The 57,671-nt window shown below is 49.7% G+C and carries 54 protein-coding genes and 3 pseudogenes (1 of these 57 running past the window's edge); 27 read left to right on the top strand and 30 right to left on the bottom strand.

The annotated features are described in order from the left end of the window. A protein-coding gene (locus tag IPF95_17270) for a hypothetical protein (protein ID MBK6476433.1) crosses the window boundary here: on the top strand, positions 1–155 show its 3' portion. The gene continues 538 nt to the left of window position 1, outside the view; only the last 155 of its 693 coding nucleotides appear in the window; the start codon falls outside the window, past its left edge; the stop codon is at positions 153–155. A gap of 27 nt (positions 156–182) precedes the next feature. Here the strand turns inward: IPF95_17270 and IPF95_17265 are convergent, their stop codons facing one another. The 9 genes from IPF95_17265 to fahA all read right to left on the bottom strand — a co-directional run bounded on the left by IPF95_17265 (position 183) and on the right by fahA (position 9,431). Continuing rightward, positions 183–698 (bottom strand): hypothetical protein, encoded by a 516-nt coding sequence (locus IPF95_17265; protein ID MBK6476432.1) that lies wholly within the window; start codon positions 696–698, stop codon positions 183–185. An 83-nt stretch (positions 699–781) separates the two neighbouring features. Beyond that, a complete protein-coding gene (locus tag IPF95_17260; GenBank protein MBK6476431.1) occupies positions 782–1,225 on the bottom strand; it encodes an Hsp20/alpha crystallin family protein in 444 nt (147 codons plus the stop codon). Positions 1,226–1,346: 121 nt separating this feature from the next. Continuing rightward, a complete protein-coding gene (locus IPF95_17255) occupies positions 1,347–2,081 on the bottom strand; it encodes a hypothetical protein (GenBank protein ID MBK6476430.1) in 735 nt (244 codons plus the stop codon). 63 nt (positions 2,082–2,144) lie between these two features. Further along, a complete protein-coding gene (locus tag IPF95_17250; protein MBK6476429.1) occupies positions 2,145–3,542 on the bottom strand; it encodes an rRNA cytosine-C5-methyltransferase in 1,398 nt (465 codons plus the stop codon). A gap of 8 nt (positions 3,543–3,550) precedes the next feature. Beyond that, a complete protein-coding gene (locus tag IPF95_17245; protein ID MBK6476428.1) occupies positions 3,551–4,828 on the bottom strand; it encodes an adenylosuccinate synthase in 1,278 nt (425 codons plus the stop codon). Positions 4,829–4,834: 6 nt separating this feature from the next. Next, positions 4,835–5,200 carry an STAS domain-containing protein gene (locus IPF95_17240; protein MBK6476427.1) on the bottom strand — a complete coding sequence of 122 codons (366 nt, stop codon included), beginning with the start codon at positions 5,198–5,200 and terminating at the stop codon, positions 4,835–4,837. After that, positions 5,197–5,658: a transcriptional repressor gene (locus tag IPF95_17235; GenBank protein MBK6476426.1), complete on the bottom strand. Its 462-nt coding sequence runs from the start codon at positions 5,656–5,658 to the stop codon at positions 5,197–5,199. Before IPF95_17235 ends, IPF95_17240 begins: the two co-directional genes overlap by 4 nt. Positions 5,659–5,811: 153 nt before the next feature. Beyond that, the gene (locus tag IPF95_17230; protein MBK6476425.1) at positions 5,812–8,067 is read right to left on the bottom strand and encodes a bifunctional (p)ppGpp synthetase/guanosine-3',5'-bis(diphosphate) 3'-pyrophosphohydrolase; all 2,256 of its coding nucleotides are present in this window, start codon (positions 8,065–8,067) and stop codon (positions 5,812–5,814) included. An 89-nt stretch (positions 8,068–8,156) separates the two neighbouring features. Beyond that, positions 8,157–9,431, bottom strand: coding sequence for a fumarylacetoacetase (fahA, locus tag IPF95_17225; protein ID MBK6476424.1), 1,275 nt, complete (start codon positions 9,429–9,431; stop codon positions 8,157–8,159). Between the two features lie 97 nt (positions 9,432–9,528). On the opposite strand from fahA, the gene IPF95_17220 reads away from it, so the two are divergent. The 3 genes from IPF95_17220 (at position 9,529) to IPF95_17210 (ending at position 11,574) form a co-directional block, all read left to right on the top strand. Then, positions 9,529–10,005, top strand: a complete 477-nt coding sequence (locus tag IPF95_17220) for a hypothetical protein (GenBank protein ID MBK6476423.1) — start codon at positions 9,529–9,531, stop codon at positions 10,003–10,005. Then, the gene (locus IPF95_17215; GenBank protein ID MBK6476422.1) at positions 10,002–10,811 is read left to right on the top strand and encodes a hypothetical protein; all 810 of its coding nucleotides are present in this window, start codon (positions 10,002–10,004) and stop codon (positions 10,809–10,811) included. The genes IPF95_17220 and IPF95_17215 overlap by 4 nt, the downstream gene beginning before the upstream one ends. Before the next feature lie 73 nt (positions 10,812–10,884). Continuing rightward, positions 10,885–11,574 (top strand): hypothetical protein, encoded by a 690-nt coding sequence (locus IPF95_17210; protein ID MBK6476421.1) that lies wholly within the window; start codon positions 10,885–10,887, stop codon positions 11,572–11,574. Positions 11,575–11,671: 97 nt separating this feature from the next. Here IPF95_17210 and IPF95_17205 read toward each other — a convergent pair whose 3' ends face one another. The 7 genes and pseudogenes from IPF95_17205 to scpA form a co-directional block, all read right to left on the bottom strand. Beyond that, the gene (locus IPF95_17205; protein ID MBK6476420.1) at positions 11,672–13,393 is read right to left on the bottom strand and encodes an ABC transporter ATP-binding protein; all 1,722 of its coding nucleotides are present in this window, start codon (positions 13,391–13,393) and stop codon (positions 11,672–11,674) included. 223 nt (positions 13,394–13,616) lie between these two features. Then, the gene (locus IPF95_17200; GenBank protein MBK6476419.1) at positions 13,617–13,871 is read right to left on the bottom strand and encodes a Smr/MutS family protein; all 255 of its coding nucleotides are present in this window, start codon (positions 13,869–13,871) and stop codon (positions 13,617–13,619) included. 1 nt (position 13,872) lies between these two features. Further along, positions 13,873–14,517 carry a DUF523 domain-containing protein gene (locus IPF95_17195; GenBank protein MBK6476418.1) on the bottom strand — a complete coding sequence of 215 codons (645 nt, stop codon included), beginning with the start codon at positions 14,515–14,517 and terminating at the stop codon, positions 13,873–13,875. A gap of 5 nt (positions 14,518–14,522) precedes the next feature. Further along, the gene (locus IPF95_17190) at positions 14,523–14,675 is read right to left on the bottom strand and encodes a hypothetical protein (GenBank protein ID MBK6476417.1); all 153 of its coding nucleotides are present in this window, start codon (positions 14,673–14,675) and stop codon (positions 14,523–14,525) included. A gap of 878 nt (positions 14,676–15,553) precedes the next feature. Then, positions 15,554–16,864: a type II toxin-antitoxin system HipA family toxin gene (locus IPF95_17185; GenBank protein MBK6476416.1), complete on the bottom strand. Its 1,311-nt coding sequence runs from the start codon at positions 16,862–16,864 to the stop codon at positions 15,554–15,556. Beyond that, a complete protein-coding gene (locus tag IPF95_17180) occupies positions 16,858–17,223 on the bottom strand; it encodes a helix-turn-helix domain-containing protein (GenBank protein ID MBK6476415.1) in 366 nt (121 codons plus the stop codon). Before IPF95_17180 ends, IPF95_17185 begins: the two co-directional genes overlap by 7 nt. A gap of 732 nt (positions 17,224–17,955) precedes the next feature. Beyond that, positions 17,956–21,083, bottom strand: a pseudogene (gene scpA / locus IPF95_17175) (methylmalonyl-CoA mutase). 246 nt (positions 21,084–21,329) lie between these two features. Here scpA and IPF95_17170 point away from each other — a divergent pair. Both IPF95_17170 and IPF95_17165 read left to right on the top strand, forming a co-directional pair. Next, complete coding sequence (locus IPF95_17170; GenBank protein ID MBK6476414.1) at positions 21,330–22,880, top strand: CotH kinase family protein; 1,551 nt, start codon at positions 21,330–21,332, stop codon at positions 22,878–22,880. 170 nt (positions 22,881–23,050) lie between these two features. Continuing rightward, entirely contained in the window at positions 23,051–23,491 is a 441-nt protein-coding gene (locus IPF95_17165; protein ID MBK6476413.1) for a hypothetical protein, read from the top strand. An 82-nt stretch (positions 23,492–23,573) separates the two neighbouring features. Here the strand turns inward: IPF95_17165 and IPF95_17160 are convergent, their stop codons facing one another. From IPF95_17160 to IPF95_17135, 6 genes are all read right to left on the bottom strand, one after another. After that, positions 23,574–24,449: a hypothetical protein gene (locus IPF95_17160; GenBank protein ID MBK6476412.1), complete on the bottom strand. Its 876-nt coding sequence runs from the start codon at positions 24,447–24,449 to the stop codon at positions 23,574–23,576. A 62-nt stretch (positions 24,450–24,511) separates the two neighbouring features. Continuing rightward, a complete protein-coding gene (locus tag IPF95_17155) occupies positions 24,512–25,783 on the bottom strand; it encodes a serine hydroxymethyltransferase (GenBank protein ID MBK6476411.1) in 1,272 nt (423 codons plus the stop codon). Positions 25,784–26,027: 244 nt separating this feature from the next. Beyond that, a complete protein-coding gene (locus tag IPF95_17150; GenBank protein MBK6476410.1) occupies positions 26,028–26,663 on the bottom strand; it encodes a class I SAM-dependent methyltransferase in 636 nt (211 codons plus the stop codon). Between the two features lie 417 nt (positions 26,664–27,080). Beyond that, positions 27,081–27,545, bottom strand: coding sequence for a hypothetical protein (locus IPF95_17145; GenBank protein MBK6476409.1), 465 nt, complete (start codon positions 27,543–27,545; stop codon positions 27,081–27,083). 13 nt (positions 27,546–27,558) lie between these two features. Further along, on the bottom strand, positions 27,559–28,128 hold the full coding sequence (locus IPF95_17140; GenBank protein ID MBK6476408.1) for an archaeosortase/exosortase family protein: 570 nt from the start codon (positions 28,126–28,128) through the stop codon (positions 27,559–27,561). After that, the gene (locus tag IPF95_17135; GenBank protein MBK6476407.1) at positions 28,128–28,307 is read right to left on the bottom strand and encodes a hypothetical protein; all 180 of its coding nucleotides are present in this window, start codon (positions 28,305–28,307) and stop codon (positions 28,128–28,130) included. The genes IPF95_17140 and IPF95_17135 overlap by 1 nt, the downstream gene beginning before the upstream one ends. Positions 28,308–28,712: 405 nt before the next feature. Here IPF95_17135 and IPF95_17130 point away from each other — a divergent pair, with 405 nt between their 5' ends. The 12 genes and pseudogenes from IPF95_17130 to IPF95_17075 all read left to right on the top strand — a co-directional run bounded on the left by IPF95_17130 (position 28,713) and on the right by IPF95_17075 (position 41,229). Then, positions 28,713–31,130, top strand: coding sequence for a polysaccharide biosynthesis tyrosine autokinase (locus IPF95_17130; GenBank protein ID MBK6476406.1), 2,418 nt, complete (start codon positions 28,713–28,715; stop codon positions 31,128–31,130). A 172-nt stretch (positions 31,131–31,302) separates the two neighbouring features. After that, entirely contained in the window at positions 31,303–32,193 is an 891-nt protein-coding gene (locus IPF95_17125; GenBank protein MBK6476405.1) for an ABC transporter permease, read from the top strand. Positions 32,194–32,196: 3 nt separating this feature from the next. Continuing rightward, positions 32,197–33,432 (top strand): ATP-binding cassette domain-containing protein, encoded by a 1,236-nt coding sequence (locus IPF95_17120; protein MBK6476404.1) that lies wholly within the window; start codon positions 32,197–32,199, stop codon positions 33,430–33,432. A gap of 67 nt (positions 33,433–33,499) precedes the next feature. Further along, entirely contained in the window at positions 33,500–34,537 is a 1,038-nt protein-coding gene (gene pseB / locus IPF95_17115; protein ID MBK6476403.1) for a UDP-N-acetylglucosamine 4,6-dehydratase (inverting), read from the top strand. 37 nt (positions 34,538–34,574) lie between these two features. Further along, positions 34,575–35,750 carry a UDP-4-amino-4,6-dideoxy-N-acetyl-beta-L-altrosamine transaminase gene (pseC, locus tag IPF95_17110; GenBank protein MBK6476402.1) on the top strand — a complete coding sequence of 392 codons (1,176 nt, stop codon included), beginning with the start codon at positions 34,575–34,577 and terminating at the stop codon, positions 35,748–35,750. A 7-nt stretch (positions 35,751–35,757) separates the two neighbouring features. Further along, positions 35,758–36,448, top strand: a pseudogene (gene pseF, locus IPF95_17105) (pseudaminic acid cytidylyltransferase). Positions 36,449–36,506: 58 nt separating this feature from the next. Next, positions 36,507–37,349: a UDP-2,4-diacetamido-2,4,6-trideoxy-beta-L-altropyranose hydrolase gene (gene pseG, locus IPF95_17100; GenBank protein MBK6476401.1), complete on the top strand. Its 843-nt coding sequence runs from the start codon at positions 36,507–36,509 to the stop codon at positions 37,347–37,349. 23 nt (positions 37,350–37,372) lie between these two features. After that, complete coding sequence (locus tag IPF95_17095; protein MBK6476400.1) at positions 37,373–37,597, top strand: hypothetical protein; 225 nt, start codon at positions 37,373–37,375, stop codon at positions 37,595–37,597. A 5-nt stretch (positions 37,598–37,602) separates the two neighbouring features. Next, positions 37,603–38,106, top strand: coding sequence for a GNAT family N-acetyltransferase (locus IPF95_17090; protein ID MBK6476399.1), 504 nt, complete (start codon positions 37,603–37,605; stop codon positions 38,104–38,106). Between the two features lie 6 nt (positions 38,107–38,112). Further along, entirely contained in the window at positions 38,113–39,138 is a 1,026-nt protein-coding gene (gene pseI, locus IPF95_17085) for a pseudaminic acid synthase (GenBank protein ID MBK6476398.1), read from the top strand. Positions 39,139–39,482: 344 nt separating this feature from the next. After that, complete coding sequence (locus tag IPF95_17080; protein MBK6476397.1) at positions 39,483–40,262, top strand: hypothetical protein; 780 nt, start codon at positions 39,483–39,485, stop codon at positions 40,260–40,262. A 43-nt stretch (positions 40,263–40,305) separates the two neighbouring features. Next, positions 40,306–41,229 (top strand): glycosyltransferase family 2 protein, encoded by a 924-nt coding sequence (locus IPF95_17075; protein MBK6476396.1) that lies wholly within the window; start codon positions 40,306–40,308, stop codon positions 41,227–41,229. 17 nt (positions 41,230–41,246) lie between these two features. Here IPF95_17075 and IPF95_17070 read toward each other — a convergent pair whose 3' ends face one another. The 4 genes from IPF95_17070 to IPF95_17055 all read right to left on the bottom strand — a co-directional run bounded on the left by IPF95_17070 (position 41,247) and on the right by IPF95_17055 (position 44,455). Beyond that, a complete protein-coding gene (locus IPF95_17070) occupies positions 41,247–42,035 on the bottom strand; it encodes a hypothetical protein (GenBank protein ID MBK6476395.1) in 789 nt (262 codons plus the stop codon). A gap of 178 nt (positions 42,036–42,213) precedes the next feature. After that, positions 42,214–42,891 (bottom strand): hypothetical protein, encoded by a 678-nt coding sequence (locus IPF95_17065; GenBank protein ID MBK6476394.1) that lies wholly within the window; start codon positions 42,889–42,891, stop codon positions 42,214–42,216. Next, on the bottom strand, positions 42,888–43,667 hold the full coding sequence (locus IPF95_17060; protein ID MBK6476393.1) for a hypothetical protein: 780 nt from the start codon (positions 43,665–43,667) through the stop codon (positions 42,888–42,890). The genes IPF95_17065 and IPF95_17060 overlap by 4 nt, the downstream gene beginning before the upstream one ends. A gap of 122 nt (positions 43,668–43,789) precedes the next feature. Further along, a complete protein-coding gene (locus tag IPF95_17055) occupies positions 43,790–44,455 on the bottom strand; it encodes a hypothetical protein (GenBank protein MBK6476392.1) in 666 nt (221 codons plus the stop codon). 221 nt (positions 44,456–44,676) lie between these two features. Between IPF95_17055 and IPF95_17050 the strand changes: the two genes are divergently transcribed. From IPF95_17050 to IPF95_17010, 9 genes and pseudogenes are all read left to right on the top strand, one after another. Next, complete coding sequence (locus IPF95_17050) at positions 44,677–45,471, top strand: glycosyltransferase (protein MBK6476391.1); 795 nt, start codon at positions 44,677–44,679, stop codon at positions 45,469–45,471. 279 nt (positions 45,472–45,750) lie between these two features. Then, positions 45,751–46,242: pseudogene (locus IPF95_17045) on the top strand (glycosyltransferase family 2 protein). Positions 46,243–46,813: 571 nt separating this feature from the next. Continuing rightward, positions 46,814–47,821 carry a glycosyltransferase gene (locus IPF95_17040; GenBank protein MBK6476390.1) on the top strand — a complete coding sequence of 336 codons (1,008 nt, stop codon included), beginning with the start codon at positions 46,814–46,816 and terminating at the stop codon, positions 47,819–47,821. After that, positions 47,812–49,602, top strand: a complete 1,791-nt coding sequence (locus IPF95_17035; GenBank protein ID MBK6476389.1) for a glycosyltransferase — start codon at positions 47,812–47,814, stop codon at positions 49,600–49,602. Before IPF95_17040 ends, IPF95_17035 begins: the two co-directional genes overlap by 10 nt. A gap of 115 nt (positions 49,603–49,717) precedes the next feature. Further along, on the top strand, positions 49,718–50,767 hold the full coding sequence (gene wecB, locus IPF95_17030) for a UDP-N-acetylglucosamine 2-epimerase (non-hydrolyzing) (GenBank protein ID MBK6476388.1): 1,050 nt from the start codon (positions 49,718–49,720) through the stop codon (positions 50,765–50,767). Next, on the top strand, positions 50,764–51,900 hold the full coding sequence (locus tag IPF95_17025) for a hypothetical protein (GenBank protein MBK6476387.1): 1,137 nt from the start codon (positions 50,764–50,766) through the stop codon (positions 51,898–51,900). Before wecB ends, IPF95_17025 begins: the two co-directional genes overlap by 4 nt. 84 nt (positions 51,901–51,984) lie before the next feature. After that, the gene (locus IPF95_17020) at positions 51,985–52,920 is read left to right on the top strand and encodes a GDP-mannose 4,6-dehydratase (protein MBK6476386.1); all 936 of its coding nucleotides are present in this window, start codon (positions 51,985–51,987) and stop codon (positions 52,918–52,920) included. Positions 52,921–52,961: 41 nt separating this feature from the next. Further along, the gene (locus IPF95_17015; protein MBK6476385.1) at positions 52,962–54,086 is read left to right on the top strand and encodes a glycosyltransferase family 4 protein; all 1,125 of its coding nucleotides are present in this window, start codon (positions 52,962–52,964) and stop codon (positions 54,084–54,086) included. A 198-nt stretch (positions 54,087–54,284) separates the two neighbouring features. Beyond that, the gene (locus IPF95_17010; protein MBK6476384.1) at positions 54,285–55,286 is read left to right on the top strand and encodes a glycosyltransferase; all 1,002 of its coding nucleotides are present in this window, start codon (positions 54,285–54,287) and stop codon (positions 55,284–55,286) included. A 1-nt stretch (position 55,287) separates the two neighbouring features. On the opposite strand, the gene IPF95_17005 is transcribed toward IPF95_17010, so the two are convergent. The 4 genes from IPF95_17005 to IPF95_16990 all read right to left on the bottom strand — a co-directional run bounded on the left by IPF95_17005 (position 55,288) and on the right by IPF95_16990 (position 57,344). Next, positions 55,288–55,770, bottom strand: coding sequence for a hypothetical protein (locus tag IPF95_17005; protein ID MBK6476383.1), 483 nt, complete (start codon positions 55,768–55,770; stop codon positions 55,288–55,290). Between the two features lie 123 nt (positions 55,771–55,893). After that, positions 55,894–56,217, bottom strand: a complete 324-nt coding sequence (locus IPF95_17000) for a glycosyltransferase family 2 protein (GenBank protein MBK6476382.1) — start codon at positions 56,215–56,217, stop codon at positions 55,894–55,896. Between the two features lie 527 nt (positions 56,218–56,744). Then, positions 56,745–57,056: a hypothetical protein gene (locus IPF95_16995; GenBank protein ID MBK6476381.1), complete on the bottom strand. Its 312-nt coding sequence runs from the start codon at positions 57,054–57,056 to the stop codon at positions 56,745–56,747. A 3-nt stretch (positions 57,057–57,059) separates the two neighbouring features. Beyond that, positions 57,060–57,344, bottom strand: a complete 285-nt coding sequence (locus IPF95_16990) for a hypothetical protein (GenBank protein ID MBK6476380.1) — start codon at positions 57,342–57,344, stop codon at positions 57,060–57,062. Between the last annotated feature and the right edge of the window lie 327 nt (positions 57,345–57,671).

The following is a 57,671-nucleotide window of genomic DNA, read 5'->3' as shown; positions in this document are numbered from 1 at the left end:
CATTCTCTAGCGAGGCATTAGCAGCATGGGGAGTTCCCCGTTTGTTCCTGTTCTTCTGGACAAGCACGGTGTTGGTCAGTTTCACGGTGTTCGGCTGGTTGGCCTTCTTCGGTCAATTCAGTTCTCACGCGTGGAATAGCCGCTACTTCAATTAGTACACGTGGTGTGTACCTGTCTCACACTTATTTTGCGAACAGGTCGGCGTACCTGTAATTGATGTGCATTGTTGCACCCACTGCCGACTCGTCCTTCATCGCCGGAGTGAACTTCGGTAGGTCATAGAGGGCAACCATGATCTTTTGGTAGAGTTCTTTATCACCCACAAGCTCTTGGACGCGAATATCCTTCATATCACCGAATTGGTTGATCCCGAAGGAAATGGAAACAACATCGTTCCCGTGTATTGCCAGATCCTGTGAAGGAGCACCCATCGACTCCTTTATCTTGATCAAGACCAGAGCTGATGTGCGATCCAGACAGGCTTGGCCTTCGGCTTTTGCGCAATCCGGATGGGATGGAGGCGTATCGAAATCACCTGCCGCAGATGGTGGGGCTATAGCCATATCCGGAGTCGGATCAGGGGTGATCGCCTGCATTTCGATACCCTCGCTCTTCACGATGGTCGGTGCATCGGTTTCCTGTGCGCAGCAGAAAAAAGGTAGGGTGAGTAGCAGTATCGGGGTAATATGGCGTAACATTTTCAAGGGTTATAGAACGAAAGATACGAAATGCAGAACGGCCAACTAGGTGTGGCCGTTCTTTTTGAAGCTGGAACCGAAGATCAAGAAATGCTGATCTCTCGTGTACGCGGTTTTGCTTTTTCGGTCTTGGGCAGTTCCAAATGAAGCACGCCATTCACCAATTCTGCTTTTATTCCTTCTGCGTTCACCGTTTCAGGTAGTGTGAAACTCCGTGTGAAAGCGTTGAAATTGAATTCCCGACGTGTAAAGCGTTCGTTCTCTTTCAAGTCAGTGCTCTTCTTTTCAGCACTGATCGTTAGCATATCGTTCTCAATGCTCAACTTAATGTCCTCCTTGGAAAACCCAGGGGTCAATAGCTGTAGCTCGAATGCGCCTTCGCCCTCGGTAATGTTGACAGCATTGGTTGTGCGTTGAATGTCGTCGCGGCCAACGAAATTTCCAATATCGTTGCTTAAAAGTCCGCTCATCAGGTCATTGAATGGTGAGACGAACGTTGGCCTACTCTTGAATTTTGTGATCGTCATTGTTTTTTTGTTTTTTTGGTTGTTTGCACGTTGTGTACAGTGCGGTCTCGACAAAGGAAATGCCAACGATATCTACACGTCAAAACGTCTGTAAACGCTTGCTACCAGTGACAATTAGTCACTATTGGGCCAAGAAAAGGAAGTAGATCGTGCCTTTTTGCGGGTCGGGAGCAGAAGCCTTGCTATTGAATCGTGCACGTCGTGAACTGTTGAGCGCATGTTCGATCATACATTCATCGGCATTCGCACTCCGGGAAGCGTCGAACTCTGCTTTCTTGATCGTGCCATCCGTGCCCAATGACACTGCAATTGCCACGCGGCCTTGCGTTTTGCACAAGTAACCCGGTACATCATTTTCACGCACACGATCCTGAAGATCGTGCCAAACAGTTGTAGCACCTTCGACCTTCACCGGTTCAGCGGCTTTTTCCCGGTAAAGGTCCTTATTGAATTTACTTGGATCCAGCGTAGGCATCTCAACTTCTTCGCCTCGATCTCTTCGCTCTTGAGCCAATCTTTGGAACTCAGCAGTCTCAAGATCCTTTAGCTCGCTCTCCACAGCTTCTGACATTCTTGGGGTTGTGAATGTCCGAAAGGTCTGCGTCGCGGTAATGTTGCTCGTAAGGTTCGACACTTTGGTCACGGGGCCGTTCACTTGCTGGTCGGTCTGTTCATCAAGGGCCTTCATTTCTTCAGGCGTAAGCACCTCCATGTTCATTTCCACCATTTGTTCATCCACTTTTTCAAGGGGGATGGACATCAATGTGAAAACGAACAGAAATAGAGAATGCACCGTGAGCGTGCCGATCACTCCCACTTTATGTTCTTCGAACCAATCGAGGAAACTATCGATCATAACGGAGCCTTTGATCGCTCCGCTATGCTATACACTTGAACTAGGTTCATGGTTCGATCACGGCTACGAGGCCCAAGATACGGGAGGGGCCTTTGGTTGTTGTGTACGTATGCGCCAAGTTGTTGGCCAACGATTGTTCCATCTATTCCCAGCACCCTGGACCCAGCCCATTCGGAGGCCTTGAAATGAAACAAGACCAACGTCGCTTGCGCCCTGAGCGGATAGCGCTTCACCACGTAGATAGCGTATGGCCGCATCGCGCTCCAGGTCCATGGCTTGAAATGCCTTAGGGGACAATAGAACACTCAGTGCCAAAGCTGGATGTGGTTGCCAAGCATTTCCTTTAAGCTGGGCCACCGGAATGCCCGGCAAGAGTTTTCTCACGGCCGTCTGAAGATCAATGGTGACATTCCGCCACTTCGCATCAATGCCATAGAGAATATTTTCTTGCTCCGTGAAGCATTGCTCTGTAGGGTCGATCAACCAATTGCGTACTTCTTCGTGATCATTTTGCCTACTTCCCTCTTCCCGCAATACCAGTTCTCCTGGTTTTCGGACCATGCTCAGGAAGAACCCTTCGCCATTCGTACAGTGCGGATAGAACCGGTAGCCGATCGTTCCAAATAAGGAACTACGCTCGATCCCCCAACCTTGGTCCAGTGGAATATCCATGCATTCGGCGCCTTTATCGATCAGCGTTCGGATCTGTGCTTCGTTCTCTTGCGGCTCCCAAGTACAGGTGCTGTAGATCAGCGAGCCACCAGGTGCCAATGATCGCCAAGCTTGTGCGAGTATGCTTTGTTGGACTACGGTGCAGCGGTCCACCAATCCAGGATTCCACTGGGAACGTGCAAATCTGTCCTTTCGGAACATGCCTTCACCGGAACAGGGCGCATCCACGAGGATCAGTTCGAAGGCATTCGGGGTTCTGACCAGGTCCCGTGGATCGCTTCCGCTGATTACTACGTTCTTGGCTCCCCATTTCCAAATATTCTCCTTCAAAGCTGATCTGCGATGATCGTCAGTTTCGTTAGCGACCAGCAATGAACCGGGTGACAATAAACTTCGCAGGTGTGTGGTTTTTCCACCTGGAGCAGCGCAAAGGTCCAATGCCAATACATCGATATCCAGCAAACCCGATGCCCGCACGGCCTGTTCCAAAAACATGGATGAAGCTTCTTGAACGTAATACGCGCCGGTATGAAACAATGGGTCGAAGGTGAATGCGGGACGTGTGTCCAAATACCGACCAGTGTTGCACCACGGAATGGATCCAGCTTCAAGAGCAAAGGGTTTCATTGCGTTGAGCCGAATGCTGGTTGGTGGATCCTGTCCCATGGCCTTTTCAAAGGCAGGAAACTCATCACCGATCAATTCAAATAGCGTAGTGCGTAGATCCAAAGGGACCAGAGGCCCCGGATCCGTCGGGTTCTTCCGCGATGAACTTTTTCGCGAACCCATATGGTTGGTCAATGTGCGATCATCGAGTTACGCATGATCGTTTCTGCGCGGTCGGGACCCAAGGAAACCAGATTGACAGGAACACCAACGGTTTCTTCAATTATACTAATGTATCGTTCAAGTTCGGCCGGGATCGGATCGGATGCGGTGCTTTTGGGCCAGCCGCCAACTTCTTCATAAACGGGTTCCACACCTGAAGTGAGGTCGTAGGGCAAACGTCGCGTGATCGCTCCATTCACTTTGTAACCAGTGCAAACAAGTACCTTATCCATTCCGCAGAGAACATCGGATTTCATCATCGCGAGTTCCGTAACGCCATTGATCATTACAGCATAATTCAAAGCGGGTAGATCCAACCATCCACAACGGCGAGGACGACCAGTAGTGCTGCCGAATTCAAAGCCCGCTTTTCTGATGTGTTCACCCGTGGCATCTTCGAGTTCCGTTGGGAAAGGCCCACTGCCAACGCGCGTACAATAGGCTTTGAAGATCCCTACGATCTTCCCAATTCGATTCGGAGCAACGCCAAGTCCTATGCTAGCGCCAGCACTGATCGTATTGCTACTGGTTACGAACGGATAGGTACCAAAATCAATGTCCAACAGAGTTCCTTGTGCACCTTCCGCAAGGACGCGTTTGCCATTTCGCATGGCTTCATCAATATAGTGCTCGCTATCAACGAAGGTCATACTGCGCAGGGTCTCTATGGAATCCATCCATTCCGCTTCCGCAGCTGGATCAAGTTCCGTTCCTTGACCGTACATGCCGAGCAACCGTTCATGTTTTCGGACAAGCAAGGTGTAGCGTTCTTTGAAGTCCTTGCGCTCCAGATCTCCAACGCGGAGGCCATTGCGTCCGGTCTTATCCATGTATGTCGGCCCGATCCCCTTGAGCGTGCTGCCGATCTTGCCGGAACCTTTTTCAGCTTCACTCGCTGCATCCAATGCGCGATGCGTTGGGAGGATCAGATGCGCACGGCGCGAGATCAACAAAGACTTGCGCACATCAACGCCGATCGCCTCAAGCGCCTTTACTTCTTTCAAGAATATCACGGGATCGATCACAACACCGTTGCCTACCAGGTTCATCGTCCCCTTACGGAAAACACCGCTGGGAATGGTGTGTAATACATGTTTGCGACCCTCGAAGATCAGTGTGTGACCAGCATTGGGTCCACCTTGAAAGCGAGCGATCACATCATAATCCGGTGCGATCACATCAACCACTTTACCTTTTCCTTCGTCGCCCCATTGAGCTCCGAGCAGTACGTCCATTCGTGTGATCATCCAACTTCAAGAGGTCATCTTAGCAACGGCTTCATCCACTGTGTTCGTTATCGTGAACACGGAATCCAACTTGGTTACCAGGAACAGTTGCCTCACACTTGTGGAAACTCCTGCTATTACGGTATCACCGCCAGCATTCCTGGAGCGCGTAAGCACGTTGATCAAAATGTTCAGGCCGGTGCTGTTCATATAGGCCAGATCGGTCATGTCGAGGATCACGGAGTGTTTTCCTTTTTCAAGCTCTTCATCCAGTGCGCCCATCAAACGGTCGGCCTGTTGTTGGTCCATTAATCGACCCTTAAGGTGGAATACTGAACAGCCTTGCTCTTCTGCAACGGCAATATCGAAAGTGGTGCGGTCTGTTACGGTCATAGGTTTTGTCGTTTGGCTTGGCAATCGCCACAAACTCCGTGGATCTGCAATGCGTGGTATTGAACGTTGAATTGCATCACTTCACTTATGGTGTTGCGGATCTGTTGAATGCGAGGGTCGCAGAATTCCTGAACCTTTCCGCAAGCTGAACAGATAACATGATCATGTTGGCTGAAAGCATGTGCCTTTTCGAATTGGGCTTGGTTTCCTGTGAAACGATGCTTGCGCACCAATTCGCAATCCATTAGAAGGTCCATGGTATTATAAAGCGTCGCTCGGCTTACGCGGTATTTCTTCATCTTCATGCGACCATACAATCGCTCAATGTCGAAATGACCTTCATGTGCATAGATCTCAGTGAGAATAGCGAAGCGTTCGGGGGTCTTACGGTGCCCCCGTTGTTCCAAATAGTCGCTGAATATGCGTCGGACGTTCTCGGTCTGTTCGGGAACTACCATGCGTCAAATGTACATTTTCGAAGGCGATCCCGTAAGGTGTAATTATCCACAACGCCGTATTTTCCGGTCAATCATGTAAACCGCATATTCCACATGCGTGAAACCGGGTATGGCGCTTCGCAAAAGCCTTTGTAAGCACGGGATATTGCATTTCTATTGATCAACTCGTTCTACGGAACGTACGCCACGAACGCGTTTCAACTTATCCATCAAGGAGTTCAGATGGTCCGTGTCGTGCACGAATGCCATGACCTTTCCTTCGAAAATACCATCATGGCTTTCGAAACTGATGGCACGCATATTCACATTGTGTTCATGGCTGATAATGGTCGTTATCTTGTTTACCAGGCCCACATCATCTATCCCACTGAATTTGATGCCGGCCAAGAACTCGACCGTATCCTTTCCTTTCCAACGAGCCTTAACGATACGATAGGCAAAATTGCTCATTAACTGGACTGCGTTCGGGCAATTAACGCGATGTATCTTGATCCCTTCATCCAACGTGATGAAACCAAAAACGTCATCACCGGCTATCGGGTTGCAGCAGGACGACAATTTGTAATCTATCTTTTGTAGATCATCACCAATGAGCAACGAGCCATGTTGTTCACCTCGTATTTCCGCAACGACTTCTTCAAGTGACCGTTCGTCATCCGGGCGCTTACGTTTAGGCAGGATCAGCTTTCCGGTTCTCACCGAGACATCAACAATTGTTTCCAGTACGTGCTTACCACGTGCAACCTGATAATACAGGTCCATTGCGGAATTGCTTCGGTAGTACTCCACAAGTGCGGCAAGGTTCGGAGCATTCACCTTCGCACCCCACGCTCGCAATTGCACTTGCACGGCTTCCCTTCCAACAACGGCGAGCTTCTTTTTCTGATCGCGGAGTGATTGTTTGATCCGCTGTCTAGCTTTCGCAGTAACCACGTAATTAAGCCAATCTTCTTTCGGTAGCTGCTTCTTACTTGTTATGATCTCTATTTGATCCCCGCTGCGTAATGGTTGACTCAGCGGTACCAATTTGTGGTTGACCTTGGCACCGATGCATTGGCGACCGACCTGTGTGTGAATGTCATAGGCAAAATCAAGAGCGGTAGCCTTGGAAGGTAGGTTGCGCATCTCCCCATTCGGCGTGAAGACCACGATCTCATCGCTGAACAGATCAAGTTTGAAATCATTCACGAAATCCAATGCATCCGATGTTGGGTCATCAAGTACATCACGGATCCTGTTCAACCAAGCATCGAGTGCTGACGCATGTTCTTCTTCATCCTTGTAGCGGTAATGCGCGGCCAATCCCATTTCGGCGATCTCGTCCATCCGTTCACTACGGATCTGTACCTCAACCCATTTTCCACCAGGGCTCATAACCGTGGTGTGCAGGCTTTCATAACCGTTCGCCTTCGGTATGCTCACCCAGTCCCGTAAACGATCGGGATTCGGCTGATAATAGTCAGTAACAATGGAATAGACCTTCCAACAATCGGCTTTTTCAAGTTCCGGTTTTGTTTGAATGATAATACGGATGGCGAATACATCATAGACTTCTTCGAATGTGACATGCTTCTTCAACATCTTATTGTAGATGCTGAAAACGCTCTTAGGCCGGCCTTTGATGACGAACGGGAATTCTTCCTCTTGCAAAGCTTGTCTGATCGGGACAATGAATCGGCTGATGAATCGTTTACGGACAGCTTCGCCCTTTTTAAGTTTGCCACTGATCTCCTCGTAGATCTCCGGCTCCGTATATTTCAGCGAAAGGTCCTCCAATTCACTTTTAGTGTTGTACAGACCAAGTCGATGGGCCAAGGGAGCATACAGGTAGCTGGTCTCACTGGCGATCTTCAATTGCTTGTCGCGGGCCATTGACCCCAACGTACGCATGTTATGCAAGCGGTCGGCGAGTTTGATCAGGATCACGCGGACATCCTGTGCAAGTGTGAGTAGGACCTTTCGGAAGTTCTCAGCTTGTGCGGATCCGGTCTGGAACTGCATGCCGCTGATCTTGGTAAGACCGTCAATAATATTCGCAACGGTGGGTCCGAAGAGATCCTTTACATCATCCAACGTGATGTCGGTATCCTCAACGGTATCATGCAACAATGCCGCTGCAACGCTAGTAGCTCCCAGACCGATCTCTTCTGCACAGATCCTCGCTACGGCGATCGGGTGGTAGATATACGGTTCCCCGGTCTTGCGCCGCTGGGTCTTATGGGCCTCAACAGCAATGTTGAATGCCTTACGGATCAAGCGCGTCTCTTCCGCAGTGCGTTGTCCACGAATACTTCGTAACAAGGCTTTGTATCTGCGCAGTATCTCCTCGTTCTCTGCTACGAGGTCGATCACCGGCTTGGTGCCACTAGTAATAACTTGAGGCACTGTGTTACCGCCTGCCTTATCCATTGAGCAATACTAGGTGATCGATCATCCTAACAAAGATATGGAGAGTCAGTACGGTCTTCGAGAGTTGGGTAATATTAATTGGCCGTCTGTCAATTTGCAGGAAGTACCTTGGTTTCAACGGAACCAAAACCGATCCGCACACCATTTTTTTCGCAGTGACCGCGTTGTATCACGGTATCACCATCCTGGATGAACTTGCGTTCACTGCCATCGGCGAGCGTTAGGGGCTTGGTACCCCGCCAAGAGAGTTCCAGCATACTTCCGTAGCTATCCGGCGTAGGGCCACTGATCGTGCCGCTTGCCAAAAGGTCGCCACAACGGATGTTGCAGCCGTTCACCGTATGGTGAGCCAACTGTTGAGCCATGTTCCAGTACATGTATTTGAAGTTGCTCTTGCATACGGTAGAAGGTTTGCCGCCTTTTGGTTGAATGGCCATTTCCAAAGCGATATCAAATGACCGTTGGCCCTTGAACTGGAGGTAAGGCAATGGCGCAGGATCCTGTGCAGGACCTTCCACGCGGAAGGGTTCCAATGCATCCAATGTTACTATCCAAGCACTCATGCTACTAGCGAAATTCTTAGAGAGGAAAGGCCCGAGCGGAACATATTCCCACGCTTGAATATCCCGAGCGCTCCAGTCGTTGAACAGGACCAATCCGAAAATGTGGTCTTCAGCATCTTCAATGCCGATCCGTTCACCCAAAGGCTGTCCATCGAACGTAATGAAGCCCATTTCAAGTTCAAAATCGAGCAATTTGGAAGCACCGAAAACAGGCGGTGCATTGGGGTCCGGGCGTGTTTGGCCCATTGGTCTGCGGATGGGAGTTCCACTGGGGATTATGCTGCTGGAACGGCCATGATAGGCAACCGGAATATGTAGCCAGTTGGGTAAAAGCGCGTTGGCCGGATCGCGGAACATAGTGCCGGTGTTGGTTGCATGTTCCTTACTACTGAAGAAATCCGTGTAATCACCGATCTCCACGGGCAGGTACATGGTCACTTGATCCACTGGCAATACGGCTGCTTCTCGCAGGTCGCTATCATCCCGAAGTTTAGAGTTGTCTTCACGGAAAAGCTCGCTCAATCGCTGGCGCAAGTTGCGCATCGTTGGTTTTCCGAGCCGTAAAAGAGCATTGAGTGAAGGTGTATCGAACGCACCGACCGAAAGTCCAAGATCATTCAGCAGGCCTGCTTCGAATAGAATGCTGAGGTCAACAACATGATCACCGAGCCGTGTCATGGGGGCACGCCGATCACTATTAAAGCTGCCAATTCCAAAGGGGATGTTCTGAATAGGAAAGTCGCTGTTGGCAGGTACAGATATCCAAGAGCTTAGGTTTGGGTCGTTCGCGGGGATGCTCATATTGACTATCCGATCGGTTTTGTGCAATGGTCTGATCGTGGTCGCAAAGGTCGCATCTTGAAAACACTTTCCACCATCGCGCCGTATTCTTGTTCCGATGTCGTTTAGGAACCGCTGGGTTGTGATCATTGTTGTAGGGCTACATACGTTGCTGTTGTTAGCGTATACGTTGCCCGTGCAATTCGTTCCGGGCGTATTCCGGTCATTGTCCATCGCTTATGTACGGCCCTTGCTTCACCAGTCATGGCAACTTTTTGCGCCAGATCCCCCGCACTGTTCGTGTTCAATTCAAGTGATCTTGAACGAAAGCGACATCCGCCCGATCGACCAAGGCAGAGGGTATTTGCAGCACCGTATGGCGCAGACCATCGCACGATCCATTCAGTCGGAATTAGCGCAACGCGACAGCTTACCGAGACCGGAAATGGTCCGTGCCATGAAGCGGATGGTCGGTGATATTGAACGAGAGATCGGTGATCTGGAGTTCCAACTTCGAGAAGAATGCATTGATGATCCCACAATACCAACGGAGCGTACAGTGCGTATCACGAAACTTAAGACCACCGGTCAATGAACGTGCAGTGGACATCGGTACGGTTCTATGAAAAGGCGATCCATTTATGGGTGCTCGGGTTTTTATTGTCCGCGCTTTACAGTGCAGAATGGTTGTGGTTATATCCTATCTCACCGCCACTTCCAGTGCCCGGAAAGTTGGGCTGGGTAACCCATTTTCTCAGTGCGAAAGGTTCTGAGGGTTCGGTGTATTTGGCAGTTGTTCTGTTGGTTATCCTTAGCCTGTACAATCTGTTCCGTCCTTTTAGGTGGTGGAGCGCATTAGTGGTTTGGCTATGCTACACCAACCTAATGGACCGGGCATGGATGGCCGGAAGTGGCGGCCAACAACTGGTTGCCAACGTGCTTTTCTGGAATATATTTCTGTCATTGGGTCGTGAAAACGCGTTACATGAACTCGCAAGTACTTCGGCTTTCTGGATGATCCGGATCCAATTGATCCTTGCCTATTTCGTAACAGGTATTTACAAGCTTACCGGTACCAGCTGGTTGGATGGAACAGCGGTGGGGATCGCAGTTTCGGATAGTGCATTTGGCCCGGCTTGGTTAGCCGATTTTTCGATGATCACCGTGCTGCTCACGTGGTCTGTTCTTGCGTTACAATTTCTCTTGCCTATAGCGGTCTGGTTCTGTAGGACACGTGTTCCGATATTGATCATCGGCGCGATCTTTCATATCGCTACTGCTCTTTTCATGGGCATCCCGGAAATGGCATTCGCGTTCATTGCCGTGTATGCGATCTGGTTGAGCAACGATGAAAGTGAGCGTGTAAAAGGCGCAATGACCTTGCGGCGAATAGCTTTTTGATCTTTCGTGAGTGATATCTATTCGCCACCTTGCACCGCCATTGGCACAAGCTAGGGCGACCCTCTTCATGAAAATGCGGATCAATAAATTGCTGGATACGGCTCAGGTTCCCAACAACGGAGGCGAGTTGCGATTCCATCAACGCGGTGAAGAATTCGCGATCGAAGTGGTGGGGATCCAAGGTGACCTTATGAGTACTGCGCTGCATGATTCTGAAGATGCACTTGCAGAATTGTCTCTGAACAAGGTAAAGAATTCGAAAGAAGCGACCGTGTTGATCGGTGGGCTGGGAATGGGATTCACGCTCGCTGCCGCGCTGAAATACACCGGCCCTAATGCCAAAATTGTGGTCGCCGAGCTTGTTCCTGAAGTGGTAAAGTGGAATGAAGGACCATTGGGCGAACGCGCCGGAAACCCAATGAACGATCCGCGCTCCGAAGTGAAGGTGGTGGATGTATTGGAGCTGATCCGAGCATCCAACGGAACGTACGATGTGATCATGCTTGACACGGATAATGGACCGGTAGGTTTGACGCAGAAAAGCAACAACCGATTGTATTCACACCGCGGATTACGATCAGCCTATGCAGCCTTGAAACCCAATGGGATCCTCGCTGTTTGGAGTACCGATCCAGATGCCCCGTTCACGAAACGCCTCGGTATGGCAGGCTTTCGGGTTGAAGAAATTAAGGTCCATGCAAAAGGCAACAAGGGCACGAAGCATAACCTCTGGTTCGCCAAACGGGGAAGTGAAGGGGTTTAACACAGTGAATGGTGATGGGCGATAGGTGAATAGGATGGATCCAATTCAACATTGACCTCGTCTGGTATCTCATTCACCATTCGCTATTCACCTTGAATTAGATCCTCGACTGGTACGTATACAGGTCGTAATACCGTCCTTCCTTAGCGATCAGATCATCATGTGTTCCACGTTCAGCGATAAGGCCTTGTTCGATCACTAGAATTTCTGTTGCCTTGCGGATGGTGCTTAAGCGGTGAGCGATCACGAAGGTTGTTCGGTCCTTTACCAATTCGTTCAAGCTTTTCTGGATCAAGCTTTCGCTCTCTGTGTCCAAGTTGCTTGTTGCTTCATCGAGGATCAAGATCTTCGGGTCTGCCAGCATAGCGCGTGCAATGGCTACACGTTGGCGTTGGCCTCCGCTGAGCTTCACACCGCGTTCACCGATCACGGTATCAAGTCCGAGTTCCATACGATCCGTGAATTCGCTTACGTAGGCTGCTTTCACGGCCTTGTCAAGTTGTTCTTGGGTTGCAAGCGGTCGCGGAAAAAGAATGTTCTCGCGTATCGTTCCTTCGAAGAGGAAATCGTCCTGCAGGACAACGCCGAGGTATTGTCGGTAGCTCGCGAGGCTCACCTTGCTCAGGTCCTGCCCATCGATCGTTACCATTCCTTTTGCGGGTTTCAAGAAGCTCGCTGCCAAACTTGCGATGGTTGTTTTACCACTTCCGGAACTACCCACGAGAGCTATAACACTACCTGCGCTAGCCTTGAACGAAATGCCGTGTAGTACCTCTTTTCCTTCATCATAGGCGAAGTGTACATCCTCGAAAACGATATCGCCCTTCATCGAGGACAGTTTGATCGGACGCTCTTCAGCCAGATCTTCGGCTGCCATGTTCATGATCTCTTCCGTACGATCCAGCCCAGCAAATGCCTCCGTAAGTTGACTGCCGATATTGCTCATCTGCACGATCGGGGCGATCATGAATCCGAGGTACAAGGTGAACGCCAAGAATTCACCGATGGTCAACTTACCTTCAATGATCTGCCAACCGCCAATGCCCATGATCCCGGCACTGGCAAGTCCCAATAGGAATGCACTGCTGCTGGTGATCAGCGCGGTGGCCGTCAAGCTTTGCTTTACATTCTGGAACAAACGATCCACGCCGTTCTCAAAGATCCTGTTCTCTTGCTCTTCTGCATTGAATCCTTTGATCACACGAACGCCGTTCAACGTTTCGGTAAGTCTTCCGGTCACTTCAGCGTTGATCACTCCACGTGTTTTGAAGATCGGACGGATCTTGGCGAAAGCCTTCATCGCCACGAATGCAAAGATCCCCACTGGCAATAAGGTGTAAACGGTCATCAGTGGGCTGATCCGCAAGAGCAGCACCATGGAGATCAATGCTGTAATGGTACCTCCCACCAGCTGCACCAATCCGGTACCCACGAGGTTGCGAACCCCCTCAACATCGGTCATTATCCGGCTGACCAATGCACCACTTTTCGTGCTGTCGAAAAAGCTGATCGGCAGTGAGAGGATCTTGCGTTGCACATCAGTGCGCAGCTGACTGATCATGTGTTGTGCTTCTACGCTCAGCAACTTGGTCAATAGGAATGAAGTAACGCTCTGCACTGCGATCGCCAGGACCACTGCGCCCAACAACCAGTAGAGCATCTGCATGTCCTTGTTCACGATCACATCATCGATCAAATACTTCGAAGCACCGGGCAGTACCAAGCTCGCCAAGCGGCTGATCAGGATCAGCACCAACCCAACGCCAACATGCTTACGGCGCGGCCAGATGAACTGCCAGAACGCCTGTTTCCATGACATGCTTGTGTTTTTCTTGGATGTATCGACTGGCATTATTCAGGTGGAAAAGGAATTTGCGGGGAGTTGATCCGACGTTCAATAATGGCATTGACGATCGCGAGCATCATCGGTTTACAATTCGCACGCCACAAGTGACTTCCGGACGGACTGTCAGTACGCCATATGCCATTGTCCGATCAGTCACCCCGAAGAGCGTGGAACGATCATCCGGGGCTGATCACGTTCAATGTTTGAAACGGACGAACAACCGCCCGAAATTGTCACTGTCCTTATCGATCCGATGGTACAACTTCTTCACGTGTGACAGTTGGAGGTAGCGGATCACCTTCTTCTTCAATTGCCCGCTGCCTTTTCCGGGGATGATCTCCAGGATAGGGATGCGGCGTTCCACACAGTGTTCCATGGCTTCATCCAATGCCCGGTCGATCTGCTGGCCTTTATTGAAGATGTCGTGGAGGTCGAGTTTGTGTTTGGACATGCTACACTTCTTTGCTCCTGAAATAGCTCTGGTACCATTCCTTCTCCCAATGGTCCATCGCTTGTTCAGCACTGCTCGTTCCATTCAGAAGATCGAACAGGAGTTGTAATGAGTGTTCATCGCGTTGAGAGATCACGGGTATCCCTGCGCGGATCAGCGCTGCCGCAGCAACGCCAGGGCCTTGTTGATAGACCTTGTTATTGGAGAACCTAGATCCTTGATAGGTCACTGTGCTGCCACAAGCGCCGCTCATATCCATTAGGATAGCCAGCTCCACTTTTTCGCGCAACGCCAGGTCGCTCATCTCACAGGCTGCCTTCACCATTCCGTCCGTCCAATCTGTTCCGTCTTCAGCCAAGGATCGCGCTTTGCCATCAAGCACATCGAAGCCATTGCCGCCATGACTGTCCGGTGTCATTCGAGGTGTTCCAAAGGAAAAGTCCTCAGGGCAGAACTTTACAAGACGCACCTCAGGACGCACCAGCCATGAGCGCAGTGATCCATGGTCGCCGTTGGTGCTGCCATCCACGCCGCAGTGTATCCCTCCGAGGCAAGCGCTCATCAACACGACCAAGGGGGCCTCAACTGTCGGTGGTCGTCGGTCCTTGAAGAAGGATATGGTTGGTAGATGTGCTGGGCGCTCCATGATCGCTAAGATATGGGCTCACAGATAATGACCAAGTGCAACTCACCGATAGCTGCGATCTGCTTTGTATGGACCTCCGCATTCTTCGCAAACTTTTTCCAGTGTGTCACACCTGACAGCACTTCATCGATGATCACCACGGCTTTCTTGATGTTCATCTCCTTCGCCACCACCAATAGGTCGCTGCGGGTGATGTCGCATATTGATCATCTGGTTGCTAGGACTAGAGGTTCCTCAGGTCTTACGCGAAGTTTATATCATAGGCCGTGGCCAAGTGCTGATAATGTTGCGGATGCATCAGGAGCGAAGTGTTGTGCGTTGAAAGGTCTAGACCTTTGCGATCAGTTCGTATACTTGTGTCGTAGGCATGTTGAGCGAAGCCTTCATGGGGCGTTTCGGTAAAGGCGATCAAGGACCCGAACAGCGCATTCGCTTTGCCCGGATGCTGGATGAAATGATGAATAAGGAACTATTCACGGAGTTCGGATGCGGGCGCTTCCAGGACGGGTTCCTGCACCTCTTCTCCCAGGATCTCGATGTACTCGACCCCTTGCTCGAGACCTGGTCTTTCCTGCTACCAGAAGCAGAAGGCCGACGCAAGGTGATAGGACGCAATGCATATGGTGCCTTGCTGATCCTGGAGGATTTCGATACGAAAGGCGGCGTCGCACCCATGTGCATTCTGGATCCGATCACATTGAGTTATTGGGGAAGTGAGCATTGCCTCTATACCAATGGCCTTGGTCATTGGCTTCCGCAAGAACAAGGTGCTGCCAACTTTTCTGGACGACCGATTGTACAAGGCCACCCAAGTGTACTTCCGGACCTTGAATTCACGGTGACGGAGATCCTGGGGATCAAAGTGCCACTGCCCTTGGGCGGGACGATGGATGCTGCCAACTTCAGGTGGAGGATATTGCAGACTACTACACGAGTATGGCTCCGATCATACGGCAGGCCATGGGGCGGTAGCCACCACTGCGGGAGCCTCGAGGTACTTTCAGCGGATTGGAAGTGGTGTCCATCCTACGGTGGGTCAGATCCGGATCAGGTGCAACTTTCCGATTGCCGCTACCTGCTTTGGGTCCACCTCCGCCTTCTTCGCACATTTCTTCCACGTCTTCACACCAGCCACCACTTCATCAATGATCAAGTCGGCCTTCTTGATGTTCATGTCCTTCGCCACCACCATCAGGTCTTCGCGTGTGATGTCCAGTCGCTTGCCGTTGATGCTCATCTGGTGTTGCTTCAGCCAAGGGTTCTTCGGGTCATAGGCGAAGGTCATGTCGTAGGCTGGGCTCAAATGCCAATCGCCTTGCGGATCCATCAAGAACGAGGTGTTCTTCGTGTGGTCATCACAGTTTCGGGCGATCACATTGAAGCACATCCGGCGGAAGAACTCCACGGCAGCAGGGTAGGGCAGGCTCAGTAAACGCATCACGGCGAAGGCTTGCTCGTAGCTGTAGGCCAGCGGGTCATTGAAATCCATGTGCGCAACGCCGCATAGGGTTGCCATGTGCAGCCGGTGCGTCTTGCCATCTTTGTCAACCACGCGATCAAAACGTTGCGTCAAGAAGTGCGCACGACCATGCTCTTCCAGCAGACGGCACGGCATCATCTCGATCCCGCAAGCTCGAGCCATCAGGTAGTAAGCGTATTCGATCCGGCCGTAGCCTTTCGGGTCGCCGAGCGATGTGTTCGTCACGCCATCGAACTTGATCAGGCAATAGGTAAAGTCATTCAAACCGTCGATCTGCCCGCTCCGCACCTCCCCCGTCTTCGCATTGAAGGCCACGATCGCCTTCGCCCGCGCGCCACCTGCAGAAGTGCCCACTTGGATGATGTCCAGCAGTGCTTCCTGATCGCCCTTCTTGCGCGTCGTCTTGAACGCTTCTTTCTGTTCCGTCACATTGCGCGCCACGCGCACCAGTTCATCCACTTGCAAGGCCTCGCTGCTGGCTTCCAACTCGCCGTGCGAAGGCTCGAACTCCAACGCTCCCATGCCCCGATGCCCGAGGTAGCACAGGCGCTCCACCGGGTTTTCCGTTCCGGGATCGCGGTCCTGTGTGCGCAACCACGCGTTCAGCAAGGTGTTCCCGAAACGGTCCGGCAGACAATCAGCCAACAGCCCTGGCAGACCCTTAAAAGTCTCATCGCGCAGGTTGCCGAAAGTGAATACTTCGTCGCCGCCCCGCGCTCTCGAAAGCGGCATCATCACTGGTGCCACGTTCAGGTTGCCATTCGCGAAATCACGGTCGTATTGGAATTGCGCGCTATGCAGTCGATCATCCCAGATCACCAGGCCGACAGGTTTGCCCCAAAGTAGAACGGCTGCATGCGTTACCATGTGCTTTTAGGCTTGGGTGGCACGATACCAGATGATTGCGGACCGGCTCTTTTACGCTGCTTCTTCAGGTACTCCGCTTGGGCTTCGACCAACATGTATGGCGTTGGCTGCGGCACTTCATGGAAGGCATCTAGCAATTCCAATTTGCCAATAGCGCGAAGTACCTGCACCACGGTGAGCAACGTAGCGGCACGACCGGCCTCCAGCTTTACAACGGTTGTGCGATCCAGACCGGCCCGTTCGGCAACCTTGGCTTGGCTAAGGTTGCGTTCCAAACGCATGCGGCGCAGCTCCTTGCCCAGCTGTTCCAAGATCATTTCGTCCTTCAGGATCTTCCAGTTGATGTTGTTCGTAGACATCGTAAACGGCAATTTGGGAATATAACGTTGCTTTTATACCACAAATATACGCATCCATATTCGAATTAGTTCACCTTAATAGATGTTCATAAGCATCATTGATGTTAAAAATGATCTTTTATGATGTTTAAAGGAAGCAAGCGTAACTGGAATGTCAGGTGGGTATGTCCTTCCAAATCGATGTAATTCCGCTTTGAGTTTAGGAACAACGAAATCACTTCCGGCCCAGGTTCAGGGCAACTGTCGGCGGAATTCAAGGATTTTCCAGAATGGACGTAGTTCGGTCAAGTGTCCCTGCCCTAATGCGAATTGCCCCGATGCGGAATAGCCACCTGCCAAATAGTTCCACCTGTTCGCCCGTTTCAGCGTGTGCTTGTAGTTACATATTGAATAGCCAATTCAGGCGCGCAGCGACCGTTGGGTCCGTTTGGGCGCATTCCGGACGTGAAAACCAATTGGGTCAGTCCGTGGCCGTAGCGTGAATTGGAGTCGGATAGCGTCTTAGATTTTCAAAATTCTATGAATAGAAGCATAGATCCCGTGCGTGTGTCGATTGGCCAGGAAACGGCTTGATCCACGTGCGGCCCCGTCGTTCAATCTCCGCAAGGCTTCGTTCCGGTTTGCAAAGCTCGATTGTTCCAGCGTCGGTTCATGACAATAGAATCCAGTAGCGCCTGATGTAAGTCCCAGTTGCGGTCGCAGGTGATTGTGGTATCTGGGCCTGAACAGAATTTATTCGGCACAAACCCGAGGATCGACGGAAAAGGTGCTAGATGGATCGTTCATTGTATTTAATTTCGAAATGATCCCCTTCGCCGCCACAGGAATCTTCGTCCCAGGCCCGAACACATCAAAACATCCTGCCTCTTTCAAAAAGGCATAATCGTTCGGCGGGATCACACCGCCAGCCACTACAAGGATATCTCCGCGATCGTATTTCTCGCGTAATTCCTTGATCACTTCAGGCACCAAGGTCTTGTGGCCCCCAGCAAGGCTGCTGATTCCAAGCACATGCACATCGTTCTCGATCGCTTGTTTGGCTACTTCCTGTGGTGTTTGGAAGAGCGGTCCAATGTCCACATCGAAGCCGATATCCGCGAAGCTGGTGGCGATCACTTTGGCGCCGCGGTCGTGGCCATCCTGTCCCATTTTTGCGACGAGAATGCGCGGGCGACGGCCTTCTGCTTTTGCGAATTCTTCAGCCATTTTCATGGCCTCTTTCATTGTTGGGTCATCCATGGATCCTGCGGCATATACACCACTAATGGTTCGTTGCACGGCGTGGTAACGACCGTAAACTAGTTCAAGTGCATCGCTTATTTCTCCTAGTGTAGCTCGGTGTCTAGCGGCTGTGACCGCGAGTTCGAGGAGATTGTTCTGGTGCTCGGTGATAGGTAACTGTCCATCTACCATGGAACGTTCACCATTCACCTCGCTAGCTGCCCGCGTCAATGCGGCCAAGGATGCTGCGACATGTCCTTCGTCGCGTAAGTCCTTCATCATCCGTAAGCGGTCTATCTGTGACTCCCGCACAGCCGTATTGTCCACTTCCAACAATTCCATCTTCGTCTCATCGTCCGTCACGAAAGCATTCACACCGATGATGTGATCCTTACCAGTATCGATACGTGCTTGGCGTTTTGCAGCAGCCTCTTCGATGCGCATTTTGGGCAGTCCGGTCTCTATCGCTTTCGACATGCCGCCGAGTTCTTCCACCTCTTTGATCCGCGCCCAGGCTTTATGTACAAGTTCGTTGGTTAGGCTTTCCACATAAAAACTTCCGCCGAGTGGATCATGTACTGCGTGATGCCACTTTGTTTCTGTAAGTAGATCTGCGTGTCGCGTGCGATCTTCGCGCTGAAGTCCGTGGGTAATGCAATGGCTTCATCCAACGAATTCGTGTGCAGGCTTTGCGTGCCACCCAGCACAGCAGCCAAGGCCTCGACCGTTGTGCGAGCTACGTTGTTGTAAGGATCTTGGGCGGTAAGGCTCCAGCCACTGGTTTGGCAATGCGTGCGAAGCGCCATGCTTTTCAGATCCTTCGCACCAACCTCCTTCAACATTTTTGCCCACAACACGCGCGCCGCGCGCATTTTGGCGACTTCCATGAAAAGGTCCATTCCGATACCCCAGAAGAAACTTAGACGACCGGCGAACTCATCCACCTCCATGCCAGCCGCGATACCCGTGCGCACATACTCGATCCCGTCAGCGAGTGTGTACGCGAGCTCCAGATCCGCAGGCGCACCGGCTTCATGCATGTGGTAGCCGCTGATGCTGATGCTATTGAATTTTGGCATCTTCTTGGCGCAGTAAGAGAAAATGTCACCAACGATCCGCATGCTCGGTGCGGGCGGATAGATGTACGTATTGCGCACCATGAATTCCTTCAGGATGTCATTCTGGATCGTGCCCTGCAACAATGCTGGATCAACGCCTTGTTCTTCCGCCGCAACAATGAAGAAGGCCATGATGGGCAACACCGCGCCGTTCATGGTCATGCTCACGCTCATCTTATCCAGTGGAATGCTGTCGAACAGGATCTTCATGTCCTCCACACTGCTGATGGCCACGCCTGCTTTACCAACATCACCAGTAACGCGCGGGTGATCGCTATCGTAACCGCGGTGCGTAGCCAGGTCGAAGGCGACGCTCAATCCCATTTGCCCTGCTGCAAGGTTCCTGCGGTAGAATGCGTTACTCGCTTCAGCCGTGCTGAAACCTGCATACTGCCTGATCGTCCATGGCCGGATCGTGTACATACTTGCATACGGGCCACGCAAATAGGGTGGGGCACCTGCACCGAAACGAAGGTGCTCCAGCGCTTTGGTATCGAGTGCCGTGTAAAAAGGTTTTAACGGAATTTCTTCGCGGTTTGGAATTGCCTGCGATCTGTCTTCATTCCCGCCATTTTCTGATTTTCCGATGATCTGATCATCTGATCGTCTGATTTTCTGGTCAAGCAAAGCGTCCGTCAATTTTTCTACGATATAGCTGCCTCCAAGCGGATCTGCTACTCGACCTAAAAATCCTTCATCCTTTAACAAGTGATGGATGTTGCGAATAACTCTTCGCGCCAGCAGATCCCCTTCGGGTAATTCCGGAACGGGGATCAACAGACCATCGCAACCGCCGGCAATTGCACTGACCGCTTGCAGTGTTGCACGGATCAAATTCTCATGTGGTGAAGCAACTTCCTTCGGGTATTGCACCACGCACTGCACCCATGTGTTGTGCGAGCATGAATGTTCCGGCCTGAACGTTGAAACCACATTGGCCCAAGCCTCGCGGAAGGCGCGGATGCGCGCAGCTTCCTTGAACAGGTCATCACCGAGGTGTAGTGTGAATTGAATTCTGGCGCACGCATCATCTACTGACAATCCATTGGTAAGCATTCGTTCCATGCTTTCCTTGCCACGTTCAAGGGCACGCTTGGATGCTATGGTGCCATGTTGCAGATCATCCACTTCTTCGAAACGCACATTTGGGCAACCTTTCAACCGTGCGTTCAAAGCTTCCATTTCCGTAGACGGACAATAGATAAGAAGACTCAGTTCATTCAAACCGACCTTTTGCCGATCCGCTTCTTTGAGCAACCATGGCAACGCCTCGTGCGGGATCCGTTGAATATCTACACCGTTCAGTAGCACATCCTTCAGCAATTCAGGTAATGCATCGATGTTATCACCGGAAATTATGATCTGGTCGGCACCTCCCATCAAGGCTTCAAGGGTCCGGTCGTTCGCATCTGTATCTCCGAGAGCAGCCTCCACGCCAATGCGCCACGGGTTGCCGTGTTGCTTGGCACCACGTCGATATCCATCAACAGCCCCGTTGGTCTGCGTCGCAAAAGGGCGCATGGAACTACCGTCGGGCAGGGTCACATCGATCGTACTTGGATCCTTGCCTTTCAGTTCTTTCAGGATCAATTTTTCCCAAGCTGCTGCATCAAGCGAAGGGAATTCGGAAAATAAGTTCGCGGTGGACATTGATGCGAAGATCGTAGTTCGAAGGATATCTGCGTTGTCGTCGTCCAATAACTTCGACCACCGGGTTCAAGCCTATCCATCCTTGGATCTGATTTTTACATTTGCTTTACCATTCTGATGACCTATGCGAACCATCCGATCTTTTACTTTGCTTTGGCAGTTCTTATCACTGCTGGTGTTTCCGCCCAGACCGCACCCAGCGATAGTCTTTTCAGTGTGGACCAAGTGGTTACAGTGAATTTGACGTTCGCGGATCCCGATTTCTGGAACACCCTCACCACGCATTACACCAACGACGTGGGCGAAACACTAACGGCGGATGTGACCGTCACTGATCTTACGGGATCCCACACCTATTCTAGCGTTGAGGTTGATCTAAAAGGGAATAGCACCTACGGGCATCCCGGAAATAAGAAGAGTTTCAAGATCGACTTCAATGACAATATCAGTGGCCAGAAATACCATGGTATGACCAAGGCACACTTCAACAACTGCTTCAAGGACCCGACCTTCATGCGTGAAAAGGTCTTTTTCGACTATGCACGCGAACAAGGTGTTCTCGCACCACGTGTTTCATACGCCAACGTATCCATGAACGGAACCTTCTGGGGATTCTATGACATGGTTGAACCCGTGGACAAGAATTTCCTGGACCGTTGGGTGGATGATAATAATGGCAATTTGTTCAAGGCGGGAGATAATTTTGGTGGAGGGCCTAGTGGAAGCGGTAATGCGGCCGACATGGCCTATTACGGTACTGATCAGAACAATTATTCGGCGAAATACGAGTTGAAAACGAACGAGACCGAGAACGACTGGAGTGATCTGCTCGCCTTGTTGGATCTACTGAACAATTCCAACGCGGCCGACCTCCAGTCGCAATATCCACAGCAGTGGGAGTGGAACCCGATGTTGCGTTCGTTGGCACTGGACAATATGTTCAGCAATCTGGATAGCTACATCAACTCCGCTCGCAACTATTACCTCTACCACGACAGCACAACGTTCAAATGGAATTGGATCAAGTGGGATGGGAATGAGGCGTTTGGTTCTTACGGCGCTCAAGGAGTTGGAAATTTATTGGATTTGGCACCGAATTATGTGGCTTCAGGTCGCCCACATCTATCAAAGATCTTCAATAACGGGGGGCTTTATCATGATTACGAAGTGCAGTATTGCGCAGCTCTCGGGAATTTCAACAGTAGCTATCTGGATCCGAAGATCGATGTGCTCAAGACGTTGATCCAGGATCACGTAGCGGCAGACCCGAACAAGCAATACACTACGGCCCAATTCACGCTGAACATTGAGGGTAATATCACCACGGGTGGAGGTCCAGGAGGAGGGACGATCTTCGGCTTGAAGTCGTTCATTGCCAGCAGGTCCGGTTATTTGAACGGTGCTATTGATTGCAACACTTTAGGCGTTGACGAATTGAATAATGACGAACTGATCGTTTATCCGAATCCGACTTCAGGGTCGGTTCTCATAAGATCAAACGTTCCTCTTAGCGCTGCCAATATCCAGATGTTCGATATGCTAGGTCGGTCGCTCTCGTTCTCCTTTTCTGCGAATATCATCGACATTTCGACCTATGCATCCGGTACATATGTAGCGCGGGTATTGGAGAACGGGAGAATGCACCAGGTCCGGATCATGAAACATTGAACAGCCTCTATGGGTCGAATGCGCCATGGAAATGTGAATTCTGTCGATCCATAACCAGAACATGTGTGCTAGGATCTATGGAGATCTACTACAGTAGTGTGAATGGAGCGAGTTAGCCTTTCTTGGCACTGTATTTGTGTTTGCCCAGATCTTAAACCAACCCAAACCAAATGAAGAAGTTCTTGACCCTCGTTATGTTGCTAGGATCCCTAGGTGCTGCTAATGCTCAGACTGAGCCTGCTACGCCTGTAAAAGACGCGACAGAAAAGACCGAACAGGCCGCCGATGCGGTTAAAGAAAGTGCTGTTGAAGCTACTGAAACCGTAAAGGAAGGTGCTGTTGAAGCAACTGAGGCGGTGAAAGGTGAAGCGAAGGAGGCTACGAAGGGCGAAGCAAAAGCTGCTTCTTGCTGTGCAGGAAAGTCAAAAAGCGCAAAGTGCGACCATGCTAAAGCAGAAGCAGGTGATGGACATGGACACGCAGAAGCAGGACATGACCACGGTGCAATGAAAGCACATGTGTGCACAGAGGCGTGCAAAGGCGAAGCGCATGCATACGCGTGTGGCGAAGAAGGGCACAAGTGCTCTGCGGATTGCCACGCAAAGAAGTAATTCTGAACGACCATTATTCAAAAGCCCTGTACAGCAATGTGCAGGGCTTTTTTCGTTCAAGTCCGTTTGCGGCACACGGTGGTTACTCGTGTTTGCTCCATATCCGGAACTGACCTCCTAGGACCACAGCATGTTGCACGAACCAGAAATGCTGTCCCGCATGGTCTTCGCTTTTACCGGTCGTCAGCACGTTCGGCAGGTCTATCCATCCTGCCTTCAGCGTATTGCGTAGAAAGAAGTGTTTCAGGAATGTGAGGTGTAGCCCCACCTGCGCCCCAACCCCGTAACCGGCAATATTGAACCGGTTATTGATGCCCTCGCCGAATAAGCGCACATCCGTTCTTGGGATCACCGGACCAACATGCAATCCCTCATAAGCACGCAGGTAGTAACGCTCGTTCTTGCTCATCCAGAGCAGATCATAATGGTCCAGGTCCACACTGAGCAAATTCAATCCGTCCGAATGCTCATACGTCAACAGTTCAGGTTCGATCACAACATCGCGGGATAGTCCTACGTCAGAGCCATAACGCGCTGAACGATCTGGGCTCACTGAACCATCCATTCGAACAGTCTGTCCTTGGTCCACCACGTACTTCATATGGTCCAGCCCTAGTGAAATTGCCCAGCGGTCCTTCAGGAAATAGCCGATCCGGTAATTGTATTGTGGTATCCAGATATTCTTGGGGTTGAAGTATTCCTTCACGCTGAAGGGTACCTGCCGGTCACTTGCTTGCACATGCCGTAACGTGAAGTCATAGTTGCTCCCATCAAAGTGAATATCGCTCCAACTGTACATGGAACGATTGTATCCCCAGTACACGAAGAAGGATCCTTTAGAGGCCGGGTGCGAAGGCGTTGTGGCACTCGTGTTTCGGGGTAGTACGGCAAGCAGAAATGCGATCAGTAAGAGTTTATGATCGTAACGAATTGAGAAGAATTTAGATGCGGATCTCACGTTGATAGGACACCGGGTCAACAGCATCCTTAATTAAACGATCAGTAAAATTGTATCAATACTTAGCTGTAAAGTGGCAACAAGCTCATCATATCACCAACTTGGACCCGTATACGATCAAGTTCTGCTGTGTCATCGCGTTTCTCTATGGTTGCATCAATAAGTTCTACGATCCGAGCGCATTCCGATGACTTCAGTCCCCGTGTCGTAATCGCTGGAGTGCCGATCCGTATTCCACTTGTCACGAACGGACTTTGTGTATCAAATGGCACCATGTTCTTGTTAACGGTGATATCCACAAGGCCTAACACACGTTCAGCTTCTTTGCCTGTAATGTTCTTGTTCCTTAGGTCCACTAACATGCAGTGATTGTCAGTTCCACCACTTATTACATCATAGCCCAAGGTCATGAAAGACTCAGCCATCACCTTGGCGTTGGCGAGCACTTGTTTCTGGTAGGTGATGAATGATGGATCCAACGCTTCTAAGAACGCCACTGCCTTAGCCGCGATCACGTGTTCCAATGGACCGCCTTGCGTGCCGGGGAAAACTGCTCCGTCCAGTATGGATACCATGGATCGTATATCCCCTTTCGGTGTTTTACGCCCCCTTGGGTCATCGAAATTCTTGCCCATCATGATCAACCCACCTCGTGGGCCGCGCAACGTCTTGTGGGTAGTGGTGGTAACAATGTGACAATGCGGCAACGGGTCGTTCAGCAACTTCGTGGCGATCAATCCAGCAGGGTGGCTCACATCAGCAAGAAGCAGCGCGCCAACCTCATCGGCAATTGCTCTGAACCGCGCATAGTCCCAATCCCTGCTGTATGCACTAGCACCACAGATCAACAACTTGGGTCTTTCGCGGCGTGCTATTTCTGCCACGGTATCCATATTCACGGTTCCGGTCTCCCTTTCCACTCCATAGAAAGTGGCTTTGTAAAGCTTCCCGCTGAAATTCACAGGACTACCATGCGTAAGGTGTCCGCCATGGCTAAGGTCGAAACCAAGAATGGTATCACCGGGTTCCAAGCAACCTAGCATTACAGCGGCATTTGCCTGTGCACCGCTGTGGGGTTGAACGTTGGCCCAAACAGCACCGAAAAGTTTCTTTACACGCTCGATCGCAAGCTCCTCCACCTTGTCAACTATCTCGCAACCACCGTAATACCGCTTTCCGGGAAGTCCTTCGGCGTACTTATTGGTCAACACGGAACCCATGGCATCCATGACCTGCTGGCTTACATAATTCTCACTGGCAATAAGTTCAAGTCCTTTCGTTTGACGCCATTTTTCCTGTTCGATCAGTTCAAATATTGCAGAGTCGCGTTGCATAGTGGAAGTACTAGTGAAAATTAAGTTGGAATTATGACCGAGTTGTCCAGCCTCAAATGTAAAGGTTAGGCCGTATTGGTTGTCCTTGGCCGTTACATTGTAATTGGGACTAAATGTTGGCAAAAAAGTACAACAGCGTCTACGCTCCACTGTCAAATTAATTGGGGATAACCGTGTGCGTTCTATTTCCGTTCCAGAACAGTTAAGTAAGCCGTAGGAAATGCTTCACTATCCATCATGTGCATCATTTTAGTATTGACGAATCGATTGAATCGATGCCATTTATCAAGGATTTCCTTACGCCGCCCCAAATAAATGCAAAGGTTGTTGAAATATTGGCGTTAGGCGTCATTTTACATGAAAGTCCACGCCTTTTTGCATAGTCGAGAACGTCTTCCGTTCTAGGCATTTCACATTCCAGAGTTCCTGTGCCCATACGTTTTCCACTCTTTGACAATAACCGCAATCGTTCACTAGACTCCTTGGAATGAAATGGATTGATCAGCGCCTTTTTCGCTTTGCTCATTAAACTGTACAAGAACGCATCACGGCCTGCAGCTGGAATATGTTCAAGAACATGACACGAAACTACGAGGTCAAATGAACGGTCCTCAAAAGGAAGATGTTCGCCGGAGATTCCGTTTACTTCAGGCTCTGCCAAACAATATGGATTATTAGGAATGAAACGCGAGAGGTGCCCTGATCCACCACCCACATCCAGCACTGAAAGACCCCCTTGTTCGGATATGGCATTAGCCAACTGTAATCGGTAATATTGATTATGCTCGATCTCTTCCAATGGCGTAAGAGAATGTTCGATCTTTTTTGCAAGGTTCTGGAGCTTATCACCATCAGCGCCAAGGAAACTTGCAGTGCGCATTTCCGAATATGCAAGTTCGAACATGCCTCTTGAAAAGCAAAACTGGCGTAGCCGAGGCTTGTTGAAAGGAAAGGCTCCTTTTTAGGACCTGTGCCAACTTGCAGACCACTGTACCTGCACCTTATGGCATTTTTTTTTTTTAAAAAAACCGCACCCCGGGGCTGGGGGAATGGGAAAAAATGAACGGTTAGTAGGGGAAGGAAAGTTAGGGGGATGGCCACCAAAAAACACCCAAAACAACCCGGGGCGGCCTCCCCTTCCCTTTTTCCCCCCCCCCTCCCCTCCCCCCCCCGCCCCCCCCCCCTCCCCCGGGAGGGGAAGAAAAACTTAACCTAAAAAAAAAGGGGGGGAACCCCGCCCCCCCCCAACAGGGGCCCCAAATGGGGGGGGGAGCCCCCCCCCCATTTCTTGGGGTTTTTACCGGAAGATCCCGGGTTTTACCAATCCGGCACCAGCCCAAACAAAGAAAAGGAGAACGGGGTATTGGATCAGGTGAAGCAGTTTTATGGAAACGCCTTCGAACGCCGGGACCTTTAATGATAGGAAATGAAAGATAGTGGCTACTACTCCACATAGTATGAATCCGATAACCGTGAATTTTGCATAGCGGTGATCACCGAACAATTGATGGAGTAGGAGGATGCTTAAGATGCACATGGAACCCGCAAAAGCGAAAGCCAGTCCCCACTTCAGAAAAATAAGCGTGGACAACTTTGCCCCAACGACCCAGCCCTGGAACAAGGAATGTGCATAATTGTCTGCTCTGTTGTTCGCGACGAAATCGATCTGGTAGTTCAAATTCAGGAACATGAACTCACGCGCTGCACCAAGCAGGATCCCACAGACCAGTATGCTGAATATGATGAACCTTCGTCCGGCCATTATCACCGATCGGTCACTTGGCCTTTAGTTCGCTAAGCGGTGCGAAACGTTTTACCCAAACGTACCACAGGATGAAAACACAACCGTAAACGACCACATAGAAGGTATAGTCGTGATTGAAATTCAGAAGTTCATAGTTGATGGTAACGATAATGGACAATGCCATAATGCGCAACACGTTGATCAGGTGAATAATTACCAGGCCCAATGCTCCGAACCACAGTTTATGTTTCCAAGGCCCAGGGTAGGCGACCAAGAAGATGAGGAAGACGGCGAATAGACCGGCCCCATTGCAGGCATCACCGATCCAGAGCAGATGACCGCCCTGAACACCGATCGTTCTGATATTCTCAGCATTGATGGGTTCGGGAATAAGTTCATACCCAAGTAGCACCAGTCCTGAGCCGGACAGATGGATCAAGCTATCGATCAGGGCAGCATCGAACCAACCAGCAGGGTGCAGAAAAAACTCATAGAAAACGTACCAGCCCAAATAGAGCAGCACAGCAACACCCAGAAAACGAATAATGGGGTCCTTGAACACCGTTCCTGACACCAATGGCCCGGATACAGGTGTGGACATTAACTAACCTTGTTGCGGGACTTACGAAGCTCAAGCGCTTTTTTACCTCCCAATAATGCACCAGCGGCAATAAGTGCACTAAGTCCACCATCGATCGGAATACAAGGCGGTGGCCAACAAGGAGGAGGACCACCGATCGGCTGTGCCCAAGCACCCGACGCGAACGCGAAGGTTACCAAGGCAAGAACTAATGATAGGCGTAATGTGTGTTTCATGGACAATATCAGAGCGGGTGCCAAAAGTACGTATTCCTGAGATATAAATCCAGTGACTATGGAAGAGCTAACGATACTTATGAACAGCCCTGATAAAAATGGATGCCAAGAGGTTGTAACAGAATTCATTGTTTCATGAAGAGATGCTGAACACGTCACTCTTCTTAAATGCAAGTAATGACGGATTTCGATGAAGTTCATAATTTATTGAAGACCAGCCAGTAAGTAGAATTGAAAAATGGAAGAGTAGGTCTTATCAGTATCTAGGTCGAGTACACGCGTGCTACCGTGTATATTTGCCGATCTTTTCCTGTAACAGGTTCAATTTCTAGAAGACCACTGTACCAAACAGGCTTCGGAAGAGATAGGATGTCAGCACAAAGACCACAACAACGAGGCAGTATCATCGATGCGAAGGATCTGCGCTATTTCATCCGCGTTGCCTCCAAGAATTGGTATTTCGTGGCTGTTGCAATTGTGCTCGCATCCGTATTGTCCTACTTGTACAGTTACAAACTGCCCAATATCTATGGGGCAACCACGCAGATCCTTCTGAAGGACCGTGAGGTGTATGATTATCAATCAACGGTTTACAAGAGTTTAGGGTATACGGGTGTATATGGTGACATTGTCAATCAGCGCCGCGTTCTTACTTCCTATGATCTTGTAGATGCCACATTGGATAAATTGGATTTTGATGTTTCGTACTTCATCGTTGGTCGTTTCAAGACGTCGCAGGTTCATGGAACGTTACCATTCACCGTTAGGATAAACGGCCTTGCACCGAAACTTTTCGGAAAACCCTTCGAGCTGCGGATAGTGGATACGAAGAGGTATTCATTGAGTTATGATCGGGATGGCGTCATTGTGACCAAGGAATTCGAATTCGACAAAGAAGAGCGTACTACGGACTTCATCCTCACCGTGCAGAAATCCCCCTACCTATTGGATAGCACCCTATCAACCTATTCCCAGACCGATTATCAATTCATTCGCTATGATCGATCCGCGATGGTCGCTAAGTTCATCAGTAGGATGCTGGTCGTGAACCACGACTTTACCACCATCTTACAAGTTGCGGTTGAAGATGAGGTTGATGTCCGGGCAAAGCAGTTCTTGGATACGTTGTCCAAGGTGTACATTGATTATACTTTGAAAAGTGAGGTCGAGATCAATGAGAACACAGTGCGTTACATCGATAAACAACTGAGCGAAGTGAGCACGATCCTTGAGAGCCATGAGGATGAATTGCAGACCTATAAAGAGAACAAGCAGATCTTGGATCTTGGGAGAGAGGAGAGTTTGTATTTCCAAGAAATGGTGGACTACGATCAGCAGCGTCGTAAATGGGAACTGCAGATCGGTGCCATGGATGCGTTGGAGGATTATATTCTCAATAGCAAGGATGAACGCCTCCTCCCTCCTGCTGTGTTCATTGCGAACGATGAATTCCTGAGACAATCATTGAGTGAGTTGTATGCCATGCAGATGGAACGGAATGAAATGATGTATAGCGCAACGGGCTCAAATGCGGTAATACAGCTCTTTGATTCCACCATGCAGTTGAATCGGTTGAATCTGTTGACCTACTTGGACAATTCCCGCGACGCCATCCGCTCCAGGATCAATGACGTTCAAAAGCAATCGAATGATTACGAGGGTATGATACGGGCATTGCCCAAAAGCCAACGGGATGTGTTGAATATCGAAAGGCGTTTGCAGGTCAATGAGAAGATGTACTTGTTCTTATTGGAGAAAAGGGCAAGTACCATAATTGCCCGTGCAGGTATTGTCCCCGGAACGAAGGTGATCGAAGCATCCAGATCACTGGGTGTGGTACGGCCGGATAAGCTCCGGATCTTTTACACCTTCATGCTTGGTGGTGTTCTCGTTGCTTTGATCGTCGTTTTCATCCGCATCATGTTCTACAACCGGATCGAGAATGCGGAACAGTTGAAGGAGTTGACACCGCTGCCCATCTACGGTGAGATCATTGCAAGTGAGAAAGCGGAAGAGAATTATGTCGTGGTGGATACCGACCCTAAAGCCGCCATTACGGAGTCCTTCAGGACAGTGCGGACCAATTTGGAATACGTACCGGTGGAAAGTGGCAAAGGGAAACTGGTAATGGTTACCAGTTACCGACCGAATGAAGGCAAGACCTTCTGTTCCGTGAACCTGAGTGCCATCCTTGCCAAGGCAGGAAAGAAGGTGTTGCTCCTTGAACTTGACCTGCACAAACCCAAAGTAGGTTTCAGCTTAGGCATGACCAGTCAAGCGGGTCTCAGCAACGTTCTTATAGGTAAGTTGCCTTGGAAGGACGCCATCATGCCTACCCAGTTCGAGAATTTCGATGTGCTTCTTGCGGGACCTACCCCACCGAATGCATCGGAGCTTGTGTTGAGCAATGAACTTGAAAAGCTATTCACCGAAGCCAAAGAAATTTATGACTACATAATGGTGGATACGCCACCGGTCGGTCTCATAACCGATGCGGTACTGATGATGCGCTACATGGACGCTACGTTGTTCGTGCTGAATACACGCTTCGCGAACAAGGACCACGTCAACAATGCCATGGAAGTATTGACTACCAGTGGCGGAAAGAACAGTGGGTTCATCCTGAACGGTGTTCGGATGAAGAAGAGCAAGTACTACTACAATACCAACTACGGCTACGGCTATCGGTATGCGTATGGATATGGCTACGGTTATGGGTACGGAAAGAGGAATAGAGGTTCTAATGCTTCAAAATCCAAAAATGAAGGACCAGATACGCGGGCATAAGTGACGAAAGAGAACCAGTTGGTAAGGGTAATACGTGTTATGCGGAAGCAAATAAGTATGTAAACCATTTGCACATACTCATGTTCTTAACATTGCGCTCCAGTGGGTTATTTCTGAATTACACTCGGTCAATAACAAATGAACAACAATTGGAAAGCTAGTACTATAAACAATGACCGATCGCACCTACGATCATTCTGAAAGGCCTAGCCGCAGTAACCTTTCCATTACGACCTACTCCCCGAGGTCAGCAATGCGCAACCCGAGCGTGTTGTATAAAGGAATGATCCAAGATTTTCGTGCATCATGGGGGTTGGCTTGGCGTTTGGCCATTCGCGATATAAAAGCTCAGTACCGGCAAAGCTATCTTGGTCTTTTGTGGGCATTCATCACCCCATTGGCCACCACGGTCGCTTGGATCTTTCTCAATTCCAGTGGAGTGGTGCGCGTTGCAGATACGGGAATTCCTTACCCCGTCTACGTTTTTACAGGAACTATGCTTTGGCAACTGTTGGTAGAATCCATCCAAAGTCCATTGGTCCAAACAACGGCGGCAAAGTCCATGCTCACCAAGTTGAATTTTCCACGCGAGGCGGTGATCATTTCCGGCGCTATTAAATTGCTGTCGAGTGCAGGTACTAAGTTTTTGATATTGATCCCTGCAATATTTCTTCTGGGTGTGGTTCCTGACTGGCATTTGGCACTTGTGCCTTTGGCTATGCTCGTGTTGATCGTCGCGGGCTTGTCCCTTGGCTTGATATTAGCCCCGTTGGGTATGATCTATTCAGACGTTGGGCGGGCCATACCCCTTGTTGCACAGTTCGCGATCTATCTTTCGCCCGTTGTATTTGCTATGCCCGAAGAAGGGAAGTTGTTGAGCATTTTCCAATGGAATCCTGCTACCTCGCTCATACTTACTGGAAGAGCTTGGCTCACTGGTAGCGAGTCGCCCATGCTCATGCAATTTTTGCTTGTATCCGGTGCATCCGTGGTGGTCCTCCTAGTTGGTTGGATATTGTACCGCATTACAATGCCGGTCATGGTAGAGCGAATGAGTACTTGATCCATGGAGAACGAAGTATTAGTAAGCGTAGAAGGTGTATCGAAGAAGTTCTGTAAGGACTTACGAACATCATTGCGCTATGGCATGCGCGATATCGGGAATGAATTGATCGGTAGGCCGCGCACAACGCAATTACGCGACAAGGAATTTTGGGCAGTACAAGATGTTGGCTTTGAGTTGAAACGCGGCGAATGCTTAGGGCTTATTGGAAAGAACGGTGCAGGCAAGACCACTTTGTTGCGCATGTTGAATGGTTTGATAAAACCTGATCATGGGCAAATAGAAATGAGGGGTAGAGTAGGAGCTTTGATCGCCTTGGGTGCTGGCTTCAACCCCATACTTACCGGTCGAGAGAACATCTTTATCAACGGCTCTGTACTTGGCCTTAGTCATTCAGAGATCAATGCCCGTTTGGATGAAATCATCGATTTCTCCGAGTTGGCCGAATTCATAGACATGCCGGTCCAGTCTTACTCATCTGGTATGAGTGTTCGATTAGGGTTCGCTGTAGCAACGGCTTTGGAGCCCGATGTACTTATCTTGGATGAAGTACTGGCCGTGGGTGATGCAGCATTCCGACACAAATGCTATCGCCGGATAAATGGTATCATGAAGAATTGTGCCGTAATACTTGTATCTCATAGTATGAGCCAGATCGGTGCGGTGGCCAGTTCCGTAGGTATGATGCGTAAGGGAAGAATGGAGTACTTTCCTAATATCAATGACGGAATAGCGGCATACAATAATGATAATGCGGATTACCAAGGCATTTCCGAAAGTGAGCGTGTTTTTAATACGTACCCACCAGTGAATGCGGCCAAACTGTCATTGGTTGAAGATACGATAACCTACGGTGGTACCCTACAAGTGGAACTAGAGACCGAATTGGATGCACCCATTGATAATGCACTGATCTCGTTCACGGTAACAAATGCCAATGAACAGTCGGTAATGAATTGGCATTCCACACGAAGTGGTCATCGAATAGTATTGCCAACAGGTAGGTCCGTATTGCGGTTCCAGATCGATCCACTTCTTTTGCACGATGGTCGCTACCGATGGAACCTATGGGTAGGAGAGGTCGGTTCCATAGAGGCGAAGGTCTACATAATGCGGGGAGGAGAGTTTACAGTGAAAAGCAACCATAAGCCGGTAACGGACATACCTTATCTTCCGGACGCAACCAAATTCACCATCACCCCGCTTACTCCGTACAGCGAGAGAACGGAACGGGGTTAAGAGTAAAAGAACGAACTTTACAATTCATCACCGGTCAAGCATCGGGGAATATCAATACTAGAACTACATGCGCTCAATTTTCATAACCGGTGGCACCGGCTCCTTCGGTAAACGATTCGTTAAAGCCGTATACAAGAAATACCCGAATGTTGAAAGGGTGGTGATCTATTCTCGCGATGAGCTCAAGCAGTTCGAGATGGCCCAGGATTACCCACATTCAAAGTATCCTAGCATACGGTTCTTCCTCGGTGATGTGCGCGATGCTTCTCGGCTCAGACAGGCGATGGAGGGTATCGATGTTGTTGTACATGCAGCAGCATTGAAGCAGGTTCCGGCAGCGGAATACAACCCGTTCGAAGCCATCAAGACCAACGTATTAGGCGCGCAGAATGTTATTGACGCGGCTATTGCTGCAGGCGTAAAAAACGTAGTTGCGCTAAGCACGGACAAGGCTGCGGCTCCCATCAATCTGTATGGTGCCACCAAGCTTTGCAGCGATAAATTGTTCATTGCTGCCAACAACATCAAGGGCAAACACGACATCAAATTTTCCGTAGTGCGTTATGGTAATGTGATGGGATCGCGCGGTTCCGTTGTGCCATTCTTCTTGGATCGTCGCAGCACCGGAGTATTGCCTATTACAGATCCTAATATGACCCGCTTCAATATCTCGTTGGATCAAGGAGTTGATATGGTCTTCCATGCCATGGATCATGCAATGGGCGGAGAGATCTTCGTTCCTAAGATCCCATCTTTCAGAATTACGGATCTCGTTGAAGCGATCGGTCCGGAGTGCAAAGCCCCGATCGTTGGCATACGTCCTGGTGAAAAATTGCATGAGGAAATGATCACGCATTCAGATAGCCAGAACACGATCGGTACGGATAGGTATTATATCATTGTTCCAACGAAGGATGGGCTAACACCAGCAGCGAATTTGGATCGTTACATTAAGCACCACGGTGGCAAAGCGGTTCCAATGGGCTTCTGTTATTCCAGCGGAGATAATCCGGAGTGGCTCGGTGTAGATGATCTACGCAAATTGATCCGCGAACAAGTCGATCCGAATTTCGATCACAAGAAAGCACCTGCGGCCAGCGTTTGAACGGAGCACTATCACCTTGGATCACAACTGGGCATTCATGAGCAAAGCACAAATTCCTTATGGTCGGCAGGATATATCCGAAGAAGATATTAAAGCAGTGGTTGATGTGCTTCAAGGCGATTACCTTACCCAAGGCCCGTCCATACCGGCATTTGAAGAGGCCGTGGCGAATTATTGTGGAGCCAACCACGCCGTGGCCATGAATAGTGCCACAAGTGTTTTACACATTGCATGTCTTTCACTAGGTGTTGGTAAAGGCGATATGGTCTGGACGAGTCCTGTCACTTTTGTTGCTTCCGCCAATTGCGCTCTGTATTGTGGAGCGGATGTCGATTTCGTGGATATCGATCCCGTAACATACAATATGAGCGTTGACCGGCTTATGGAAAAACTGGCAGAAGCTGAACGCAAGGGCTGTTTACCCAAAGTTGTAATTCCTGTGCATCTGGCCGGCCAGTCTTGTGATATGGTTGCGATCAATTCATTGGCGACCAAGTATGGCTTCAAGGTGATCGAAGATGCATCGCATGCCATAGGAGGGCAGTATCGATCAAAGAAGATCGGATGTTGCGCATACAGCGATATAACAGTACTGAGTTTTCATCCAGTTAAGATCATTACAACTGGAGAAGGGGGCATGGGTCTTACGAATGACCCTGTGCTTGCTGCGAGCATGGCCCGTTTGCGCTCACATGGCATAACCCGCGATCCGAAAGAAATGACCCATGCATCGGATGGAGCGTGGTATTACCAGCAAATTGAACTAGGGTACAACTATAGGATAACCGACCTGCAAGCGGCGCTAGGCAAAAGCCAGTTGCAGCGCATAGATGGTTTCGTTGAACGCAGACATGAAATCAATGTGCGGTACAACGAGGCTTTCAAAGAACTGCCTATCCGCACGCCATGGCAACATGCAGATACTTATTCAGCGTTCCACTTGTACATTATTCGCTTGGATCTGGAACGATCACCTATAGGGCACAAGGCACTTTTTGATGGCTTGAGGAGCGCAGGGATCCTAGTAAACCTGCATTACATACCGGTGCATTTGCAGCCATACTACGCTACGTTAGGATTTAAGCGCGGATACCTACCCGAGGCCGAAAATTATTACGCTGAGGCTATGAGTTTACCGATGTACTCGGGGCTGAGCGAAAACGATCAGGAACGTGTAATAAGTACGCTTTCTACGCTCCTCGGCACAACTTGATGCGTGGATGACAGTTGCCATAATACCCGCACGAGGTGGTAGCAAGCGCATCCCACGCAAAAATGTAAGAAGTTTCAGAGGTAAACCTATTTTGGCTTGGTCCATTGCGGCTGCGATGGAAAGTAATTCATTTGATGAGGTCATGGTGAGCACTGATGATCTTGGAAACTGCCGAAGTTGCGCGCAAATACGGCGCATCTGTTCCGTTTTTCCGTTCCACAAGAAATGCGGATGATCATGCCACCACTGCGGCGGTTCTTATTGAAGTAATAAATGCCTATCGTACACAAGGGAAGATCTTTGATACTGGCTGTTGTATTTATCCAACTGCGCCATTCGTTACAGCAAAATCGCTGCGTATGGGCTTGGAAATGTTAGGTAGGCCGGAAATTGATTTCGTGCTCCCGGTAACTCAATTTTCTTTCCCCATCTGGCGTTCGTTGCAGCGCGAGTCTGATGGTCAAACCAAATTCAATTGGCCGGAACACCGCAATATGCGATCACAAGATCTTCCGGCCGCCTATCATGATGCAGGCCAGTGGTACTGTTTCCGTACCAAAGCACTTCTGGATGAAAACACCTTACTAGGCGCTCGCACTGCCTCTATCATTTTACCGAATACGGAGGTCCAGGACATAGACACCGAAGAAGACTGGTCGATCGCGGAAATGAAACACGCGCTATTGTTCACAGAATGAAAGTATCCAGATCCATTCGTCATGATCTGATCAGACGAAGGGAAAGATTCCACTAGGTATGAACATTTTTTTCAGAGCAGACGCATCCATAGAGATAGGTAGTGGCCATGTTATGCGTTGTCTTGTACTCGCGGATCGGTTGGCCTTGAAAGGAGCATCGTGTACATTCGTTTGCCGCGAGCATACTGGAAATTTGATCTCAGTAATACAGGAACGTGGGCATACCGTGATCTCACTTCCGGCCATGCAGATCACAGTAGATCTACCCATTTACGAAAAGTGGTTGGGGGCGGCCAAAGCCACGGACACAGCAGAAACCATCGCCCTATTAAAGAACACAACTATCAATTGGCTCATAGTAGACCATTACGGTGTTGATGCTGCATGGGAATTGGAATTGCGTCCATTCGTAGATAAGATCATGGTCATAGATGATCTGGCCAATAGAGCACATGATTGTGAATTATTGCTTGACCAGAACTTGGGTACGACCGTTCCTGATTATGACGAATTGACCCCTGCATCTTGCCGAACGCTTTTAGGTCCGGAATATGCGTTACTAGCACCCGTATTCGGCGAGGTTCGTAGTAAGATCGGCAGTAAGCGATCGCAGCGTACATCCGATCGGATCCTGATCACCATGGGTGGCGTTGATAAGGTTAATGTTACGAGTTGGATCTTAAAGGAATTAAAGAAAACCGAGCTACCCGAAAATTCGGAGATCTCGGTTGTAATGGGTAAAACGGCGCCATGGATCGATCATGTACGTGCGGTTGCGAAAGATATGCCATGGCCCACGGTCGTAGACGTGAACGTTAACAATATGGCGGAAAGAATGGCGCAATCGGATATTGGCATAGGGGCTGCGGGAAGTACATCCCCTGGGAACGGTGTTGTTTAGGATTGCCGACCGTTTTAATGGTGTTGGCAGAGAATCAGCGAAAGATCGCGAACGCATTGGAGCATGCAGGTGCAGCATACGTAGTCGATCTATCCAACGAGGTTGCTGGACTTACCTTACAGCGCATAATGAAGACATTGCTTATGGATCGGGCAAAACGTGCCGTCATGTCCAGTGCCGCTCTGAAGGTCTGTGACGGTAATGGAGTTGAGCGAGTTATATCCGCATTTGAAAGCATCGGGAACTAAGCTCAATGAACAATTCCATACTTGAACTTAGGTCAGCTAAACGTGAAGATGCAAAGGCAGTATGGCTGATCGCCAATGACGCTTTGGTGCGCTCAATGTCATTCTTGTCAGATCCAATCCCATGGGATGAACACTTGAAATGGTACAATGATCAGCTGAGCAACAATGGCGCAGTGATCTACGTGTTAGTGGCGGATGACGAGCGTATCGTAGGTAACGTACGTTTTGCGGTTGAAAGGAACATTGCTCGGATCTCTATCGCCTTGGCCCCTTCCAGCAGGGGGAATGGAACCGGAACCAAGGTTATTCGAATGGGATGTAAAAAACTTTTTGGTACGCATAGTGTAGAGGTCATTGAAGCCTTGATACGGCCCTCGAATCAGGCATCGGTCAACGCTTTTGTGCGCGCCGGATTTCAGAAAGGTTCTGAAACGGTGGCGCACGGAGAAAAGGCCTTGATCTCTGTTCTGGACCGAATAACAACGAAAGAAAAAATTGGAAACGATTAGCTCGATATGGGAAAGCAGAAGAGGTGCTACATAATTGCCGAGATCTCCGCCAACCACAACGGTTCGTTGGATGCCGCATTGGAAATGGTGCGCATTGCAAAAGATGCGGGAGCCGATGCCGTAAAGATCCAGACCTACACAGCGGACACCTTAACATTGGATTGCGATAACGAGTATTTCCGCATAAAAGGTGGCACGCTTTGGGATGGTACCACCTTGTACAAGTTGTATCAACAAGCATTTACACCATGGGACTGGCATCCGGCGATATTTGCAGAGGCCAAGCGGCTGGGGATAGATTGTTTTTCCACACCCTTTGATGATACGGCTGTGGATTTTTTGGAGCAATTCGATCCACCATATTACAAGATCGCATCGTTCGAATTAACGCATCATCCGTTGTTGGCGAAAGTGGCCCGAACCGGTAGGCCCGTGATCATGAGCACCGGTATGGGAACATTACAGGACATAGAAGAGTCCGTTGAAGTGTTGCGCACCAATGGATGTAAAGACCTTACATTGCTCAAATGCACCAGTTCATATCCGGCACCAGCTTCAGAGGCTAATTTGGCTCGTATCCCGGATATGGCCACACGGTTCAAGACCCATGTGGGATTATCCGATCACACCATGGGTATAACAGTTCCCGTTGCAGCCGTGGTCTTGGGTGCAACCATGATAGAAAAGCACTTCTGCCGTTCACGGAAAGAACCAGGTCCGGATAGTGCCTTTTCATTGGAACCGGAAGAGTTCGCAGAAATGGTCCGCAACGTTCGTATTGCGGAACAGGCCATTGGCACTGTGAATTATGATCGCTCACCTGCAGAAGAAAAAAGCATCGTTTTCCGTAGATCCATTTTTGTTGCGGAGGATATGAAAGCGGGCGATTCCATCACTGAAAAGAACATTCGCGTGGTGCGACCAGGCCACGGATTACATCCAAAATTCTACCGTACACTTCTTGGTAAGAAGGTCAATATCAACCTGACTAAAGGCACTCCATTCACAGATGAAATGGTAGCCAAGAATTAGGGTCGCCAGAACAACGAAACCGCTATTGATCCGGCTGACCGTACGTTTGCCACGAAAATGACACCACTGTCCAAGCAAGTTGGAGCCGCAACGGAAGCGCACTTGTTCATAGTAAATTCCAGTGTTACGTTGCAGATCACACGATCGGTGATCGAACATTTGGGTCTACAAAAGACCAGGTAATTGTGTTGGCTGGTCGTCGGTTCCATGGCAGACTGGTATCGCAATTCGATCATGTTTGGGACTTGGATACCGGTGAAGTGCCCACCGTGCCCTTAGCCGCTCGTTTCTGGGTCCGCAAGGCTGCATTAACGAAATTTGATTCGTATGTGAAGCAAAGGACCATGGGCAGAACGTTCCGCGTTTATTTGCCTCACACGATCCTGCCACTTTATCAATTATTGGCAACGCACCCGTCCTGTGTAGGCTTCAGTTATATCGAAGAAGGCATAGTGGCTTACCGTCCCAATAGTGAAGTCAAGAACTGTATACCGGCCATGATACCCAATTTATCCGGGATACAGAAGTGGGTAATGCGCGGTCGTTGGGACATGGAATGGCCATTCGACAAAAGAGCTGAAGCGGCGTATGGTTTTTCGAGTTCCAGCTTTTCCACCATTGGTGTTCCCGTAGTTGTTCAGGAACCCAACTGGTCTGTTTCAAGCGATTTGGCGAAACGATATGATCATTCCGTTCTCTGCATTCTAGGTCCAGCACGTACATTGGTAAAGTCCAGTTGGAATCCGGAACAATACTATTGGATGATCATGCAATTGGCAGAGATATTGGTCCACACGGATAGGAAGATATTCGTTCGGTTCCACCCGGATCAAAAAGATGATGAACGCAGGCTGATATTGCGGTTGTTCAATGAGAAGATACCAGGGGCAGAGGTTGCAAGTGATGAGGATCAAGCTGAAGCGATATGTGCGTCGGCAGATGTTGTGATAGTGCAAGCTGGATCAAGCGTAGGATTGTATGCGGATCAGTTGGGTAAGCCGGTCTATGGATATTTGGATCTGATGCAGGAAATTGCTCCGAGAGCAGTTCAAAGCTGGGTTGACACGCGTAGCCAAATGAGCTATTCGTTCCGGGAAAGAGATATTCGCACCTTTGGGAATTGAATCAAGGGAGGCTTGCAGAAATACGAAACACGTTTGTAAAGTGATGTCACGGAACGCAGAAATCATCGTTATCGTTGTAACATACAATGGTTTACAGTGGATCGACCGTTGTCTTGGAAGTGTTGCTGATCCGAGAGGCGCCATCCACACGGTGGTCGTGGATAATGGCAGCACGGATGGAACAGTAGAGGCGATAAAGGCTAGGTTTCCTGATGTTGAATTGATCCTGCCGGAAAAGAATTTGGGTTTCGGTCATGCGAATAATCTGGGAATGAAGATCGCGTTGGACCGCAAAGCGGAATTCGTATTTCTATTGAACCAAGACGCTTGGTTACAGCCGGGAGCACTGGAAACCATGCTCGAAAGTGCAAGGAAGTATCCGGCCTATGGCATACTAAGTCCAATTCACTTGAATGGGGCAGGTACTGGGTTGGATTACGATTTTTCCAAGTACGTAGTACCAACCAAATGCCCCGGATTCTATTCAGACCTTGCAGTAGGCCAGATCAAAAGTGACCCTTATCCGTTGCCATTCGTGAATGCAGCTGTTTGGTTGGTCACTGCAAGATGCCTGAACGTAGTGGGAGGGTTTAACCCGTCATTTTTCCATTATGGTGAAGATGATAATTACATTCAGCGATGTGCTTATCACGGCTTTCTAATTGGTGTTTCTGCCAAGGCAATTGCTCACCATGATCGAGAGACAAGAAGCGTGAACAAATACTTCGATCCGGAAGTATTGGAATTGAGAAGGTCGGTCCTAAACTATTCTGACCCTCGAACTATGCTCGATCCTGTTGCAGAAAAACGCAACCTGGTGCGCAGGATAATTCAGAGGACGATATCACTTCAGCGAACTGAATTGAAGAAGGCCCTAAGTAAGCGCAAGGTATTGTTGGATACGCCAATTGATAAAGTGCTGGACAATAGAAAAAAGAGTCTACGGGTAGGTCCTACTTTTTTATGAGAATGATCTTTGGGTCTTCAAGAATCGTAAGTGGCTCGGTCCTGCATGATCCGAGTTGAACGACTCATTCGTAGAACTAAGATCACGATCACTTCACAAAAACTTTTAGGGAATTTACGATGGATTTCGATCCTGATGCTCCGCAATAGATCAGGTATTGTTCCGGGTCTCCCCAAATACCGCTCCTTCCTTTGTGACGAATGCGATCGGCAACAATAACACGCGGGTATTCTTTTAATCTTCAATAATTCACAGTGTGATCTGTTTTCTTCCAATGATTCATCGTATCGAATGTAAATATGTAGTGTATCTGATGGTTTAATGAGATCCATGAAGCGTTGGATATGATCCGATATTTGTTCGATATTGCCGATGGATGATAGGGCTCGGCTGGGGATATTGTGCATAAAAGCGCAAGGTTCTTTGCCGTAAAGGTCCATAAGGCGCAATGCCCTACGTTGCATCTTTTGTTGGTCAGCCAAGCTTTCAATAAGATCCTTTTCATGAAGAAACTCTGCCGAAGGATAAGCACGGGAAATTATGTTCCCTTTTTCGTTCCTGATCGGGTCAGCTACGAACATTTGGAACTTGTTTGCCAAGTTCTGGTGCACATAAGAAAGACAGTTCACTGGTTCAATATCCAGCCAATCGAAGGGTAGGCTTTGTATTCTAATATTGAGTTTTTCCAATACATAGGCCGGGTGACAGTCACAACCAACGGGGACAATAATTTTACCATAGCCGTATTTTGGTTCGATATGGAGATAACGAGAGTGGTTCGGTATGGGTACTATGCGAATCTTCATTCAAGATCATCAATAAATTTTTCTAATGCAAATGCTACAAGGTGTCGCACAGTACACACACCATGCATTCACGGTCTACCGTGTATAACAACACCGGTATGGCGCAGTAGATGTCGTAGAATTCCGAGTACTCGCTCCGTCGCATTGAATATAGCGGAACACCTTAAGATTCAACAATTCATTCGCTGTCATCCACCCATTCATAATCTGTACTGGGTGAAAGTATACCTAATTGAGCACCATTCGTACAAGCAGAAACGGACTCGGCCCAAGTACACAATCGTTTGTTTTCCGCTGCGCAGGTCAAGGAAGCCACGAAAAAATCTGTCGTAGTTCGTTGGAGCGTATCAACGCAAAATTGTGTACTAACCGGTACCATGCCACTTATGCAATCTTTAGAGCGATGCACCCTGCCATTCAGAACTTGGAAAGCGTTCCCATCGAATACTGCTGATATGATCATACCCGAGGGGATATCCTGGCCTAACACCGCAACGCCCTGTTTCCATTCTAAGGAGTATGGCCCGTCACTACCGACTTGAACAGTAATAGCGCCGTTCGCGATTGAGGGAGGAACGATCACGAGCTGTGTTCCCGGCTGCAGAGCAACATCCAACGAGTTAAGTGACACTTGCCAGTTATTGCCTTGGACATCGTCAACGAAACGTAATGTGCCGGATTGTTCTTCGCTCGCAATAAGCGCATCCCCAGGCGCAGTATAAGGAGTTAGACCCGTGACTTGTCTATCTGCGGTTGCTGAACCTGTCAAAAGAACGGGTTTATCTATTCGTAATTGCCCAAGGCACGGCGCATTGGACAAAACACAAAGCAGTGAGGCGATATATACTACTTTCATCTTGGGTGAAAACAACAGCGACTATTACTGGTCACGGTATCGAAAAGGCCAGTGTTGGACATACTGCCACAGGTAAATCTACCAGCCCTATCCGTGGTATGGGCATGGTTAGAGGTATCATCGATCCATTCCCAATCGGTGAACAAGCCTAGCAACTGGCTGCCAAGAACATTACAGCCGACGACGAACTCGCTCCAAGTACAAAGTTTGCCTCCAAGTGCAGCGCATCGGTCCCTGGCAGGGTGAAAAAGCATGGTCGGCACCGGTTGAACTTCCAAACACAATCTTTCCGTAGCTGCTAGGAACCCCTGCGGACAATTCGCGCCAGAAGCATTGGTTAAAGTGAATACACCATTAGCGAAAATGATCTCACAAACGGTTCCGGCCTCAATTTGACCCACTGCCGGTTTAGCCCCATCAGGTCTTTTCAAAGGGATGGCAGGAAGATTGGAAACGCACTTGATATAAATATCACCGTGTGCATTCGCGTTGGCGAGGAATCGCAATAGAAGACCATTATTCAACTCAGTTACCGCCGGCTCAGGAGCGAGTTCAATCGTATCGGTGATTGTGATCACGTTGCACCAAGTAAAACCGCCATGAACGACAGATGCTCTTACGTTGACCGCCGAGGTTGCTGAAGCAGGTTCCTCTAATCCGTCGATCGCACGCTCGTTGGTACTTCCCGAGGTTCGTATGGGAACATCCATAGCGACCTGCCCGCAGAGAAGTTGACCGGACAACAGGGTAAGCAACAGGGCACAATTACACCTCATCGGGTCATACAGCATCTGAAACGTGTTAGTGTATTAGGCGTAACAGAGAATCCGCGTTCACACCCGAACCCCAGCTCGGCATTCATGCCATTAAAACCATAACCAACCTGTTTGCCATTGTTTCAAGCTGTTCGCGGCATCATCCACCCATTCGTAATCGAGAACAGAAGGAAAAAGGATGGCTCCGATCGACATGCGTATACCCATTCACTATTCTTGCAGAGCCTCGCACCAATATCATTGCAGGCTATTGCTGCATTAGAGAATGTGAGTGGGCTTCTGCTGGAGTCTTCAATACAATACTCCCGTCCTCCGACATGAAACCCGGCTTTACATGGAATCGATACTGTGCCAAGTATGATGAAATTTTGACCATCATAGATCATTTGTGTAGGCACTGATGGCCAAAGGTCTGCACTATCCAGTGACATCACACCGGCTTTATGAATAGGTCGCGACCCTAAGCTGTTCAGGTTCAATTGCGCATTGGACCAATTGGCACTAAGCGGTACGACTTGTACAACAAGCCCGGCAGCATAACTCGATATTGGCGGATTCAGATCACCAGAAAGTATGGAAGTTCCGCTCACCTGTGTAAATGTGGTCGAGTTGGAACGTACTGCTTCGGCACTCATTGCGGCATCGGGAGTAGCCGGAAACGCCAGTCCGGAGATCTGTCGATCTCCGGACTGTAAGCCATTAAGTTCGATACGCACCGGAACGTCCAATTGTCCGGAACAGGTGAGCACGATCAAGATCAACAATGAGAATAACGAAATTCGGGGCATGAACTGTTACTGGAATGAGGTTCTATGGAATCGAACGTCCAGCACAAAAATAGAACATACATAGTTTACTTTGCAGTCCATAATGAGGACAAGGTAGCCCGTCTCATTTCAAGGTTCCCTACTTTTAACGCCTTGATCGAGTGATCGTATGTTATGAATATGACCGATCGAATCAGTTCGAATTTCTGTGGATTCCTTGATGGCCCGAAAGCTCTTTCCGTATGAATGTTTCCGTGATCATTCCCGTCTTCAATGCTGTACGCTTTTTGGAAGCAGCGGTCAAATCGGCATTGGCAGTGCAAGAGGTTGCTGAAGTGGTACTGGTCGATGACGGCTCCTCCGACGGGTCTCAGATCCTATGTGATGACTTGGCTAAGAATGACGCGCGGATCTCATGTTATCGTCACTTGAATGGGTTGAATAAAGGTGTTTCGGCATCAAGGAACCTGGGAATTGAGCTAGCAAAGCATGAATACATAGCTTTTCTGGATGCGGATGACCTTTTCGTGCCGGATCGTTTTGCAATGGATCGGAAGTTATTCCAAGAACATCCGGATGCGGACGGTGTGTATGGCGCTATAGGTGTACATTATTACGATGATCAAGGCCGAGAAATGTTCGGTAAGGTCTTTTCCAGTGAATTGACCACTGTGCGGGTTGCGGTACCGCCGGAACGACTCTTTGAAGTATTCATGGGGGTAGGGGCGCCGATCCACGATTTTGGTAATTTTTCTTTGGATGGCTTTACAGTAAAGAAAAGCGCATTGGATAAAATGCCACTGTTGTTGCGGGAAGGAATGGCTATGCATGAGGATTCCGAATTCATCGTTCGCATGTCCTACTATCTGAGATTGTACGCTGGAAGTATTGATCGGGCCGTTGCATTACGTGGTGTACATGGAGATAACCGCATTACGGCCAATGCAAGGTCTGCTCGAAGGCGTTGGCAGTATAACAAGTTCCTCTTGAAATGGGCGGAGAGAGAAGGTGCCGATCAACGCGGATCAAGAGTTTAAAAGCCTGCCGATCTTTGGCGCAGTAAAAAGTGCATCAACGAAAGCGGAGAAACGAAGTGCGACAAAACAACTCCTAACAAGTCCTGCACAATGGAAAAAGGTTGATACCATCCACGCTTGGTTCGACCTTATGTTCGGGGCCGGTTCCAGGATCTCATATTTGTTAAAGCGCATATCGTATTTGCTTTATGCCATACTTTGGAAACTTAAGGGTATTTCCCTCCTATTCCTACACCTACGCGTATAGCTTGAATGCCCATAATATTTGTCGGTTGAAGCATTAGACCACATCCTTCCACCATACAGGTAAGAGTCACCGTACTTATTACCCTCTACAACAAAAGCGATTACGTTGAAGAGGCCGTTGAGAGCATCCTACAAGGAACCTACTATGATCTTGAAGTACTGGTAATAGATGATGCTAGTATCGATGACGGGCCAGCAAAGGTTAAAGCAATGACAGACCCGCGGATCCGCTTGATCTCGGCTGCGAAGAATGGTGGGCGAGCCGCCGCTGCCAACCGAGGATATGAAGCGGCGAGAGGCGAATACATTGCGGTCCTGGATGCGGACGACACGGCACACCCTGAGCGGTTAATGAAGCAGGTCGCCTTCATGGATGCGCATCCGGAAGTTGGTGTCTCCGGTACTGCGGTATATTATTTCGGGGACCGTCAGGAATCAGGATATTGGCCCTCTACCGATGAGGAATGCCGTGCTAAGTTGTTGTTCACGGATCCAGTCCTTTATGGATCTTGCATAATTCGACGGTCGGTCATCATGGACAACCATCTGCGAAGCAACGAGGCTTGGCACCTTCCCGGCGAAGATTATGTTTTTATGGTAGGGCTGAGTAAGTACACGCAGTTCGCGAACTTACCGGAGCCGTTGTTGAACTACCGCATTGGGGAGCAGAACCAACGCCATGGAAGAGACCCGGTACACGACAAAGAGCAGGTTTGTCGCTATGTTTTCGGATCATATGGTATTTCAGCTACGGATGAGGAATTCGTCTTACAGCTCATGTTCCACAAACTCAAGAAAGGAACATTCAACAGTGAGCGGGTCAGATCCCTGTGGAATTGGAGATCCAAATTGATCGCCATGAACCGGTCACGCGAGCTATTTCCGGTTGATCTGTTCGAAAAGCATGTTGAATACTCTTGGGACACGGCGTATTACCCTCTTGGCGGACGATGGAATTGGTCCTGCCTTGACCCACATGCGGCTATCCGGAAGATGGCCGATGGATCGACTCGTGTACTTAATGAAGGTCACGCTCAGACGCTGGATGCGGAGAGGTTGAGAAAGGATCGGACTCGAGTAACTTGCACACCCACGAATGAGCTTACCGGTCATCTCCATCATAACCCCAAGTTTTCAGCAAGCCGCCTACTTGCCGGAATGCATTGCTTCGGTAAGTTCCCAAAGCCGTGCCATCACGGAACACATTGTCGTGGACGGTGGAAGTACGGATGGCAGCGAACGCATCATACGTGAACGTGCCGATCAGCTTCATTGGTGGTGTAGTGAAAAGGACCGGGGCCAGAGCCATGCGATCAACAAGGGGTTGGAACATGCAACCGGTTCCATATTCGGCTGGATCAACAGTGATGATGCGTTATTGCCAGATGCGCTGCATACCGTATCGGAAGCTTTTGCGCAGGATCCCGAGCTACTGATCTTCGAAGGAATTCGCATGGTCCGTCAAAAAGATGGTTCCGAAGAGCCTTCACCTTTAGATGATCCGTCGGATACCGAAGCGCTTTATTACTCTCCGAAGATCGCTCAGCAATCCACCTTTTACGCGTTGGATAAAGTGAACGGGATCGGTGGTGTGGACGAGGCACTCAACTATGTGATGGACTACGAACTATGGCTGCAATTCCTATTTCGATACGGAACGGATCAGTTGCGCATAGAACCGGTACGGCTTGCATTATTCAGAATGCATGAAGACAGTAAAACGGACACGGTGCCCGACGCATTCGTGGACGAAATGGCCGGTGTGCTGCACGGGTTATGTTGTGCAGTGGAGCTTCAGGATCTGGCGCAGCTACTCTCTGTCGGGCATGAACTGCCCAATGGCTTGCGGGGCATACCGGTAAGCATGGCAGAGCAGGGTCGTGTCTCGCGGATGGTCGTAGAGTTTCTTTTGAAATGGAACAGGGTAATTCACTCTGAACGAAGGTTCAACGCAATGCGGATGTTCCTTTCAACACGCCATGCTGATGCGCATTTGCTCAGCACAGAACAGCAAGAACGTCAAACGGTCATTGCCGATCAAGTAGTTGGTGGAAGTTGGCTAACGTTCCGTGCAAAGCGTAAATGGGATCACCTATGGCGATAAGAGCCAGCGTGGTAGTTCCGGTGTACAATAAGGCACCCTACCTAACGGAATGTTTCGAGAGCATTTTCGCGCAATCGTTCACCGAATTCGAGGTGATCGCAGTGGACGATGCCAGTACGGATAATAGCTTGGAAGTATTAAGGTCTTTCAATGATCCACGTGTACGGATCTTGTCCAACCCGGTCAACAGCGGACCTGGAGTGACGGCTCAGAACGCGATGGATCAGGCAAAAGGCGAATACATCATTCGTGTAGATGCGGATGATGTGTTGTTGTCCCATCGCTTCAAGGAACAGATCGCTTTCATGGATGCACATCCGGAGATCGGCATCAGTGGTACCAATATCAGCATACTCGGCCTGGATGAAGTGATCAAAAGGCCGACCGCTCCGAACGACTGCAAAGTGCAATTGCTATTCGGTGTCGCGGTAATGCAACCAACAAGCATCTATCGCAGGTCGGTCCTGGTGGAACATGATCTGCGCTACCAATCGGAGTGGCCGCGGTACGGCGAGGATTGGATGTTCCAAGCACGTGCAGGACGCCAAGTCCTGTTCGCTAATTCAGATGATGTCACTGTCCGGTATAGACGCGGAGAACAAGGTATTTCGTTCGGAAGAGATCGCTCGGATGAGCTTCCGGAGTGCATCAATTTTGCATTTTCTGAATTTGGCTGGCCACTACCATCCGACGCAGAAATGAACGTGCACTTATGGTCACTCAACATATTCCCTGAACCACCGACCGGCCATTCCGTAAAGTTGTTTCGGGAATGGTTGAACAAAATGGAACGTATCAATTCCGTGACCGGAACCTTCGATCCAGTTGCGTTAGTGAGCAGGTATGGCGATCGAGAGGGTCGGTCGCGGCGTTATGTGCTTAGTCTATCACGGCAATTAGTGCGAAAGGCTGAAGTATTCCGCACGCTCTTGGGCAAGAACTATGATCCTGAAAAAGTAGCGGTCCTATCTGTTTGGTTGGAAGACTGGGTAACCGTCCTCGGGTTGGTCAAAGAGCGCGAGCCGAGGTTCCGTTTTTCGGCAATGGGCCACGGTTGGGACCTCTTTGAACATCGACGGGCCAGTGGAAACATTCCTTTCAGAACCTACCAATTAGAGGCTGCTGATCAACTTCTTTTGGTCTCTGGCCCTGGGGTCGATCACATAAAAGAAAAATACCCGCAGCACGCGCACAAAGCCGTATTGGCCCGCTTGGGCACGCCGGATCATGGCATGGCAACATGGGCACCCGCAGCGACATTACGCATTGCAAGTTGTTCCTACTTGCGTAAACCAAAACGTGTCGACCTGCTGGTAGAAGCACTGGCACAATTGGATCGGCCTGTGGAATGGACCCATTTTGGAGATGGCCCTGATCGGGAGGCCATCCAGAAAGCTGTTGATCGGTTGCCTCGGAACATCCGAACGGTCATGCGGGGAAACACATCCAACGCCGACGTGTTGGAGTGGTACGCCACACATCCAGTGGATGTTTTCATTCATCTTAGCGACAGTGAAGGGTTGCCTATTGCCTTGATGGAAGCTGCCAGTTTCGGCATACCCTTATTGGCAAATGATGTAGGGGGTGTTAGCGAGATCGTAACTAGTTCAACGGGTCGGTTATTGAGCAGCCAGCCGAACGTATCCGAAGTTGTAGATGCTCTGCAGCCAATGAACACGGAGCATCTCTTCTCGCAACAGTTCCGGCAGGGTGTGCGTGCCGCATGGCAGGAGGGCTTCAATTGTGCAACTAACTACCGGCGGATCGGTGAACTGCTATGATCCGGATCTGGTTGGGGCTTACATTCGCAGCAAGCAGAGAAGGACCTATTGGCCCCGAAAGTGAACAAGGACAATTAAGAAACTAGTGGTCATCATAGGTGCTCGACCCAACTTCATGAAAGTGGCCCGCTTTAAAAAGGTGGCTGCGGAACATGGCGGATGGCAGGTAGTGCTTGTGCATACTGGTCAGCATTTGGATGATCGTATGAGTACCATTTTTTTCCAGCAATTGGGTATGATCCCGGATCATTCGTTGGGCATACGTGCGGATACCGCGAACGCTCGGGTTGCAAGTATGATGCTGGCGTTAGAGCCTGTTTTACTGCAGGAAAAGCCTGACCTGATGATGGTGGTCGGAGATGTGGACAGCACTTTGGCAGCGGCGCTTACGGCAAATAAGGTCGGAGTTCCCTTAGCCCATTTGGAGAGTGGCCTTCGCAGTCGCGATCGCGCAATGCCGGAAGAATTCAACCGGATCGTTACCGATCGTTTAGCCGATCAATTGTTCGTAACGGAGGAGAGTGGGCGCACCAATCTGGTTGCGGAAGGAACCGATCCCGAACGGATCCATTTAGTGGGTAACACCATGATCGACAGTTTGGTGGAGTTCGATCCTTTGATCCAGGAGAATGATATTCTGGAGCAGATCGGGCTTAAAAGCGGTAGCTATGCGTTAATGACAATGCACCGGCCCGCGACGGTCGATGATGCGAAGGAGCTTGCGAAAATGATCGAGTTGATCAAGGTGGCCGCTCACGATCGAACCGTTGTATTTTCGGTACATCCAAGGACCCGCACGAACATGGAACGGTTCGGTATCTACGGTGAACTGGAGCAGATACCCGGTCTGCAGCTACAAGGTCCAATGGATTATTTCGCTTTTCAGAAACTTGTTGCGCATAGTCAAGTGGTGATCACCGACAGTGGCGGTATCCAGGAAGAAACCACCTTCCGCCGTATTCCTTGCCTGACCTTGCGCGCGAACACGGAGCGACCAATAACCGTTACCGAAGGCACCAATGAGCTACTTCCTTTCACTGCCGAAGCGTTGACCGATGCCTTGGAGCGGATCAACACTGGACAGTACAAAAAAGGCACGATCCCTGAACTTTGGGACGGCCATGCCACGGAACGTGTTCTCGACGTATTGGATCGTGTGCTTTGATACTCTACTTGACCTATAACGACCGACCATCCGGCGTCTACTGGAGCCAAGTGACCGATGTGGTCACTCACCTCAATACGCTTGGGATGGAGCCAGTGCGTTTAGTGGCATTGGTCTCGATCCGGAAGTTCTGGAGTACCAGGAAGGCAATACGCCTTCGCGTGCCGGATGCCATCGTTCTACCAATGGTACCACGTGCCCGTTATTGGCGCATGAATCTAGGCTGGGTGTCCATGGTCTGTCGGCGCTTCAAACCCACGGGTATCATTGGCCGCGGCATTTTTGCAACGCACTTGGCGCTTGAAATGCGTGAACGTAAAATGATCACGAAGGTGTGCTTGGATGGTCGAGGAGCGTATGCTGCGGAGTGGGAAGAATACCGTGTCGTCGATGATGAAAAGTTGATCGAACAATGCCGACCGTTGGAAGCCGACGCCTTGCATCGTAGCGACATACGTATCGCTGTTAGTCGTGCACTTGTTAAACACTGGGAAGCGCGCTATGGCTTCGCTGATAGTTCGTACGTCGTAATTCCATGTACGTTGGGTACGGATAATATTGATCCAGTGTATCCTGATCAAGAGGAGGTGCGCATTGAACTTGGTTGGTCAACGAGTGATACGATCATGGTCTATGCCGGTAGCACGGTCGGTTGGCAGTCATTGGAATTGGTGGAAAAGCAACTGGTTCCACTGTTGTCCGCAGACCCGACCTTAAAGCTCTTGTTCCTCTGCGAAGAGTCACCAGAGACCCTGTCGCTCATGAAGAAATTTCCGCAGCAGGTAGAACGGAGGTGGTTACGTCATGAACAGGTACGGCGATCGCTTATGGCGTGCGATATCGGAATATTATTGAGAGAGGATAGCTTAACGAACAGAGTTGCATCACCAACCAAATTTGCGGAATACATCAGCGCTGGTCTGCCCGTACTTATCTCTCCTTACTTAGGTGATCTTAGCGATCTGGTCATGGAACATCATCTCGGCCTTGTGGTAGCTGTGGATGGGAGCGTACCACATATCAACTGTCCTGATCAAAAGGAACGAGAACGATTGATCCGCGTTGCACGTGAACAATTCACGAAACAAGGCCATCATGCATCCTACATAAGGGTTCTCGAGGCATTGCAGTAGTACACAGCCTAATACTGCCAAGCTCTACTTTGGTTTGTCCTTGATAACACTCCTATTATGAGCCATAGTCCTACCTTCGCGGCAATGCAAGAAAAAAGGAACATACTTATTACGGGTGGTGCCGGTTTCATCGGGTCTGAACTGGGCCGTTTGTTGAGTGCCGATGGTCACACGGTGCATGTGTTGGACGATCTGTCATTTGGCCGCAGGGCATTGGCTGGCGTACCGGATGAGCGCTTCCACAAAGTTGACATCCGTGATCGCAAGGAGGTCTTGGATGTGATCCAACGTATTCGACCTGATTGGGTCCTGCATTTGGCCGCGATCCACTTCATCCCTTTCTGCAACCAACATCCAGTGGAGGCTGCGGATATCAATATCAACGGGACCATCCATGTGCTCGACGCTTGTGCCGCAACTCCTTCCGTAGCCCAAGTGTTCTTTGCGAGCACGGCAGCGGTCTATCCCATCGCGGATGGCGCTGTTGATGAGGAACACATCACCGGACCAATGGACATTTATGGGACTACCAAACTTGCGGGAGAACGCTTGGTCGGAGAATTCCATTATCGCACAGGTATTCCCGCTATTATAGGCAGATTTTTCAACGCATTCGGACCGAACGAGACCAACGCGCATTTGATCCCGGAGATCCAGAAACAGGTCCTGGCGGGTGCACGTACATTGAAGTTGGGCAACTTGGATCCTAAGCGCGATTTTGTGCACACCTCGGATATGGGCCGCGCAATGCGTGCATTGTTGACCAAAGGCCTAAAGGGAAACCCGAAATTCAATATTGGACGAGGCATCGAATACAGCGTACGCGAAGTAGTTGAAGCGTTCGAACGGCAACTCGGTGAAACCCTCACGATCGAAGTGGACCCAACAAGAGTTCGCAAAGTTGAACGGATGCACCTCTTGGCGAACGTATCCAAACTGAAGAAGGAGACGGGTTGGGAACCACAACAGGATCTCGACCAAGGTATTGCAACGTTGTTGAAGGAAGTTCCTGTCGGATAGGAGCCAGTTCAGGAAGCTCACCTGTTACTGCATTCTGTAAATTGTCCAGTAAGATAAAAATAACGCTCTGCACGGATGGTGTCTTTCCGCATGCCATGGGCGGTATGCAGCGCCACTCAAGTCTGCTCGCTGTGCATTTGGCGCAACGTGAAGATGTGGAATTGACCGTGCTTCACCCCCATACGGTCCCATTGTTCGATGCGAAATTGGGTATCAAGGAAGTGCACCTTCCACAGATAGATCCGAAGAAATTCTACTTGCGCGAATTGTGGCGCTACAGTGCTTCAGTTGCACAAGAACTGGATAGGGTAGGAGGAGATGTGATCATGTCCCAAGGATTTTGTGTTTGGAAGGATGTCGATCGTTTCAAGGATCGCTTGATCGTACATCCACATGGTCTCGAAATGTTCCAAGGATTGACCATTAAGGATAAATTGATCGGACTTCCATTTCGCATGTTGCTGCGCTATTTGGTTGCTAGAAGTCGCGTTACGATCTCCTTAGGTGGTAAGCTAACGGGTATACTGAAGAACTTGGCAATAGGCACTAAAGGAAAGATCGCTGTGCTGCCCAACGCCGTGGAAGTTCCAGCAGTGCAAGTGGTACAGGAACGGAATGAAATTCTTCGTGTATTGTTCGTTGGTCGGTTCGCCTTCAACAAAGGCATTGATGTGCTGATGTCAGTTGCCGAACGGCTCGTTGCCGAAGGATATGGTGGCCGACTGCGGTTTGAGCTAGCTGGCAGCGGACCTTTGCTGGAGCATTTCAAGAGCAAAGGTCTTCCATCCAATGTTCAGCTTCTAGGGCGCGTGGAAGACGATGAACTTTTCGCATTATACACGCAGTGTGATGCATTCCTTTTACCAACGCGTTTCGAAGGAATGCCCACAGTAGTATTGGAGGCCATGGCGCGGAGCATGCCCATCATCGTGAGCGATGTTGGAGCAACCGCTGAATTGGTCGGTAAGGATAATGGCTGGCTTCTTCCACCCGGTGATCCGGATGCACTCTATCGTGCACTGATCGAGTTCATGGAAATGTCGCAGACGGAGCAAGCGGTTCTTGGTGCTCGATCATTGGCGAGGGTAGAAGCCGATTTCACTTGGCCGAAGGTCACCGAACGGACAGTGGAGTTGTTCAGGAATGTTGTTTCAACAAAAAGTTGAGTGAGGTCGATACGGCACTTCCTATTTACCTTTCGCAGGACACATGGCACCCCATTTCTCTTTCCTTATCAGTGATGACGGATATCCATCCGGGCTTGTCAGTGAAGATGCATTGGAGTCGGGAAATTCGAGAAACTCCGCTAGGTCTTGGGTAAAGGATGGACCGGCCTCGGCCGAGGTTCTATTGAATTGCTGCGTATGAAAGATCCTGTTTCCTTCGCTCGCAGCGAGGCGCCGTTGGTCTCAGTAATAATTCCGAGTTATAACAAGCGGAATTATATCGTGGATACCATTGCCTCCGTGCAAGCACAGACCTATGGTAATTGGGAACTGCTGGTGGTGGATGATGTTTCCACGGATGGTTCTGTAGATCTGTTGCGCGAAATTGCCGAACATGACCCTCGGATCACGGTGGATGTATTGGACAAGAATTCCGGAGCGAATCGGTGTCGTAATTACGGCCTCGCAAAAGCAAAAGGGCACTATGTTATTTTCCTGGATGCCGACGACCAATTGGCACCGCATTGTTTGGGCACACGTGTGAGTGCAATGAAACGCACGAAGGATCCGGATATGGGCGTGTTCACCTTGCGCGTATTCAGGCATCGACTGGGAGATGATACACGACGTTGGATCCCCAAACACAGAAAGCCGTTGCGGGATTTTTTCCGTCACGATCTTCCGTGGCAGACCATGCAGCCTATTTGGAAGAAGGAGTTCATTAAGCAGTTAGGTGGATTCGACGAAGGTTTTGCACGCCATCAGGATGTGGAACTGCACACGCGAGCACTCATGTTGCCTTCCGTAAGAGTGGAACAATTCCCCGGACCAATTGATTGTTACTATCGCGTAGGCGAAGAACGTAGGACGGATGGAATTGCAAGAAGGTCTGAGAAACTCGTGGATGCAACGCTGCATTATTATGAGCGGTTCATGCCGGATGCCGATCGCTTGGGCATGCGCAGTGCACTGATAGGTACGTTACATAGGATCCAACTTCAGCTGCTCTACCACGGTCGTGAAGAACATATTTCCAGAGCTGAACTGGTACAACTGGAGAAGCGGCTTTTCCCACAGGAGATCTGGCGTTCAATTCCGATCTGGAAGCGGTTCCTCTTTCGTGTCTCCCGCATTTTCAATATGGCGCCTTTCCGGATCCCAGGAGTTAACAGGACAATTGGCGCATTATTGGTAAGGTGATCTAGGAAGGTGTAATCATCTTTCTGATCCACTGTGCACCACGGAAACCTAGTATCCGATGTAGGGCTATGTAGGATCGGCCTGAAGCTGGAGAAACCGAAGGCTTAAAATCAGCGGGAAGGAGTGAGGTGTGGTAGCGCATCGCTGATGCAGGATCATGTGCATAGAGAATGCGGATACTATCAAAGATCACTTGCCAGTAAGGTTGAAGGTCCCGACCATCGTTCAGTGTGCGGATATGATCCACCATTCTGCCGCGCAGTTCTACGAAACGCGACCAATTCTTCGCCAGGTTCGTATGCGAAATACTATCATTCCGTTTATGAATAAGCGTATTCAATGCATCATCATAGGCCATGGTAGCACCACCTTTCATGATCCTGAAGAGCAGGTCGTATTCTTGACTGCTACCCAAACTCGGGTCCCAACCGCCAGCTCTGACCACGGCATCTTTTTTCCACAAGAGGGCAGAGGTGATCCCCATATTATGTTGGGTCACATCCATCCATTTATCACGTGGTCCTAGGACTTGAACTTCGTCCCTAACGAATGTGCCTTCGGCGAAATGACCTTGTAACTTCCAACGATCAGGTCAGGCAGTTCGTGTTCATTTGCAAGCTTCACTTGGCGAGCTATTTTTTTCAGGAAGCAATTCATCATCCGCATCCAGAAATTGAACGTACGTGCCGTTCGCATTTTCAAGGCCAACGTTCCGTGCTTGAGCGGCTCCACTATTCGCTTGTTCGATCAGTTTTAATTCTATGCCAACGGGTACAGTTGTTCTACGGATCACGTCCACCGTACTATCGGTGCTCCCGTCGTCAACTAGAACTAATTGAAGTGGAGCATAGGTCTGGCTGAAAACGCTTTCCAAACAGCGCGTAATGTGTGCGGCTGCGTTATAGCATGGGATGATGATCGAAACGGTCATGAAGTGGAACACGATAGTAAGCGATCTTGCATTGAAGGAAGTCGCATGAGCTCACCGCGAAAAACAACAACGGAATTTTGCCGGCACTGCCACTGGGCCATTGCCACGTCCCACACAAGATTGATACCCGGCCCAGCGCGCATGGCGATCTTCGTTAGAGGAATCATTGGTCCATTCCCACGTCGTGGTCATACTGGAAATATTAAGTTCATCCTTCACGGTGCACATGCAGCGTACCACTCAGCCCAAGAACACAACCGCATGCCGACCGAGTCGCAAGCCTGTATGGCATTAAAGAATGTCTGAGAACTTCCGGGGAAAAGCTCAGTTGCTATACAGAATTGATCGGATACAGCCACACTACCGATCGGACAACTGCGCCGTTCGTTCACCGCACCGTTCATCACTTGGAATACATGCCATCGAACACCACGGAAAGGAAAGTGGATACTTGGAAGTCTTCACCATCTACCGCACGGTTGGGGCCAAAGCGCAGTGGAAATGGACCATGTCCATTCACCAAAAGTTCAACGGCTCCAGGAATGGATAGTAGGTGTACGGATTATTAATTGCATCCCGACGGTAGGTGGTCCTGTCGTCCCGTTTACCGTAACGTTCCAGTCGTTAGCAGAAGATAGCGCAAGCCTATGACTTCCATCTTGCTCAATTCCTGCTTGTAATGCTGCATTTTCTTCAGTTGATGCATCCAAGCCTGTGACTTGTCTATCGGCACTGCTTGTACCTTGTAATATGATCTCCGCATCTACTTTGACCTGAGCGTTCGATACCCACGGTGTACAAAATGCGATTGATAGAATGATGGTGCCGATGGTTCGCATTACTCACTGGCGGATCTGATAACAACAACGTGTCGCTCCTGGAACAATGTCCAACGTAGGTACTGAGCGCTGGCCCATGCACGAAGTCCCACCAGCCTGCCCCAGTGTATGCGTATGGTTCGCGGTATCATCCACCCATTCCCAATTCAATAGCACATCACCGAGGGTTGGGTTCGTGTGCGTGCACGCCAAATAGAACTCTTGCCATGTACAGAGTCTGCCTCCTCTGGATGCACAATGGTCGATGGCTTCATAATAAAGCGTGGTATTCAGAACCGTGCTATCCACGCAAACTTGAGTGTTGAGTTGAACGGTTCTCGCTGATAACCGCGGCGGCAGGTGCCGTAAGGGTGAACACGCCATCGCTCAATACCATTTCGCAAGATCGCTCCAGCTTCGATCGACCGGCCCACCGGATCGATGCCATCACCACGCAGTAGCGGATATGGGTTCAATTCATCGATCGCACAAAGACCGGGCCTGAGATTTCCTGTGGTGAAATAAATCGGAGCATGGTGCCACTGGCCAGTGGGCCGGATTTAGGATCCATGGATAGTTCGAAGGTATCCACATTCAATACTGCTATGCACCAATGCGCCATTCCGGACACGGCAT

The sequence above is a fragment of the Flavobacteriales bacterium genome (genome assembly GCA_016704485.1).
GTDB lineage: Bacteria > Bacteroidota > Bacteroidia > Flavobacteriales_F > PHOS-HE28 > PHOS-HE28.
This window is presented reverse-complemented; position numbering and strand designations above follow the sequence as displayed.

What these genes read in the sequence shown, in the direction of transcription:
- IPF95_17265 (MBK6476432.1), bottom strand. Translation starts at nt 698, where the DNA reads ATGTTACGCCATATTACCCCGATACTGCTACTCACCCTACCTTTTTTC.
- IPF95_17070 (MBK6476395.1), bottom strand. Translation starts at nt 42,035, where the DNA reads ATGAAGATTCGCATAGTACCCATACCGAACCACTCTCGTTATCTCCAT.
- wecB (MBK6476388.1), top strand. Translation starts at nt 49,718, where the DNA reads ATGAAAGTGGCCCGCTTTAAAAAGGTGGCTGCGGAACATGGCGGATGG.
- IPF95_17010 (MBK6476384.1), top strand. Translation starts at nt 54,285, where the DNA reads ATGAAAGATCCTGTTTCCTTCGCTCGCAGCGAGGCGCCGTTGGTCTCA.
- IPF95_17020 (MBK6476386.1), top strand. Translation starts at nt 51,985, where the DNA reads ATGCAAGAAAAAAGGAACATACTTATTACGGGTGGTGCCGGTTTCATC.
- IPF95_17080 (MBK6476397.1), top strand. Translation starts at nt 39,483, where the DNA reads ATGGGCAGAACGTTCCGCGTTTATTTGCCTCACACGATCCTGCCACTT.
- IPF95_17245 (MBK6476428.1), bottom strand. Translation starts at nt 4,828, where the DNA reads ATGATCACACGAATGGACGTACTGCTCGGAGCTCAATGGGGCGACGAA.
- IPF95_17050 (MBK6476391.1), top strand. Translation starts at nt 44,677, where the DNA reads ATGAATGTTTCCGTGATCATTCCCGTCTTCAATGCTGTACGCTTTTTG.
- IPF95_17000 (MBK6476382.1), bottom strand. Translation starts at nt 56,217, where the DNA reads ATGACCGTTTCGATCATCATCCCATGCTATAACGCAGCCGCACACATT.
- IPF95_17150 (MBK6476410.1), bottom strand. Translation starts at nt 26,663, where the DNA reads ATGCGCACTGCAAGTTTCCTTGGCGCTGATGGTGATAAGCTCCAGAAC.
- IPF95_17120 (MBK6476404.1), top strand. Translation starts at nt 32,197, where the DNA reads ATGGAGAACGAAGTATTAGTAAGCGTAGAAGGTGTATCGAAGAAGTTC.
- pseC (MBK6476402.1), top strand. Translation starts at nt 34,575, where the DNA reads ATGAGCAAAGCACAAATTCCTTATGGTCGGCAGGATATATCCGAAGAA.
- IPF95_17220 (MBK6476423.1), top strand. Translation starts at nt 9,529, where the DNA reads ATGTCGTTTAGGAACCGCTGGGTTGTGATCATTGTTGTAGGGCTACAT.
- IPF95_17075 (MBK6476396.1), top strand. Translation starts at nt 40,306, where the DNA reads ATGTCACGGAACGCAGAAATCATCGTTATCGTTGTAACATACAATGGT.
- IPF95_17240 (MBK6476427.1), bottom strand. Translation starts at nt 5,200, where the DNA reads ATGACCGTAACAGACCGCACCACTTTCGATATTGCCGTTGCAGAAGAG.
- IPF95_17250 (MBK6476429.1), bottom strand. Translation starts at nt 3,542, where the DNA reads ATGGGTTCGCGAAAAAGTTCATCGCGGAAGAACCCGACGGATCCGGGG.
- IPF95_17035 (MBK6476389.1), top strand. Translation starts at nt 47,812, where the DNA reads ATGGCGATAAGAGCCAGCGTGGTAGTTCCGGTGTACAATAAGGCACCC.
- IPF95_17260 (MBK6476431.1), bottom strand. Translation starts at nt 1,225, where the DNA reads ATGACGATCACAAAATTCAAGAGTAGGCCAACGTTCGTCTCACCATTC.
- IPF95_17230 (MBK6476425.1), bottom strand. Translation starts at nt 8,067, where the DNA reads ATGGATAAGGCAGGCGGTAACACAGTGCCTCAAGTTATTACTAGTGGC.
- IPF95_17005 (MBK6476383.1), bottom strand. Translation starts at nt 55,770, where the DNA reads ATGGGGATCACCTCTGCCCTCTTGTGGAAAAAAGATGCCGTGGTCAGA.
- IPF95_17205 (MBK6476420.1), bottom strand. Translation starts at nt 13,393, where the DNA reads ATGTCATGGAAACAGGCGTTCTGGCAGTTCATCTGGCCGCGCCGTAAG.
- pseI (MBK6476398.1), top strand. Translation starts at nt 38,113, where the DNA reads ATGGGAAAGCAGAAGAGGTGCTACATAATTGCCGAGATCTCCGCCAAC.
- IPF95_17200 (MBK6476419.1), bottom strand. Translation starts at nt 13,871, where the DNA reads ATGTCCAAACACAAACTCGACCTCCACGACATCTTCAATAAAGGCCAG.
- IPF95_17170 (MBK6476414.1), top strand. Translation starts at nt 21,330, where the DNA reads ATGACCTATGCGAACCATCCGATCTTTTACTTTGCTTTGGCAGTTCTT.
- IPF95_17140 (MBK6476408.1), bottom strand. Translation starts at nt 28,128, where the DNA reads ATGTCCACACCTGTATCCGGGCCATTGGTGTCAGGAACGGTGTTCAAG.
- IPF95_17155 (MBK6476411.1), bottom strand. Translation starts at nt 25,783, where the DNA reads ATGCAACGCGACTCTGCAATATTTGAACTGATCGAACAGGAAAAATGG.
- IPF95_17165 (MBK6476413.1), top strand. Translation starts at nt 23,051, where the DNA reads ATGAAGAAGTTCTTGACCCTCGTTATGTTGCTAGGATCCCTAGGTGCT.
- IPF95_16995 (MBK6476381.1), bottom strand. Translation starts at nt 57,056, where the DNA reads ATGCGAACCATCGGCACCATCATTCTATCAATCGCATTTTGTACACCG.
- IPF95_17065 (MBK6476394.1), bottom strand. Translation starts at nt 42,891, where the DNA reads ATGAAAGTAGTATATATCGCCTCACTGCTTTGTGTTTTGTCCAATGCG.
- IPF95_17060 (MBK6476393.1), bottom strand. Translation starts at nt 43,667, where the DNA reads ATGAGGTGTAATTGTGCCCTGTTGCTTACCCTGTTGTCCGGTCAACTT.
- IPF95_17185 (MBK6476416.1), bottom strand. Translation starts at nt 16,864, where the DNA reads ATGGTAACGCATGCAGCCGTTCTACTTTGGGGCAAACCTGTCGGCCTG.
- pseB (MBK6476403.1), top strand. Translation starts at nt 33,500, where the DNA reads ATGCGCTCAATTTTCATAACCGGTGGCACCGGCTCCTTCGGTAAACGA.
- IPF95_17130 (MBK6476406.1), top strand. Translation starts at nt 28,713, where the DNA reads ATGTCAGCACAAAGACCACAACAACGAGGCAGTATCATCGATGCGAAG.
- IPF95_17215 (MBK6476422.1), top strand. Translation starts at nt 10,002, where the DNA reads ATGAACGTGCAGTGGACATCGGTACGGTTCTATGAAAAGGCGATCCAT.
- fahA (MBK6476424.1), bottom strand. Translation starts at nt 9,431, where the DNA reads ATGAGCATCCCCGCGAACGACCCAAACCTAAGCTCTTGGATATCTGTA.
- IPF95_17125 (MBK6476405.1), top strand. Translation starts at nt 31,303, where the DNA reads ATGACCGATCGCACCTACGATCATTCTGAAAGGCCTAGCCGCAGTAAC.
- pseG (MBK6476401.1), top strand. Translation starts at nt 36,507, where the DNA reads ATGAACATTTTTTTCAGAGCAGACGCATCCATAGAGATAGGTAGTGGC.
- IPF95_17190 (MBK6476417.1), bottom strand. Translation starts at nt 14,675, where the DNA reads ATGAACATCAAGAAAGCCGTGGTGATCATCGATGAAGTGCTGTCAGGT.
- IPF95_17180 (MBK6476415.1), bottom strand. Translation starts at nt 17,223, where the DNA reads ATGTCTACGAACAACATCAACTGGAAGATCCTGAAGGACGAAATGATC.
- IPF95_17090 (MBK6476399.1), top strand. Translation starts at nt 37,603, where the DNA reads ATGAACAATTCCATACTTGAACTTAGGTCAGCTAAACGTGAAGATGCA.
- IPF95_17210 (MBK6476421.1), top strand. Translation starts at nt 10,885, where the DNA reads ATGCGGATCAATAAATTGCTGGATACGGCTCAGGTTCCCAACAACGGA.
- IPF95_17255 (MBK6476430.1), bottom strand. Translation starts at nt 2,081, where the DNA reads ATGATCGATAGTTTCCTCGATTGGTTCGAAGAACATAAAGTGGGAGTG.
- IPF95_17195 (MBK6476418.1), bottom strand. Translation starts at nt 14,517, where the DNA reads ATGGAGCGCCCAGCACATCTACCAACCATATCCTTCTTCAAGGACCGA.
- IPF95_17145 (MBK6476409.1), bottom strand. Translation starts at nt 27,545, where the DNA reads ATGGCCGGACGAAGGTTCATCATATTCAGCATACTGGTCTGTGGGATC.
- IPF95_17040 (MBK6476390.1), top strand. Translation starts at nt 46,814, where the DNA reads ATGAGCTTACCGGTCATCTCCATCATAACCCCAAGTTTTCAGCAAGCC.
- IPF95_17235 (MBK6476426.1), bottom strand. Translation starts at nt 5,658, where the DNA reads ATGGTAGTTCCCGAACAGACCGAGAACGTCCGACGCATATTCAGCGAC.
- IPF95_17055 (MBK6476392.1), bottom strand. Translation starts at nt 44,455, where the DNA reads ATGCCCCGAATTTCGTTATTCTCATTGTTGATCTTGATCGTGCTCACC.